Raw genomic sequence first — 54,820 nt, forward strand, 5'->3', positions numbered from 1 at the left:
CCCGTACTCCGCCGCGAGCCTGTCGGCGGTGACACCGCGCGCGCCGCTCCGGCGCAGCGATTCCGTCATGGCGTGCAGCCGCTCCGATCGCCTCATGGGCCCCTCCGATCACGTTGCTCAAATCATGACAGAAATGGTGACATGAGGGTGTCCCCACCCCGGGAGATGATCGATGCATGACATCACACACCGAGACCACCCCGATCATCCTCGTTCCCGGGCACTGGCTCGGCGCCTGGGCCTGGGACGAGGTCGTCGAACACCTCGCCGCCACCGGGTACCGCGCCAGCGCGCTCACGCTCCCTGGCCTCGATCCGGCAGATCAGGATCGCGCCAAGCGCATCCTCACCGACCAGGTTGCGGCGCTCGACACCGCGGTCCGAGCGTGCGGCGCTCCCGTCACCCTTGTCGCGCACAGCGGCGCGAACGGGCCGGTAACGACGCTGCTCGACCGCTCCCCCGAACTCGTGGAGCGGGTGGTCTGGGTCGACAGCGGACCCGCCTCCGACGGGTTGGCCTTCGCGCCGGACTTCCCCGAGGACCTCGCGGGGCTCCCGCTCCCCGACTTCGATGCGCTCGGCGAGCAGGCCAGCCTCGCTGGACTCAGCGAAGCCACGCTCGACAGGTTTCGCGAGCGCGCGGTCGCAGAACCCGCGGGGGTGCTGCGCGAGCCGGTGCGACTCGGCAACGATGCCCGGTACGAGGTGCCGACGACGTTCGTGTGCTGTTCCCTCCCGAGCGCGCAGGTGCGGGAGCTCGCGACCGCGGGCCACCCCATGTTCGCCGAGGTCCCGCGCTTTGCTGACGCCCGCTACGTCGACCTCGCGACCGGGCACTGGCCGATGTGGAGCCGCCCGCGCGAGCTCGCGGAGATCATCGCCGCAAAGGCTGGGGCGCGTCCCGCGAGATGACTTCCGCGAGTTGCGCGGGGTGAGTGAGATGTGGATGGTGTCCCGCATCCGGGATCGTCACCACCTCGGTGGCGGGGCGTTGCGCCAGGATGCCGGCGACGTCTGTGTCGAGCGGATCGCGTGCTCCGACGACGACCCGCAGCGGGCCGTCGTAGTGGAGGAGCGCATCCTGAAGGTCGGCTCGCCACCGGGACGAGGCTGCCTGGTCGAGCTGCGCTGCGACACGCTTCGCACCGCCACGCCTGAGGTCCATCACTGTCGACGCCAGCGAGACCTCTGCGCCAGTCGTGCCCGTCAGCCGTGTCGAGAGGCGTGCGGCACTCACTGTCCGGAGGTATCCCGCCACCATCCACCGGGGCGCCGCACGGAGCGCTGGGCGCGGTTGCAGGAAGAACGGCGAGACGAGCGTCAAAGATGACACGGCCGCAGGGTTCAGCTGGGCCGCGCGAAGGGCTGCGGCTGCACCGATCGAGTGCCCGACGAGATGAACACCTGCGCTCGGCATGACGGCCGGCAGCCACGTGTCCCAGTCGACAGCGCCCCGCCCACCGCTGAGACCGAGGCCAGGCAGGTCAACGACCGTTCCCGACAGACGATCAGCAACACCGGCCCACGTGTCCGCGTTGATGGGCAGGCCTGGGAAGACGAGCAGGCGCGGCTCCTCAGCCCCCAGTGCGAACGTGCGCACGCCGGCAGCGCTCGCAACGCGACGCCCCGTGCCAGCCGCTTCTCCGAACCGGTGAGCCGCAAGATAGTCGGCCCACCGTTCAAGCGACGCGAGGACGTTCGGATGGACGAGTCCGTGCCGCGCCGCAAGGGTCCGCGCCGATCCGGTCGGATACCGATCGGTCGACATGAACGACAGCGTCTCAGGGTCCGCCTTCGTCAGCCACCGCGGCAACCGCCGAATGGCGGACACGGGAAGCCGCAGTCGGGGCACTGCGACCTCGAGGTGGTGGCCGACGTGGGTGAGCAGGTCGCCGAGTGCCGGGGTATCCTCGTCGAGCACCCAGTAGGCCTGCCCAGCCGCGGCAGGGTCCCCAGCTGCCCGCTCCATGAACGCGGCGAGGTAGTCAACGGTAACCACGGGGAGAAACACATCACGACCCCCGGGAAGCGCCGCAATCTCGCCGCGATACAGCTGTCCGATTGTCGACGCGAGGCCGATAAGCTGATCCGATTCCCCGGAGACACTGTGCCCGATGACGCTCGACGGATTCAGCACCGTCCAGGGAATTCCCCGCTCGGTGGCGAGCGCCTGGAACACAGCGTCCGACTCCATCTTCGATCCCTCGTACGCGCCGGCCTCGACATACACCTTCGACCGATGGCGGTCACTCCAGGGTACGGATGCCGGATCCTGCCCTCCGACCCGGTACCCGGAGACGTGCAGCACCCGCTGGAGACGCGGCAGCTTGGCCGCGCACTCAAGGATTCGCTCGACGATCCCGACGTTCGCCTCGCGTGCCTCTTCAATGCTCATGCCGAAGCGATAGAGCCCCGCGCAGTTATGAATCTCGGTAATCGAACCGAACTGGCTGAGGCCGCCGGCGAACATCTCCGGCGCGGCGAAGTCGACGAGGGCAGTGCGAAGCTCACCGCGGGCTTCCCGTTCCCGCACCCAACGCTCGAGTGTGGATCCCGATTCCGCGGTTCGGACGGCAGCAACAACGCTCACCCCTGCACGCACGAGCTGGAGCACGAGGTGCTTCCCGACGAGGCCCGACGCCCCAAACACCAGCGCATGCCGAGACGTCGGCTCCGCACCGCTCACGCTCCGGCCACCTGACCGGTGCGCATCGCGATCATGTCGGCGAGGAGATCAGCGGTCGACTCAAGCGGCTGCGTCGTGCGCATGGCCCGGGACAGCACGACTGCCCCCTCTACTGCAGCAACGATTGCGGTTGCGAGCGACAGTGCGTCCGCGGCGCTCAGCCCCTCGGACTGCAACAGCCCCGCCGTCGGCTCGATCCAGGAGCTGAAAGCGCGCTCGCACGTCGCGCGAAGTCGATCGCTCTCGGCGCCCATCTCGAGCGTCACAACGGAGACTGGGCACCCCAGTCGGTAGTCGCTCTCGCTCACGATTGTGGCGACCGCGGCAATGACCGCCCGGACCGAGCCGGCGACGCTCCCCTCGGACTGTGCTGCCTCGCGCAGCAGCTCCTCAAACTGCGCCTGAGCGAGCTCGACGGCGGCGGCACCGAGGCCCTCCTTGCCGTCCGGGAAGTGAAAGTACATCGAGCCCTTCGGTGCCCCAGCATGCTCCGTGACAGCCGCAAGCCCGGTGCCGCTGTAGCCGTTGAGCTGGATGAGTTCAAGCATTGAATGGACGAGACGGGCTCGCGTTCGCTCCCCTTTGGAGAGCCCGTCCGCCGAGGAGGAAGCCGCCGCAACTAAGGCCCGGGCCACGCTGGAATCTGATTCAGTGGGTTGCATGATTCCATAATAGACCAGTCTATATATTTTCTTCACATACGTGTGCGCCAGGCCCGACCCGGACGAGCGACACGGCGGCGCTTTGCGGGCCCCGCGTCAGGGCCCGAAGACCAACCGGGTCACGAGTTCGTGCCGGTCGCGTGACTCGTCGCCCAGGGATGCGAGGAAGCCGGCGAGGCTCTCGGCAACGACCGTCGACTCCTCGAACTCCGGCTCCTCGCCGTACACAACGGCGCCGTCAGCGCGCACAGCCAAGTAGGCGTAGTGGCCGCGAACGCAGAGCAGGATCGGCACGTGCGCGCTCCAGAACTCCCGAACACGAGCGGCCTCGCGTTCAGTCGCCGCCACCTCAAGGCTAAGCGTTTCGAACGCGTTCCACGCGAAGGCGTCATCCGTTTGGCCACCGTAGTCAGCTAGGCTCAAGAACCACACCGCGTCGTCCGGAGCCGACAGCGAGGCGAAGGCCGAAACCCAGTCCACGAGACCGTCCGGCGCGCCAGCGAGCGGCCGGGGTATGGCCTCATCGCGCGGTCGGTGGGCGGGGGCGCTCACCCACCCCGATCCCGCCAGGTGAGCTATGGCCTCTGCTGCGGCATTCATCGTTCGAACAGTGTAAGGCACTCGCGACGCGTACCTACCGCTTACGTTGGCACCGCGGGCAGTAGTGGCTCGACCGCCCACCAAACGGGACGCGCTTGATCGCGGTGCCGCAGCGCGGGCATGCCTCTCCCCCCGCGCCCGTAGGCGTTCAGCGAGTGCGCGAAGTGCCCCCGCTGTCCTCGTGTGAGACATTCAAGTTGGATAGGGGCCATCGCATACCCGTCCAAGATCACTAACAAGTTGGCGTGTGGATGTCGTTGGCAACCCACACTCAGACCAGCGATGCCCGTCGCAACGCATCGCATCGCATGCGAGCACCGATCGGGTCCGCCACGGTATCGCTGATACGACCCAAGTACTTCAAGTCGTTTTGCAAGCTGCCTGTGGGCCTCGGATGGCTGGTCTTTCGCCGCCTGCTCCCGACAAGCCGATCCGCAACCAGCAAAGCGCCGAGCGCCTGAGACTGCACTGCCCCAACGTTGCCAGCTACTGGGCATGAAGTGCGCGTGTAATCGCTTCCTCGATCTTGTCCGCCCTCAAGACGGTAGACCCTTGCCCATTCGCGTAGTGGTGCATTCGAATGACGCGCTGGTGCGCTCCATCCCCAAGAACCAGATCGACGGCATCCGCGATGCGACGGTCGCGGCTCCTATGCGCCCCCGTCAACCAGTCGTGCGCCGCCTTCCCCATCCCGACGAGAACTGGTGGTTGGCCCCCTGTTCCAGCAAGACAAAGGCGTAGCTCCTCTTTCAATATCTCCGCACACCGAGCGACATGATCAACACCCACCTCCATGTCACTCTTGATCTTCGATTCGAGGTCCTGGGCATTCGGCGTCGCAACCAGCTTGAATACGTCGGTCATGTAAAACGCTGGAATCGGCGTACTGAATCGCCGGAGACTTTCCGCAAAAGACTTTGACAGGGTCGTATCCGGCCCGTGATTGTGAAAATTCGCCCAATCGGGAATCGTGGACGGGATATCAGTGCCACCCATGTTTATGCCGAAAAACACCACCCCAGTCGAGAACGGTTCCAGCGCGGTGAAGTCGGCTTCGTTGTCTGCAGTAATCGGTGCGAGTTCCTGCGTGGTTACCCCCCATCGGGACCACGACGCTATTTGCCCCATTCGCCACAAATTGGCATATTCCGGGTGCGTCAACGACAGATCACGTAGCCCTTGATAGATGGAAAACGGGATGCTCAGGGTGGGCATAGTAGCGAACCTTTCGTCTGCTGGAATGCTAAGGCGGATCTGATTTACCAGTCTCATGACAATTGGTCTGCGTGCGCAAGTGGGGTTTGATGCTCGTGTGGGTCGTCTCCCGGAGAAGGCTTGCTGACCTGAGCCGAGACCGGCCTGCTACAGGGCCACTGGGTCATCTGTTCGTATAGGGATCGGCTGCCCAGACGAGACGGATAAATCCGCGTCCTCGGGAGTAGTTCCAATCACCGTGCGGAGAAGGCGGGCATTGATCTCGTTGGGGTCCTCCAAAGCCTTGGAGCGGCAGTTCGCATTCCTTCTGCGTCGAACCGTTCTCGGCGCGAGGTCACAGATCACCAGGCGTAGGACATCGGAGCGACACCCGGGCCGGGCCAGATCTTGTCCAGCTCCGCCAGCGTTTCGGCGTCGAGCTCGATGCTCAGCGCGTCGACAGCAATTTCAAGCTGTTGTGTTGTCCGGGAGCCTGCGATGACCGTTGAGACAATCGGCTGGTGCAGCAGCCATGCCTGAGCGACTTCGGCCGAACTGTGCCCCAGCTTCGCGCACAGCGCTTCATATTCGGTCAACTGGTCGGACAGTGCCGCGTAGGCTTCGCTCTGCAGCGCACGGCGCTCGGTCTTCTCGCCCTCCCGGGGGCGCCCGGCCAGGACGCCCATCGCCAGCGGACTCCAGGGGATCAGCCCGATCCCGAAGTGCCCAAGCGCCGGGATAAGCTCCTGCTCAACCGCGCGATTGATGAGGTTGTAGCGACTCTGTTCGGACACGAGTCCGAGAATGCTGCGGTGATGAGCCGTCAGCTGGGCAGTGGCGACGTCCCAGCCTGCGAAGTTCGAGGAACCGACGTAAGTGATCTTGCCTTCGGCGACGAGCTGGTCCATAGCCTGCCAGATCTCCTCGAACGGTGTCGCACGGTCAACGTGGTGCATCTGGTAGAGGTCGATGTGGTCGGTCTGCAGCCGTCGCAGGCTGGCCTCGCAGGCGCGCTTGAGATGGTACGCCGAGAGCCGTCGGTCGTTTGGCCCGAGACCCATCGGCTGATAGGCCTTGGTCGCGAGCACGATATCGTCCCGATGGCCGGACTTCTTCAGCCAGCTTCCGACGATCTCCTCGGAGGTGCCGTAGCCCTGGGCCATGTCGGGCCTCTGAGGGCCTCCGTAAACGTCGGCGGTGTCGAAGAAGTTCACGCCGAGCTCGATCGCCCGATCCATGATCTCGAATGCCTCGGGCTCATCTGTGGCATCGCCGAAGTTCATGCAGCCCAGCCCGATCGCGCTGACGAGAAGCCCTGATCGGCCGAGGTGCCTGTATTGCATAGTGTTCTCGGTCATGCGTTCCACGGTATGGAGTCGAACGAAGCCGAGGGAGACTCTCTCGGTACCCCCACCGAGCGGAACTCCCCAGGCTCTGCCGAACATGATTGCCTAGATTTCCAAGTCCACTGCACCACAGGGAGCGCGCTATGAATACGAGACCCAGCATCGCCGCCCTGTCAACAGCCGCCGCGATGTCTGCCGCATTCGCCTCATGCGGCGCTCAGGGCCCCGAGACGAGGCCAACCACATCTTCTGAACGATCCGAGCCGTCAGAGTCTACGCCGGAATGGAAAAGATCAACTATCCGCCACGGAGGTTCGGCGCCACGGGCAACGCGGGGATGGCACCTGAGGTCGGCGATCTATTCTCCTGCGTACCGTGGAGCAACTTGGGCTTCTTCTACGAGACCGGATTGCTCGGCCAGTCCCGAGATCTCATCCGGCTGGGAACGACCGATGACCTCGAGGCAGTCATGGAGCTCGAGGGGACGGCAGTGACGATCGATATCGCGGAGTGGGCGGGCGAAACGGCGGCGCTCGCTACCTCTTTTTATCGGTAAGGGGAACGTCTGCGGCCCGTGTGGGCGCTGCGTACTCGCTGGCAGCCCAGGAGGCGAGCAGATGCAGTTTCTCCGCCGACTCCGATCCTGGTTCCGCGGCATAGATCGTGATCGACAGCCCCGGCTCGGATTCCATCTCCATGCCCTCGTAAGCGAGCGTCATCTCGCCGACCACCGCATGGTGGAAGGTCTTGAACCCCGTGCCGTGATGGCGGACGTTGTGCGCGCCCCAGCGAGCGCGGAAGTCGGTGCTGCGGGTGGAGAGCTCGCCGATGAGATCGTGCAGCTCCTTGTTGTGCGGGTCGCGACCGGCCTCAGTGCGCAGGATCGCGACCGTCACATCGGCGAACACCTCCCAGTCAGGGTAGAAGTCGTGGGCTCGCTCGTCGAGGAACGTGAAGCGGGCGATGTTCGGCGGCTGCCCCTGGATCCGGCCAGGCATATCGAAGACTTCCTTGTAGAACGCACGCGCCAAGGTATTGGTCGCGAGGATGTCCATCCGTCCGTTGCGCACGAACGCCGGCCCGCCCGTCACCGCGTCCAGCATCCACTGCAGGCTAGTATGCGGCTGCCAGCTCTTGGGATTCCTGCGCCGCGGCGGACGCGCCACAGGGCTCGCGGCGTGGGCGAGATCGAATAGGTGGGCGCGCTCGGCGTCGTCGAGGCGAAGCCCCTTGGAGATCGCGTCGAGGATCTCGGGGGACGCTCCGCTGATCGAGCCTCGTTCGAGCTTGGTGTAGTACTCGACGCTCACCCCGGCGAGGGTCGCGACCTCAGTGCGTCGCAGGCCTTCGACGCGGCGGTTGGTGCCGGCGGGCAGCCCCACCTCGTCCGGGGTCACCCGAGCTCGGCGAGAAGTCAGGAACTCGCGTACCTCTGCTCGATTGTCCATGCTTCAACGATACGTGGGACCGCCGAGCCAAAGGAGTCTCTGGCAGTACCCCTTTTCAGCGAGCCTCCCACTAGCACTCGAATACCCAGAACATGGATATACCTGGCGCTGTCACGCGTTGCCCGGCACCCGAGAACCATGGGATCACGGAATCCCCGAAAGAAGGAGAACCCTGCCTTGCGCGGAGTCATCATGCATTCCCCCGGAGACGTCCGCATCGAAGAGCGCCCTGATCCGACCATCGAGCAGCCCACCGATGCAGTCATTCGCGTCACCGCATCCTGCATCTGCGGCTCGGACCTGTGGCCGTATCGCGGCGCAGAATCCGTTGAGGATGCACCCATGGGCCACGAATACGTCGGTGTTGTCGAACAGATCGGCAGCGCCGTCAAGGAGATCCAGGTCGGCGACTACGTCGTCGGTTCCTTCGTCGCTTCCGACAACACCTGCGAGATCTGCCTGGCGGGCTTCCAGTCACGGTGCATCCATCAGGTAATGATCGGAGCCATCGGTACCCAGGCTGAGAAGGCCCGCATCCCCTTGGCCGACGGCACTCTGGTGAAGGTCCCCGGCGAGCCCACCGAGGCGCAGGCCAAAAGCCTGCTGGCGGCATCTGACGTCCTCGGAACCGGCTGGTTCGCCGCCGTAGCCGCAGAGACGGGCCCGGGCAAGACCGTCGCTGTCGTGGGAGACGGAGCAGTCGGGCTCCTGGGCATCCTCGCCGCCAAGCGTCTCGGCGCGGAACGCATCATCGCTTTCTCCCGCCATGCCGACCGCCAGGCCCTGGCAAAGCAGTTCGGAGCGACCGACATTGTCGAAGAACGCGGCGAGGCAGGGAACGCGAAGATCAAGGAGCTCACCGGCGGGTACGGCGCTCACTCGACCATCGAAGCGGTCGGCACCCAGGAGTCCATGCTCCAGGCCATCGGGTCCACCCGCCCCGGTGGGCACGTCGGCTATGTGGGCGTGTCCCACGGCGTCGAACTCGACGGTCTCGACCTGTTCTTCGCCACCGTCAACCTGCTCGGCGGACCCGCCCCCGTGCGCCGATTCCTGCCGGAGCTCATCGACCTGATCATGACTGACCAGATCGACCCGGGCATCGTCTTCGACCTGAGCCTGCCGCTCGATCAAGCTGCGGAGGGCTACAGGGCGATGGACGAGCGCCGTGCCACCAAGGTGCTGCTCACCCCCTGAACCTCGCCGCCCGAGCGCCCCGTGGAGCACAATCCACGGGGCGCTCATCCATGACCACGAACGAAAGCCCACCATGCCCCCTCTAGACACCGCCCGCAAGGCGGGCCCTGTCCTCGCGACGCTCCTCCTACTGCTGACCGTCTTCGGTCCCATCTCGATGGATCTCTACCTGCCCGTCTTGCCAGCCCTGACCACGGAGCTCAGTGCGAGCACCTCGGCGGCGCAGTTCACCCTCACCGCCTGCCTGATCGGCCTGGCCCTCGGCCAGATGATCGCCGGTCCGCTCTCGGACCGGTTCGGTCGCAAGAGCCCCCTCATTGTCGGCCTGGTCGCCTACATTGCGGCCTCGGTGCTGTGCGCGGTGAGCCCGTCGATTGAGACGCTGGTCTCCGCCCGCCTCGTCCAGGGCCTCGCGGGTGCGGTCGGCATCGTCATCTCGCAGGCAGCAGGGCGCGACGTCTACTCGGGCAGCGCGCTGATCCGCTTCTATGGCAAAGTCACCGTACTCGGCGGCCTCGCAGCGATTATCGGTCCCTTCCTCGGCGGGCAGCTCGCCCGGTTCACTGACTGGCGCGGCATCTTCCTGTTCCTCGCGTTGTTGGGTGCCCTCATTATGGCCGCTACTCTCGCGATCTACCGGGAGACTCTCCCGAAGAACAAGCGCACCACAGGTGGCATGGCCCAGTCGACACGCGACTTCCGCACCCTATTCTCCGACAGGCTGTTCGCCGGTGCAGTCCTGATCTGCGGCCTCACCCACGCTGCATTGTTCGCCTATCTCTCGGGCGCAACCTACATCCTCCAGGACGGATACGGTCTCACTCCGCAGGGCTACGCGATGGCCTTTGGCGCGAACTCCGCCGGCTACATGGTCTTCGGCTGGCTCGGCGGCCGCCTTGCTGACCGGTGGTCCGAGCGCGGAGCTCTCGGGCTAGGTGTCCTCGTCACGGGCGTCGGATCGCTCGGTCTGCTGTACACCGGCATGGCGGACGCGCCATTGCCGATCGTGCTGGTTTCCCTGTTCGTCCTTGCTTCCGGCGTCGCCCTCGCCGCGCCGCCTTCGGCCTCATTGGCGTTGACAGACTACCCGGAGCTTGCTGGCACCGCTTCCTCCGTTCTGGGCTGCGCCCGTTTCGGGCTCGGGGGCATTGCCGCGCCCCTGGTCGGGCTCGGCGGCGCGACTGCAGTCCTGCCCCTAGGCATCGTGTCGGTCTCTTGCGTCGCTCTCTCGTTCCTCGCGTTCGTCCTCTTCGTCGGTCGGAATCGGGCACCAGAAAATCTGTCGCAGCGCGAAGGGGGAACGCAGAGCGAACCTCAGTGCGCAGGCTCCGCCAAGTGAACAGCAGCGCTGAAGGGCCGACCACCAAGGTGAGGAATGCCAGCGGCAAGTGCACTGCCGGTCGAGCGCGATCAACGCGAAGAGGTCTCACGCAGTACATCTGCTGCTTCACGGATTCAGCTCCTACGGCCCATCCGTCAGCTGCAGCTTGCTCGCTCCACGCCGCACTCCGGAACGTTCAGTTGGCCGGCCTCGTCGAAGGCGGCGTCGATCTAACAGCCCGACTGGCCGTCGTCGAAGCTTTCGTCGGCCATGCCCACCACCGGCACGAAATCAATGGCATGAGACGAAGCAAACGCCTCACTTCCGTGGCTCGTCATACGATTCGCAGGTCTGTTCTGCACGAGCCATTCACCCGCGAATGGAAAAGAACGAGTGATCGGTTTCGACACACAGCCTCCTCGACGCGTGTATCTAATACACCGACGCTGCTACCGCTTACGTTGGCACCGCGGACAGTAGTGGCTCGACCGCCCACCAAACGGGACGCGCTTGATCGCGGTGCCGCAGCGCGGGCACGCTTCTCCCCCGCGACCGTACGCGTTCAGGGAGTGTGCGAAATACCCGGCCTGCCCGTTCACGTTGACGTACTGTTCGTCGAAGCTCGTGCCGCCCTCTAAGAGGGCCTGGTCGAAGACCTCGCGGAGGTGGTGCAGCAGCGCGACGGCGCCGCGCTGGGAGACGGCAGACCCCGGGGTGTCGGGGTGCACGCGGGCACGCCAGAGGGTCTCGTCGGCGTAGATGTTGCCGACGCCGCTGACGATGCGCTGATCGAGCAGCAGCTTCTTCGCACCGACGCTGCGCGAGCGGATCGCGGCGACGAAGCCGGCGTCGTCGAAGTGCGGGTCGAGCGGGTCGCGGGCGATGTGGGCGGCCTGCGCCGGAATCGACCCGACCGGCGACGTCGGGGTGAGCGAGTCGAGCGCGAGCGACCCGAAGAGCCGCTGGTCGGAAAAGTCGAGCCGCAGCTCGCCGTGGTCGGGGTGCTCGATCCAGGTCCGGATCCGCACGTGCCGGTCATCGACCGCGTCGGTGGCTCGCAGCAGCATCTGGCCGCTCATGCCCAGGTGCGCGAGCAGCGCCGTGTCGGGGCCGGCGAGCCCGCCCGTGTCGACTGCGAGCGGGATCCATAGGAACTTGCCGCGCCGCAGCGGCGCGGTGAGGGTGCGGCCGGTGAGGCGGCGCTCGAAGTCGGCCGCCCGGCCGCGCCCAGTCTCCTCCGAGAGGGTGCTGCCGTGCCCGCCGAGGCCCGGTTCCTCGCCGAGGGGCGTGTGCCGCTTGAGCGCGCGCGGGTCCATCACCTCGACGGCGAGCACGCGTGCGCCGGTGACGGCGGGCGCGAGCCCGGCGCGCACGACCTCTACCTCGGGAAGCTCCGGCATCGACTAGCGTCCGGCGGCCTGCGCGCCGGCCTTGCTCGCGTGGCGGGGCTTGCGCTTCGCGCGGGCGGCGCGGAGTTGGGCCGCGGCGTCGCGAGCCGCGGCGAGCTCGGCGACCTTCTTGCTCGTGCCCTCACCCCGGCCGACGACGTCCCCGAGCCGAACGGTCGAGCTGAACACGCGCGCGTGATCCGGACCGGTGCCCTCGGTGTCGTACGCGGGGCTCGGGAGCCCGCGCACGGCGGCCTCCTTTTGCAGGGTCGTCTTCGGATCGAGTACCTCGGAGAACCTGTCGGGATCGTCGAGCAGCGGCTCGACGAGCTGCAGTACGAAGCGCGCCGCGGTGTCGGGATCGGTCGAGAGGAAGACCGCGCCGATCACCGCTTCGACGGTGTCGGCGAGGATCGAATCCTTGTCGCGGCCGCCGGTCTGCTCTTCGCCCTTGCCGAGCCGCAGCTCGGCGCCAAGGTTGAGCCCCCTGGCGATCTCCGCGAGCGCGAGCGTTGAAACGAGTGCGGCGCGCCGCTTCGCGAGCTCCCCCTCGGTGAGGTCGGGGTGCTCGCGGTAGAGCTTCACCGTGACCGCCTGGCCGAGAATGGAGTCGCCGAGAAACTCGAGCCGCTCGTTGTGCGGGGCCGCCCCGTGCTCGTACGCCCACGAGCGGTGGGTCAGCGCGAGCTCGAGCAGCTCCGGCTCAACCGCAACGTCGAACGCGTGAAGAAAGCCGCCTGGCACTCCCTGAGGGGTGCCCGACGGCTCTCCGTGTTCGTGTCGCGGGAGTGAGTGATCATTCCCCGTCACGGGTAAGTCTTACGCGTCAGCTACGCGACGACCCTTGTACTCGAGGAACAGAGCGTTGCCCTGCGAGTCCTCGACCACGCGGGCGCGGTGCGGGAGGCTGTACACGGTCTTGCCGTTCTCGACAGTCTTGACGAGTGCGGGTACCGAAGCCTTCCACGCCGAACGGCGGTGACGGGTGTTCGAACGCGACATCTTGCGCTTGGGAACAGCCATGATGCTCTCTTTCCTAGTTACTCTCAGATTCGGGCACACCCGAACCTAATGATTCTACAGCCTTGAAGTCAGCCAGTGCCGCCCAACGCGGATCAATATCCACATTAGTCGCCATCGCAGCCTCGGCATCGCGCAACTCGCCGGACTCGGGATCGAGTCCCGGGCAGTCCGGGCGACACACAGGCTGGAACGGCAGTGCAAGCACTACCGCGTCTCGGAGCGGGGGTTCAAGATCCACGTGATCACCGTGAACCCCATACTCGTCGGCCTCCGTAGGAGTATACGCGAAAAGTTCCTGAAATTCGACTTCGAACGGCGCGGTGAAGTCGCGCAGGCACCGTCCGCACTCCGCGTGCATGGTCGAACGCGCCGTCGCCGACACCAGGATCCCCTCGTGCACGGACTCGAGGCGCACGTCGAGCGAGAGCTTCTCGCCCTCGGGGATTGCCGCAAGGGCCTCTCCGAATCGGTCGGGCACGACGATCTCGAGCTCGCGCTCGCGCATCTCCCCCGGGCGGTTGATGATGTCGCGGACGCTCTCTTCGTACAGCCGCGCCATTATGCGGGCCTCGTCGTGGCGAGGAAGCGGGCCACCGCGGCCGGAACGTACGGGCTCACGTCGCCGCCGAGGGAGGAGACCTGGCGCACGAGCGTGCTCGAGACGTGCGCGTGCGACGGCTCCGGCAGCATAAAGACTGTCTCGACGCCCGCAAGGCTCCGGTTCATGAGCACCATCGGCGTTTCGTACGCGACGTCGAGCTGCGATCGGATGCCCTTCACGAGCACCGACGCGCCAACCTCGGTGCAGTAGTCGACGAGCAGCCCGACCGACCACGATGCAACGATGACGTTGTCGGGGGTCTCGGGATCCTCGTCAAGCGACTGCTGGATCAGCGACATCCGCTCGGAGATCGGCAGCATCGCCGACTTTCCTGGATTGTGGACAACAAGTACGTGGACCTCGTCGAAAACGGCCGCCGCGCGCCGAATCACGTCGAGGTGCCCGAGGGTGATCGGATCGAACGACCCGGGAACCACTGCGATTTTGCTCATGCCTCTACAGTACGCGGTCGAGCCGCAAGATGCCCTAAAGTCCGTGCTGCTTCGCAAAGATTACGGCGTGAACCCGGTCTCGAAGCTGCAGTTTCGACAGCACGCGCCCAACGTGTGTCTTCACTGTGGATTCGGAGAGGAACAGCTCTGCGCCGATCTCCGAGTTGTTCTTGCCGTCGGAGATGAGTTTGAGCACGTCGAGCTCACGCTCAGTCAGCTCGCCGAGCTCGGCCGCGACGGGCCCGCCAGCCGCGGGCGCCGGCGCGGCGAAGAGCGCCGCGGGGGCGGCAGCACCCGTATCGCGCATCCGCTCGATCATGCGGGCCGTCACCGCAGGAGCCATCGCCGCGTCGCCGCTCGCGACGCGGCGGATCGCATCGACGAGCTCCGTCGGTCGCGCGTCTTTCAGCAGGAATCCGCTCGCGCCGGCCTGGATCGCGCCGATGGCGTACTCGTCGAGGTCGAACGTCGTGAGGACGAGCACGCGAGTCGCCGGGAACTCGGCGACGATGCGCTTCGTCGCGTCGATGCCGTTCATGCCTGGCATCCGGACGTCCATGAGCACGACATCGCAGCCGCTCCCCTCGCCCGACAGCCGTGCGAGCTCAGCGAGCGCCTCGCCGCCGTCGCCTGCCTCCGCGACGACCCCCATATCCGACTCCGAGAGCAGCACGAGCCGAAACCCCGTGCGGATCAGCTCCTGGTCGTCGACCAACATGATCCTGATCTGATGCGGATCGCTCACGATCATCCCTTCTCACTCTGGTTCGTCCCCGCACCCGCGGGGAAGAACGCTCGCAACTGCCAGCCGGCGCCGTCTGGCACCGGTCCCGAACTGATGGTTCCGCCGAATACGCGCACGCGCTCCGCGAGCCCCGCGAGGCCGCGGCCGGAGCCAAGGCCCGTTGTCGGCCCAACGGTGTTCGCCGGTCTCCCGTGGTCGCGCACGACGACCTCGATGCCGTTCGGCGCGCCGCGCAGCATCACGTTCGCCTTGGCCCCGACGCCCGCGTAACGGAGCACGTTCGTCAGGCCCTCCTGCACGATCCTGAATATCGCGAGGCCCTGGAGCCTGTCGTGCAGGGTGGTGAGGTTCGCGTCGAGCGTGACCACCAGGCCGGCGTCCTCGAAGCCGCGCACTAGCCCGGGAATGTCCTCCAGGCTGGGCTGCGGGGCCATGTCGGCCGCCTCGCTCATCTGCAGCGCGCCGAGCAGGCGTCGCATCTCGGTCAGGGCCGTCCGCCCGGTCTCGGCGCTCCGCTGCATCGCGTTCGCCGCCTCGCTCGGCGCCTGCTCCACCGCCCGCGCCGCGCCCTCGGACAGGGCGATCATGACCGACACTGAGTGCGCGACGATGTCGTGGATCTCGCGCGCGATCCGGGAGCGCTCCTCGGCGACGGCGAGCTGCGCGAGTTGGTCGCGCTCACGGGCGAGCTGGTGCGCGCGGTCGATGATGGCCTGGAGGTAGCGCCGCCGATTGCCGAGGTTGATACCGATGAGCAGCACGGCGAGCGACCAGATCGCATCGAGCACGATCGTGCCGATGAGGCCCCGGCCCTGCGGGTTTTCGCCGAAGATCGTCGTGATTGTCGGGATCGACGCGCCGAGGATGCTGCCGCCGACCGCGATCGCATAGGCGATCCAGCCGGTGCGCACATCGCGGTATACCGGGACCGCGTATAGCAGGAACCAGCTCGCGACCGCGTTCGCGATGATGAGCGGTCCGCCGTCACCGAACAGCGCGACCGTGACGATGATGAGGCCGAGCAGCGGCGCTCGGCGGCGGAGGATCAGCGCGACCGTCCCGGCGGCGAGCCGCAGCGACACGACGAGCGTGTACGCGGCCGTGGCCACCACGTTCGCGCCCGACTGGTCGTAGAACACCGAGAAGATGTCGAGCAGCGCCAGCGGGATCGCGCCGATGAGATAGCAGACCAGGATCCCCATGTCGATCGCGCGCGGGTGCGCGGCGACCCACCGCCGGATCGCGCCAGGCGGGTTCGGCAGGAACGCGTCGGAGTCGCGGCTCGCGGCCTCACTCATCGGCGTCTCCCCCATCACACTCTTACCCTACTGGCGCGACCGGTGAACTCCCGGCGTCGTGGCCGCGAGACTACTTCGCGTCGCGCGACTTCAGCACCACGAGCCCGAGCGCAGTCGGCACGGCCGCCCACAGCGCGATCGCGAGCATCGCCACCCAGTACGTCGGGTCGGACCCGGTAGCGACGTCTCCCATGCTGAGCGTGCTGCCAAGCGACATCGGCAGGTACTGGCTGACTGTCGGTACCCAGTCCCAGCCCGTCATCGACAGGAACTGGAAGCCGATCGGCAGGACAAAGATCAGGCCCGCGACGAGCGAGATGCCGCCAGCGGTCGAGCGCAGCACCGCGGCGAAGCCGAATCCGAGGAGGGCGACGCAGGCGAGGTATACGACGGCGCCCAGCGCGCCGGTTAGCACGGGGCCGGAGAAGATCTGCGCGGCGGCGGCCGGGAGGAACGCGACGCCGATCGCGAGCCCGACGGCCACGAGCACGAGGGCGGTGGCGGCCGCGATCGCGACGAGTACGAGCGCCTTGCCGTAGTACATCGGGGTGCGGCGCGGCACGGCGGCGAGGCTCGACAGGATCATGCCGCTCGAGTACTCGCTCGAGATCACGAAGACGCCGAGCACGCCGAAGATGAGCGCCAGGAACGGCGAAGCGAAGGTCGAGACCGTCAGCAGGTAGCTCTGCAGGCCTTCGTCCGGGAGCGTGGCGACGTCGAGGCCGTCATAGCTGAAGGAGCTCTTCATCGCCCACGCGCTGAGCAGGCTGAGCCCGGCGCTTGCGAGCAGCGTGATGAGGAGCGTGGTTCGAATCGAGCGGAGCGAGCTCAGCTTGATCCGCTCGGATTTCAGGACACCGCCGAAGCTGAGCTTGGGCGCGCTGCCGGTGCCGGCGAACGTCTGCCGGGCGGCTGGTGGAGTGTACGTGGGGGAAGTCATGAGTGGGTCCAGTTCGTCGAAAAGTCGGTGGGGTCGCGTTCCGGGCTCAGCCGGCAGCGTACTCGAGTTCGTCGCGAGTGAGCTGGAGGTACGCATCTTCGAGGCTGCCGGTGACCGGCGTGAGCTCGTGCAGCACGATGCTGTTCGACGCGGCGATCTGGCCGATCTCGGCCGCCGTGAGGCCCGCCGCGGAGAACCCCTCGCCGTCGCCGCGATCCAGCGGCTGCAGGTCGATGTCAGTACGGCCCGTCATCACGAGCGAGGCGAGCTCAGCCGCCTGCGGGCTGCGAACCGTCACGCGCGCGGTGCCGTTACCGACGAAGTCGGAGATCGGCGCGTCGGCGACGACGCGGCCGCGACCGAGCACGATCACGTGGTCGGCAGTCTGCGCCATCTCGCTCATGAGGTGGCTCGACAGCAGCACCGTGCGGCCCTCGCTCGCGAGGTGACGCAGCAGGTTTCGCACCCACAGCACGCCGTCAGGATCGAGGCCGTTCACCGGCTCGTCGAGAATGAGCACTTTCGGGTCGCCGAGCAGCGCAGCCGCGATCCCGAGCCGCTGCCCCATTCCGAGCGAGAACCCACCAACGCGCTTGTTCGCGACGGACTCGAGCCCAGTGAGCTCGATGACCTCGTTGACGCGCTTGTCGGAGATGCTGTGCGTCGCAGCGAGCGCGCGCAGGTGGCTCCGCGCGCTGCGGCCCGGGTGCACGCCCTTCGCGTCGAGCAGTACGCCGATCTCGGCGAGCGGCGCGCGCAGCTCCGAGTAGCGTTCGCCGTTCACGGTGACGGTGCCGGCGCTTGGCTTGTCGAGGCCGACCATGAGCCGCATGCTCGTCGACTTTCCGGCACCGTTCGGCCCCAGGAAGCCTGTCACCTGGCCAGGCTTGATCGTGAAGCTGACGTTGTCGACAGCTTTCTTCGCACCGTAGTGCTTGGTGAGCCCGCGAGCCTCGATCATGATGTCTCCTATTCGAGAGAGGTTGAGCGTATGGCTTCAGCCTAGGAAAGGAGTGGCTCGGGCGTATCCCACTTGAGTATCGGGGCCGTAGTACCCAGGTACCGTTTGCGTAGGCGCCAGAACTACTCAGGAGTGGCCTCCGGCGGCGTGCGGAACCCGCCGCTACGACTTCGCGAGGTTTTCGAGGTGTTCCTCTTCGCGGGCAATCATCGCCGCAAGACCGGGATGCGTGAGCAGCTCAGGGTCAACGTCAAGCAGCGCCCCGGCGAGCTCGCGCGCGTGCGCGATGAGTTCGCCGTCGTGCGTCACCCGGAGCAGCTTCAGCGTCGACTTCCCGCCCGACTGCGCAGTGCCGAGGATGTCGCCCTCCCGGCGCAGCTCAAGGTCGACCTCAGCGAGCGCGAAGCCGTCGCTCGTCGCCGCGACCGCCTCGATGCGCTCGCGCGCCGTCGTGCCCTGCTCGGCGACGCTCATGAGGAGGCAGAGCCCCGGATGTGCGCCACGGCCGACCCGACCGCGCAGCTGGTGCAACTGGGAGACGCCGAACCTGTCGGCGTCCCGCACGATCATGATCGAGGCGTTGGGCACGTTGACGCCGACCTCGATCACTGTCGTCGCGACGAGCACGTCGATCGCGCCGGCCGCGAACTCGCTCATCACGCGATCCTTCTCAGGCCCGGGCATGTCGCCGGACAACGCCTCAACCCTGAGACCGCTGAAGCGCTCCATCGCCTGGATCTCCGCGACAGAGTCCGTCACGTTCGCGAGCGGCCGCTTCGGCGGCTCGGCGCCCGGCCCCGAGGCGCCGTCGCCCACGGACGCGCTCTCGGGCTCCCCGGCGAACTCGCCCTCCTCAAGATTCGGGGTCTTGCCGCCCGAGATCGCCGGGCAGACGACATACACCTGTCTGCCAGCCTGAATGTCTTCGGCGGCGCGCTCCCAGACCCTGGCGGCCCGCCGCGGCATCTCGAGTTCGGGGACGACGAAGGTCTCGATCCCTTGCCTGCCGGGCGGCAGCTGCCTGATCGTGAGGGTCTCGAGGTCACCGAACGCGGTCAGCGCGACGGTGCGCGGGATCGGTGTCGCCGTCATCGCGAGCACGTGCGGCTGGGCGCCCTTCTGCCGGAGTGCCTCGCGCTGCTCCACGCCAAACCGGTGCTGCTCATCGATGACCGTGAGCCCGAGGTCGTAGAACGTCACGCCCTCGCTCATGAGCGCGTGCGTGCCGACGGCGACGAGCGCAGTGCCGGAGGCGAGCGAGAGCAGCGCGCGGCGCCGCTCGGCTGTCGGCATCCGCCCCGTGATGAGCACGGGATTCAGCGCGGCGGCTAGGTCGGGGCCCAGCGCTTCAACGACCGACCGGAAGTGTTGCGCGGCGAGCACCTCGGTCGGCGCGAGCAGCGCGCTCTGCCCGCCGGATTCGGCGACCTGCAGCATCGCGCGCAGCGCCACGAGCGTCTTACCGGAACCCACCTCACCCTGCAGCAGCCGGTGCATCGGATGCGCGAGTGCGAGCTCGTCGGAGATGACCGCACCGACCGCACGCTGGTCGTCGGTGAGTTCGAACGGGAGCGCCGCGTCGAACCTGTCGAGCAGCGCGCCAGGCGGCCGCGGCGTGCTCGCCTCAGCGGCATGCTGCCGACGGCGGTACAGCAGCGCGAGCTGCAGGTCGAACGCCTCGCGGAACTTCAGGCTGCGCTGCGCGGCGCGCCAGTCGCTATCGTTCCGGGGGCGGTGCGCGGCCTCGAACGCGGCACCGAGCGCGAGCAGCCCCTCGGCGCGGAGCAGCTCGGTCGGCAGCGGGTCGGGCACCTCCGAGAGCGCGTCGAGCACCATCTCGACCGACCTCGCGATCGTCCAGCTCGGCATCTGCGTAGTCGCCGGGTAGATCGGAACGGGCGTCTCAGCCCAGGCCTTCGCGGCGGCTTCCTCGAGTTGCGCGCCGCCGGGCACGTCGGCGTCGGAGTCGAAGAACTCGTAGTCGGGGTGCTGCAGCTGGAAGGCTCCGCGATACTCGGACACCTTGCCAGCGAAGATCCCCTGGCGGCCAGCCCGGAGCTCGTTCGCGCGGAACGGTTGGTTGAAGAACGTGAGCGTGAGCGTGCCCACGCCATCCGTGATCCGGGCCTCGACGATCTGCCCGGGGCGGCGCTGCATCCGCCGCACGCGGACGTCCAGCACCTGCGCGACGACGGTCACCTGCTCGCCCACTGGGAGCCCGACGAGCGGCGTCAGCTCTCCACGCTTCGAGTAGCGCCGCGGCAGGTGCTCGAGCAGATCCTGCGCAGTGCGCATACCAAACGCCTTCTCGAGGGCTTTCGCGCTCTTCCCACCGATGATCCCGCTGAGCGGTGACTCGAGGGTTACGTGCGCCATGAGTTAAGGCTAGCGCGGGGCACCGACATTTGGCCGTGCGCGACGCCGAATTCGCGGCGGGATCCCGATCCGGTTCGGCAGCGGATCTTCGCCCACGAGGTAGTGTGGGAGCGTGACAGATACAGTCGATCGCCGAATTCCCCTGGCAACTGTGCCCAATCTGCGGACACTCGGCGGGCTGCCCGTTGCGGGCGGGTCCGTCGCTGACGGCATGCTCTTTCGGTCAGCGACACTCGGCGCAGTCTCCGAGCACGACGGCGCTGCGCTCGTGGATCTCGGCATCCGCCGCGTGGTCGACTTCCGCACCGCTGGCGAACGGCGAAGCGCACCGGATCGACTCCCAGCGGGGGTCACCGGCGTGGACCTCGACGTGCTCGGCGACCACGCACGCGACCTGTCGGCAAGCCTCGCGCACCTGGGCATGCCCGGCGCGGAGGGCCGCGACATCACCGAGGAGCAGCTCGTCGCGATTCGCCAGCAGATGACCGAACTGCTCGGCGACGGGCGCGGCGTACAGATCCTGCAGGACTCAAACCGACTCATCGTTTCAAGCGACTCGGCGATCGCCGCGTTCCGGGGATTCTACGAGGGACTCACCGCGCCAGACGGCTACGACCCCACACTGTTCCACTGCACCACGGGCAAGGACCGCACCGGATGGGCAGCGGCATCATTCCTGCTTCTCGTTGGCGCCGACGAGGAGACTGTCATGGCCGACTATTTGCAGACGAACGTCGACATTCTCCCGATGATCGAACCGATGCTTGAGCGCGCCGAGCGAAACGGCGTCGACTCCTCCCTCATCAGGCCGGTGCTCACCGTGCACGAGAGCATGCTGCAGGCGGCCCTCGACGAGATGCGTGAGCGCTTCGGCTCCATCGAGGGGTATTTCACCACCGGCCTGGGCTTGAGCGACGCGCAGCTCGCGCGGCTCCACGACCGCTTCGTGACGACGGGCTGAGCCGTGACACGCATCATCGCGGGCCGGGCGGGCTCGCTGCGCTTGGAGGTGCCGAAAGCTGGCACGCGCCCAACGAGCGACCGAGTTCGCGAGGCGATCTTCTCCGCCCTCGAATCCTGGGGCGTTGTCGACGGCGCACGGGTGCTGGATCTCTACGCAGGCTCGGGCGCGCTCGGGCTCGAGGCAGCCAGCCGGGGCGCGGCGTCGGTCACGCTCGTCGAGAAGCACCCACAGGCCGCGCAGGTCGCGAGCCGCAACGCGAAGACCGTGCTGCAGGCGTGGCGTGGCGGCGCGGCTGGCGGAGCTGGCGCGACCGGCGCGACCAGTGCGACCGGCGCGTCCGGCGCGCCCACCATCGAAGTCGAGCGCCAGGCGGTGCAGACGTTCCTCGACCGCGAGCTGGCGCGCGGCGCCTCCGAGCGCTGGGACGTCGCACTGATCGACCCGCCCTACGATCTCGACGATGAGTCGCTCACCGCGAACCTCACCGCGCTCGTGCCGCTGCTGGCACCCGAGGCGGTCGTGCTCGTCGAACGGAGCAGCCGTTCCCCCGAGCCGACACTGCCTGCCGGGCTTGAGCCGATCCGCAACCGGGCGTACGGCGAGACCGTGCTCTGGTGGTCCGAACCGGCATAGGCGGCAGGGCCTGCCCCCAGTTCAGCCACCCCTCGGCGTTATCCACTGAGATCGGCAGCATCAATGCCAATTGCGGTGCATCGGGGCATACCTCACGCCGATCCCAGGCGGGAGCGGCGAAACACGAGCGGGGCCCGGGTCAACGACCCGAGCCCCACAGTGTCTCCTGCGTGTTAGCGCGGGATGAGGGTGTACTTCGTCGAGAGGAACTCGTGGATCCCCTCGAAGCCGCCCTCACGGCCGATGCCCGACTGCTTGAGGCCACCGAACGGTGCCGCAGCGTTCGACACGAGGCCGGTGTTCAGGCCCATCATGCCGGTCTCGAGCTTCTCGATCATGCGGTGTCCGCGCGCGACGTTCTCGGTGAAGACGTAGCTCACGAGACCGTACTCGGTGTTGTTCGCGAGCTCGACAGCCTCGTCCTCGGTCGAGAAGCGGATGATGCCGAGGACGGGTCCGAAGATCTCCTCGCGCATGATCGCCGACTGCGGGCTGAGCTTGTCGATGACTGTCGGCTGGAAAAAGTTGCCGGGCCCGTCGATCGCCTCGCCACCGGTGACGATGGTCGCGCCGGTCTCGACGGCGTCCGCGACGAGGCGGGCGGTGTTTGCCACTGCCTTCTCCTCGACGAGCGCGCCAATGTCGTTGCCCTCGTCTGCGCCGCGGCCGATGGTCATCGCTGCGACCTTCTCGCCGACGCGGCGAGCGAACTCGTCCGCGACGGACTCGTGCACGATGATGCGGTTCGCGGCGGTGCACGCCTGGCCGATGTTGCGGAACTTCGCGAGCAGCACGCCCTCAACAGCCTTATCGAGGTCTGCGTCCTCGAAGACGACGAACGGAGCGTTGCCGCCCAGCTCCATCGAGGTGCGGAGCACGTTCTGCGCAGCGGCCTGGAGCAGCGTCACGCCGACCGGCGTCGAGCCGGTGAACGAGAGCTTGCGGAGGCGCGTGTCCGAGAGCAGGGCGCTCGACTGAGCGCTCGACTTCGACGTCTGCACGACGTTCACGACGCCCGCGGGCAGGCCTGCATCCTCGAGCAGCTGCGCGAAGAACATCGTCGTGAGCGGGGTCAGCGCTGCGGGCTTGATGACCACGGTGCAGCCAGCCGCGAGCGCCGGGGCGATCTTGCGGGTTGCCATCGCGAGCGGGAAGTTCCACGGCGTGATGAAGTAGCACGGCCCGACGGGGATGTGCGAGACGACCATGTTGCCGGTGCCCTCGGGGTTCGGGCGGTAGTCGCCGCGCACGCGCACGGCCTCTTCCGAGAACCAGCGGAGGAACTCGCCACCGTAGTTCACCTCGCCGCGAGCCTCGGCGATGGGCTTGCCCATCTCCATCGACATGAGCAGCGCGAACTCTTCCTTGCGCTCCATGAGCAGGTCGAACGCGCGGCGCAGGATGTTCGAGCGCTCGCGCGTCGAGGTCGCTGCCCACTCGTCCTGTACGGCAACTGCCGAGTCGAGTGCGCGCACGGCGTCCTCGACGGTTGCGTCGGCGATCGTCTTGATGACGGCGCCGGTCGCGGGGTCCACGACGTCAAACGTCGCGCCGGAGGTCGAGTCCTCCCACTTTCCGCCGATCGCGAGTCCCGAGGGGACGCGGTCGAGGAGTTCCTGTTCGTTGGGCTTGAGAGCCATAACGGTTTCCTTTCAGCCTAGGGGTGCTGCGAGAGCGTGGGTGCAGCGAGAACTAGTTTGCTGCCAGCGCGTCAGCGACGATCTGGAGGGCCTCACGGAGCAGCTCGTCGGAGATCGAGAGCGGCGGCAGGAAGCGAACCACGTTGCCGTAGGTGCCACACGTCAGGAGGATAACACCCTCGTTTGCGGCGTGCTTTGCGATTGCGCTGGTGAGCGCAGCCGCCGGGTTCTTCGAGCCCGACTCGACGAACTCGACTGCCATCATTGCGCCGCGGCCACGGATGTCGCCGATGCGGTCATCGCTCTTCTGGAGCTCAGCGAAGAAGTCGGCGATGATCGCGCCGATCTCGCCTGCGCGAGCTGCGAGGTTTTCCTTCTCGTAGGTGTCGATCGTTGCGAGCGCCGCGGCGCACGAGATCGGGCTACCGGTGTAGGTGCCGCCGAGGCCGCCAGCGTGAGCCGAATCCATGATCTCGGCGCGGCCGGTGACAGCCGACAGCGGCAGGCCGCCAGCGATGCCCTTGGCGGTGGTGATGAGGTCGGGAACGACGCCCTCGTGGTCGGCAGCGAAGCGGTTGCCGGTACGGGCGAAGCCGGTCTGCACCTCGTCGAGGATGAAGACGACCTTGTTCGCGGTGGCCCAGGCCTGGAGCGCGGGGAGGAAGCCCTCGGCGGGAGCGATGAAGCCGCCCTCGCCCTGGATGGGCTCGATGATCATCGCGGCGAGGTTGTCAGCGCCAACCTGCTTCTCGATCTGGGTGATGGCAACCTGCGCCGCCTCTGCGCCGGTCAGGCCGTCGCGGTAGGGGTAGGAGGTGGGTACGCGGTAGACCTCGGGGGCGAACGGGCCGAAGCCGTCCTTGTATGGCATGTTCTTCGCCGTCATGCCCATGGTGAGGTTGGTGCGGCCGTGGTACGCGTGGTCGAACACGACGACGCCGTTCTTCTTGGTGAAGTGGCGAGCGATCTTGATCGCGTTCTCGACTGCCTCGGCGCCCGAGTTGAAGAGTGCGGAGCGCTTCTCGTGGTCGCCGGGGGTGAGCTCGTTGAGCTTCTCGGCGACGGCGATGTAGCCCTCGTAGGGGGTGACGGTGAAGCAGGTGTGCGTGAACTGCTGGACCTGAGCGGTCACGGCCTCGACCACTGCGGGTGCCGAGTTGCCAACGCCGGTCACGGCGATGCCGGAGCCGAGGTCGATGAGCGAGTTGCCGTCGACGTCAACCATGACGCCGCCGCCTGCTGCGACGATGGAGACGGGGAGCGCGACGCCAACGCCGGCCGCAACGGCCGCGTTCTTGCGCGCGAGGATCTCCTGCGACTTCGGGCCGGGGATGCTGGTGACGAGCTTGCGCTCCTGCGGAAGTGAGGGGCCGCCGGTGAGAGTCATGGATGTCTCCTTACGTTGTGAGGGGTGAGCGCCGCAGCGGATCTCCACCACAGCGCCGGACACCTCCCAGGATAGGGCCGCATGCACCCAGCGGAGGATGCCATAATGGCGATTGATGATGCAATATTTCGCCGAACCGGCAATCCATTCGTGGATCGATCTCGAGACGCTGCTGCGCGACTACGAGCTTGGCCTCGTGGTCGTCGCTGGCGGCGACGACACGACGGGCTCCCGGCCGGTGCAATGGGTCCACTCGACCGATCTCACGGACCCCACGCCCTTCCTCACGCCGCGCACCGTGCTGCTCACGACGGGCGCGCAGTTCAAGGGCACGCTCGGGATCCGCGCCGCCGAAGCGTACGTGTCGCGCCTCGTCGCGGCGGGCACGACCGCGCTCGGCGTCGGAGTCGGGATCCGCTGGGACAGGATCCCGCCGACGCTCGTCGAGGCGTGCGAGCACCTGGGCCTGCCGCTCATCCGCGTCCCATACGACACCCCGTTCATCGCGATCACGCGGGCCGCCGCCCGGCTCATCGACGCCGCGGTGCACGCCCAGAACCTCGACAGGCTCAGCCAGTCGCACGGGCAGGGGTCCAGGTCGTCGAGCCTCGCGCGGTCTGAGGCCGCGCTCGCGACGGCGACCCTTCGGTTGCTCATGGCTGGCCACCGGGGCCTCGCCGATCAGGTCGCGGGGCCGCTGTTTCCGCGGCTCCCCCGCGGCCAGGTCTCGGTCGTCGCGCTTCCCGGCATCCAGCCGGGCCTCGAGCTTGCGGACCTCGGCGACGGCACCGCGGCGGGCGTCGTTGATGGCCGACTGCTCATCGTGTGCGAACCGGCCCAGATACCCGCGGTGAAGCGACTCGCCCGCGGGATCCCGGGCGGGCTTTCGGAGCGCGGCTCGCTCGACGACCTCGTCGAGCTCGTCGCCCAGGCGGACCGGGCGCTCGAGCACGCGCTCGCGCAGGAGCGGTCGGACGAGCCGGGCGCGGCCGCGGGGCGCGGCGGCGCTGAGGGATCAGGATCAGGATCAGGATCAGGATCACAGCCCCGTCCGGGTGCCGGCGGCTCGCCGGGAACGGCGAACCGGATCGTCGAGTATCGCCCCGCCATGCACGCGGGGCTCCTGCAGCTCATCGGCGAGAGCCAGGACGCGCGGCGCCGCGCGTCGGGGTTCCTCTCCCCCGTCCGCTCGCACGATCGCAAGCACGGCGACGAGATCGAGCGGAGCCTCGAGGCGTGGCTCCGCCACAACGGCCAGCTCTCGCCCGCGGCCGAGGAGCTCGCGATCCACAGGCATACGCTGCGGGCCCGGATCCGGACCGCGGCGAGCCTGCTGCAGCGCGACATCGACTCCCCCGACACGCGCTCGGAGCTGTGGACGGCGCTGCGTATCGCTGCGAGCGCTCCTGCCGCTCGGCGGTAGCGGGCTACTCCGCGGTGAAGGTCGCCTCGACCTGGACGCTGACGGAGATCTGACCGACGGTGACCTCCGGTAGCGCCGCGGCGGCGCGCGCGAACCGCGCGTCGCCGAGGGGCGATGGACCGCCGCCGCCCGAGCGGCCGTCGCGAAGCGAGAGCAGCGTGAGCGCGGGCGCGCCGATCGCCGCGGAGAAGTCCTCGGCCGCGGTCCGGGCATCCTGCACGGCAGCGCTTCGCAGGTTGCGGGTCCACTCGTCGCGCAGCGCGGAGCTGAGTTCCCACTGGACGCGAACGTCAGCACCGCTCTCGGTGAGCTGCGCGGCGACCTCGCCAACGCGATCGAGCGCGGTCAAGACGATCTGCACGCTCGCATGCGCCTGATGCTCGACGACAGTGTTGCCGTTCTCGTCTCGCCACGTATTCGAATAGGTCGAGACGGGGTCAGCGACGTACTCGATCGCGGCGCCCTCCGCCACGAGGTCCTTCGCGCGCGCAACGAGTTCCGCGTGCGCGGCGTTCGCGGCCTGGAGCGCGGCCTCACGCGACTCGTCACGACTCGCCACTGAAGCGAACACATCGGCCTGGTCGGCAGGCACGCGCGCCTCGGCGGCACCCATCACGGTAATGTTCGTCATCCGGAGATCCTCCTCAACTGGCGCCCTGGGCGACCGCAGCGTCCGCCAAGCTAACTGCTCAGCGTCGTGAGCTTATTGTATGGATCCCACCCACCCGGAGCATAGGTTTCACCGTTCACGCTCAGCGAACCCAGCGCGGGATCGTCGGTCGAGTTCACGGCCTCGCCAACCACACCGGCCTCGCCAACTACACCGGCCTCGCCAACCTCGCCGATCGGCAGGAATCCGGCGGGAAGCGCGGCGCCAGCGGGGAAGGTTGCGAGCAGGCCGTGATCCTCACCGCCCTCGAGCATCGCCCGCAGCGGCACAACGACGCCCTGCTGCGCTCCGAACCCGGCCTCCAACAGCTCGCCGCTGAGCCGCACCTCGACGCGTGAGGCGCGCGCCAGCCGCGCCGCGTCAAGCGCGAGCCCGTCGGAGACGTCCATCATCGCTGTCGCGCCGGCCGCGCTCGCGGCGCGGCCGCCGGCGATCGGCGACCGCGGCGCGAACTGGGCCGCGAGCTCGGCGCCGTGCGACGACCTCAGCTCCGCGAGCCCGTCTGAGTGCGCGACGCCGGCATCGTCGGCGCTGCGCTCGAACAGGAGCGCGAGCCCCATACCTGCCAGGCCGAGCGTCCCCGAATAGGCGACGACGTCGCCGGGGCGCGCACCCGAGCGCAGCACCGGGGCGCGGCCCTCGAGGTCTCCCAGCGCGGTGACGGCCGCGGTGAGCACCGGCGCCTGCCCGAGATCGCCGCCGACGACGCCGCACCCGGGCGCGAGCTCCGCGCAGGCCGCGCTCAGACCGCGCGAAATCTCCTCGAGCAGCGCGACGGGCGTCGACTTCGGGCACGCGAGCGCCACGGTGAGTGCGGTCGGCGTCGCTCCCATGGCGGCGACGTCCGAGAGGTTCGTCGCGGCGAGCTTCCAGCCGAGATCGAACCCGTCGTGCCAGGCGAGGCGGAAGTCTGGCCCCTCGATCATGGTGTCGGTCGTGACCACGATGTCGCCGGCGCTCGTGAGCACTGCACAGTCGTCGCCCGGGCCGACAGTCGCGGCGGCCGCGGGTGACAGCCGCGCAAGAATTCGGGCGAGCACGCCCGCCTCACCAAGTTCTCCTACTGTCTGCACAGCACCACGCTACCGCGGCGCCGGGCGGCGCGCCCCACTCAGCCCGTTCACCGGCTCCCGGACCGCCCACCGGATAAGGTTGAAGCGTGAAAACTCGGACCGTTCGTACCGCCGCCCTCGTCCTCGCAGCAGGAGCCGTCACGACGATGCTCACAGGCTGCTCTGGCGACGTCCCGATGATCCCCGCCGACGACGCGAACAACCCCGCGTGCGCCGACGTGATCGTGCGGCTCCCCTCGACCGTCGACGGACTCGACCGCCGCTACACGAACGCGCAGTCCACCGGCGCGTGGGGCGATCCCGCAAGCGTGCTGCTCTACTGCGGTATCGAGCCGAGCGGCCCGACGACCGACAGCTGCGTCTCCGTGAACGGCGTGGACTGGATCATCGACGACTCGCGTGCACCGATGTTTCGGTTCGAGGCGTACGGCCGCAGCCCCGGGCTTGAGGTCGTCGTGAACTTCGACGACGACGTCTCGGGAACGAACGTCATCACCGAGCTCAGCGCTTCGGTGAAGAAGCTCCCGCAGGAACGCAAGTGCACGACCATCGCCGACACGATCGACGACTCCCAGTTCGGCGACGCGCCGCAGGCCGACGCGCCGCAGGCCGACGCGCCGGGCGAGGAGCCCGCCGGCGAGTAGCCCCGCGGCACGGCGAGTAGCCCAGCGGCACAGCGAGTAGCCCAGCGGCACGGCGAGGAGCCACGCGGCACGGCGCGGCTACTCCCCGATTCGCGATCTAGTAGGCGGGGAGTTTCTCGAGCGCGAGCTCGATGAGCTCGGTGATCAGCTCCGAGTAGCTCATGCCTGACGCCTCCCAGAGCATCGGGTACATCGACGCGGGGGTGAATCCCGGCAGCGTGTTCAGCTCGTTGAGCACGGGCCCGTCCTCGGTGAGGAAGAAGTCGATCCGTGAGAGCGTGCGCGCCTGCGTGCCCTCGAACGCGCGCACCGCGGCGTCCTGGATCGCCGCGAACTCCGCGTCGGTGACCTTCGCAGGCAGCACGAGCTGCACGCCCGAAGCTCCGAGGTACTTCGCCTCGAAGTCGTAGAAGTCTCGCCCGGTCACGACGATCTCGCCGATCACGCTGCTTGTGCGCGTCGGCTGGCCCTCGCGCCCCTCGAGCACGGCGATCTCGACCTCCCGGCCGGTGATGCCGGACTCGATGAGCACCGTGCGATCCTCAGCGAACGCGACCTCGAGGGCGGCGGGGATCTCGCTCGCCTCGGTGACGCGGCTCACGCCGACGGACGATCCCGCGCGCGCTGGCTTCACGAACAGCGGGTACGTGAGTCCCGCGTCGATCGTGTCGAGAATCGCGGGGTTCCGGTCAAGCTCGCCGCGGGTGACTGTGCGCCACGGCGCGACCGGGATCCCCATGCTCTGCAGCACGACCTTCACGAGGTGCTTGTCCATGCACAGTGACGACCCGAGCACGCCCGAGCCAACGTAGGGCATGTCGATCAGGTCGAGCATGCCCTGGATGGTACCGTCCTCGCCGTAGGGGCCGTGCAGCATCGGCATCACGACGTCGATCGCTCCGAGGGAGCTCAGCGAGCCGTCGCTCGACACGAGGGTGAGCGCGCGGGTGTCCACCGACGCGGGCCAGATGACGCGGGTGCCGTTGTCGCGCACCTCGGGAAGCGCCGGGGCGTCGAGGCGGTAATCGGCGAGATCGCCCTCGTGCATGAGCACCATCGCGCCCCGCTTCGTGATGCCGACGAGGGTCACGTCGAATCGCTCCCTGTCGATGGCGCGGAGGATCCCAGCGGCGGTGACGCAGCTGATCCCGTGCTCGCTCGACCGCCCGCCGAAGACGAGGGCGACGCGATGCTTCGCGCCCGATCCTGACCGGTCGGCCTGCTCGTCGAGCTGCTGGTTGAGATCCTCAGCCTGGACTACGCTCACTGTGTGCGCTCCTTCCGGCGCCCGAACAGGCGCCGCCAACCCGGCTTCGAGTCGCGCTTCAGCACGAGCTCTCGGCGCGGAATTCCGTCTTCGGTTGCGAGATGGGGGCCAAGGTTCTTCGGCTCCATCTCGCCGTCAAGCACCATCGCCACCTGCTGCACGATCGGCATGACGATGCCGCGCGACTTCGCAAGCTCGAGCACGGGCGCGACCGAGGTGATGCCCTCGGCGACCTGCTGCATCTGCTCCCTGGTCTCCTCCTGCGAGTAGCCCTGGCCGATGAGCCGGCCCGCGGTGTTGTTGCGCGAGAGCGGCGACTGGCAGGTCGCGATGAGGTCGCCGAGCCCTGCGAGGCCCGAGAGCGTGATCGGGTCGCCGCCCTGTGCCACGGCGAACTCGGTCATCTCCGCGAGTCCGCGCGTGATGATCGACGCCTTCGTGTTCTCGCCGTAGCCGACGCCGTCGACGATCCCGATCGCGAGCGCGATGAGGTTCTTGAGCACCCCGCCGAGCTCCGTACCGACGACGTCGTGGTTCACGTACGTGCGGAAGTAGGGCGCGGAGCAGGCCTGCGCGACCTCCTGGGCGACGGCGATCGACGCGCACGACGCGACGGCGCCGGTCGGCTGCTCTTTCGCGATCTCGAGCGCGATGTTGGGCCCGGAGACGACGGCGATCCTGTCGGGTTCGAGGTCGAGCGTGTCATGAATGACCTCGCTCATGCGCATCGTCGTCGTGCGCTCGACGCCCTTCACCAGGCTGACAAGCACGCTCGTCGGCTCGAGGTACGGCTCGATGTCGTGCAGGTTCTGGCGCAGCGACTGGCTCGGTACCGCGAGGAACACGAGGCGCGCGCCGCGCAACGCGTCCGCGAGGTTCGCGGTCGCCTTCAGAGTCTTCGGGAGGTTGACCCCCGGCAGGTACTGGCTGTTGCGCTTCGCGACCTGGATCTCGTCGGAGACCTCACTGCGCCTCGCCCAGATCGTCACGTCGGAGCCGGCGTCGCAGAGCACCTTCGCGAACGTCGTGCCCCAGCTTCCTGCTCCGATGACGGCGACCTTCGCGCCGCGCGGTGATCGCGTTGCTGCCGAGTTCAAAAACGCCCCGTCTCGTTCTGCTGATGCTTCGCGGGATCCCAGCGCTCTTCCGGCGCCTTCTCGTCCCGCAGGCCCTCGAGGAGCGCGGTGATCTCGTTCATGAGCTTCTTCGTCGCCTCGTTGATGAGCTTCTGGTCGATGTGCCGGCCCTCGAACTCGCTCATGTCCATCGGCTCGCCGATGGCGACCTCGATGGTCTTCCGCGGGAACGGGCGAATGGACTTGCCGTAGCGCGGCATGAGTTCCTGCGTGCCCCAGTGGGCCGCGGGGATGAGCGGGATACCGCTCTCGAGCGCGAGCCGGACGGCCCCGCTCTTGCCGCGCATCGGCCACAGATCAGGATCGCGGGTGAGCGTCCCCTCGGGGTACACGATCACGCCGCCCTGGTTCTCGATGAGCTTGCTCGCCGAGCTCATCGGGTTGTCGAGTCCCGTCGAACGGGTCGCACCGGCGCGTTCAACGGGGATCTGGCCGCTCTTGCGCATCATCCAGCCGAGCACGGGAACCTTGAACAGGCTCTCCTTGGCCATGAAGTGGGGCACGCGCCCCAGGTGCCAGATCGCCGCGCCCATCGCGATGGGGTCGATCTCACTGAAATGGTTCGGCGCGAGGATGAACGGGCCGGACTTCGGAAGCTTCGACTTCGGCGTAAAGCGGTAGCGAACCATCAGCGACCACACGGGCAGAATGAGCCCCGCGAGCAGCCAAAACATCGAGGGCTTGCGCTTCTCCGCCCCGGGCTGGCTTCGCAGCTTCACCGTTTTCGTCATGGTTCAATTATCCCCGAATCCCGCGCACGCAACTGCATAAGCGCCAGTGCGGCGCGGGACTCACGAATATTCGTGCCCTAGGCCTCGAAGACGAAGTCGGCGCCGAGCAGGCGGAGCTTCTCAATGAAGTTCTCGTACCCGCGCGCGATGATGCCGATGTTCGACACCTTCGACTCGCCCTCCGCGATCATTGCTGCGATGAGGTGGCTAAAGCCGCCACGCAGGTCGGGGACGACGACGTCTGCCGCGGTGAGCGGGGTCGGCCCGGTGATGACCGCGGCCTGCTCGAACTCGCGGCGCTTCACGCGGCGACCGGCCTCGCTCAGGCCGTTCGGGTGCACGACGATGTTCGCGCCCATCGTGTTCAGCGCGTCGGTGAACCCGAAGCGGTTCTCGTAGACGGTCTCGTGGATCGTCGAGGTGCCGTTCGCCTGCGTGAGCGCGACGACGAGGGGCTGCTGCCAGTCGGTCATGAAGCCGGGGTGCACGTCGGTCTCGATCGTGACGGGCTTCAGGTCGCCGCCCGGGTGCCAGAAGCGGATCCCGTCGTCGTGCACGTCGAAGTCGCCGCCGACCTTACGGTACGCGTTCAGGAAGGTCATCATCTCTTCCTGACGCACGCCACCGACGAAGATATCGCCCTTGGTCGCGAGCGCGGCTGCTGCCCAGCTCGCGGCCTCGTTCCGGTCGAAGATCGCCTTGTGGTCGTAGCCGCGGAGCTCGTCGACGCCCTCGATGAGGATCACGCGGTTCGGCTCCATCGAGATGATCGCGCCCATCTTCTGCAGGATGCAGATGAGGTCGATGATCTCCGGCTCGATCGCCGCGTTGCGCAGCTCGGTCTGGCCCTCAGCGAGCACCGCGGTCAGCAGCACCTGCTCGGTCGCGCCGACAGACGGGTAGGGCAGCTCAATGTTCGCACCCTTCAGGCCGTTCGGCGCGGTCAGGCTGATGCCGCTCGGGAGCTTCTCGACGACGGCGCCGAACTCGCGGAGCGCGTCGAGGTGGAAGTCGATCGGGCGGTCGCCGATCCGGCAGCCGCCGAGATCAGGGATGAACGCCTCGCCGAGGCGGTGAAGCAGCGGGCCGCAGAACAGGATCGGAATGCGCGATGACCCCGCGTGTGCGTCGATGTCGGCCTTGTGGGCGACCTCAACGTTCGACGGGTCGAAATGCCACTCGTCGGCGTCCTCGCCCTTGGTGATGAGCACGCCGTGCAGCGCGAGCAGTCCGGCGACGACCCGCACGTCCGAGATGTTCGGAACGTTGCGCAGCACGCTCGGGGTCTTCCCCAGGAGCGTCGCCACCATGGCCTTCGTTGCGAGGTTCTTCGCGCCGCGGACCTCGATGCGGCCCTTCAGCGGAGTACCGCCCTTGATGATGATCTCATCAGAGGTGAGGCCGACCTTCGCGCCCTGGTTTGCGGCGTCGTGCTGGAGGGCCCTGGATGCGGTCTCCTCCTCGTTCGGCTTCGTCAGACCCTCCGGGATCTCCGGTGCGTCCGTCTGCTCTGCGTTGCTCAACGTGGGTGCCTCCTAGGCGTTCGTGGCGGGCAGTGTCGTGGGCATCCAGCCCGGGCGACGCGCCTCAAACTCAGTAATTGCGGACTCGTTGCGTAGTGTCAGGGAGATGTCGTCGAGACCCTCCATGAGCCGCCACCGAGTGTAGTCGTCGATGTCGAATGAGACTGTCAGGTCGCCGGCCGTCACGGTGCGGTCCTCAAGGTTCACCGAGACCTGCGTCGCGGGGTCCGCCTCGACGACGGCCCACAGCCGCTCGACGTCGGCCTCGGCGACCTGGGCTGCGAGGAGCCCCTGTTTGCCCGAGTTCCCGCGGAAGATGTCGGCGAAGCGGGCCGAGATGACGACCTTGAACCCGTAGTCGCGCAGCGCCCAGACGGCGTGCTCGCGGGACGAGCCCGTACCGAAGTCGGGGCCGGCGATCAGGATCTCGGCACCCGCGTACTCGGGCTGGTTCAGCACGAACTCGGAGTCCTGGCGCCAGTGATAGAAGAGCGCGTCGTCAAACCCTGTCTTCGTGACGCGCTTCAAGAAGACCGCGGGGATGATCTGGTCGGTGTCGACGTTCGAGCGGCGCAGCGGGACTGCGGTCGCGTTCAGCGTGGTGAACTTTTCCATGATTACGCCTCCACCTTCTCGTTCGCGCTGGCTTCGGGCGCATCGGCCTGCAGGTCCCACGGGCTCGACAGCGTGCCGCGGATCGCGGTCGCCGCGGCGACGAGCGGCGAGACGAGGTGGGTGCGCCCACCCTTGCCCTGGCGGCCCTCGAAGTTGCGGTTCGAGGTCGACGCACAGCGCTCCCCCGGCTCAAGCTGGTCGGGGTTCATGCCGAGGCACATCGAGCAGCCCGCGAAGCGCCACTCGCCGCCGAACTCCTCGACGATCTTGTCGATTCCTTCGGCTTCGGCCTCGAGGCGAACGCGCGCCGACCCTGGCACGACCATCAGGCGCACGCCGTCGGCCTTCTGCTTGCCCTTGATGATGCTCGCAAACTCGCGGAGGTCGTCGAGGCGGGCGTTCGTGCAGGAACCCATGAAGACCGCGTCGACCTTGATCTCCTTCATCGGAGTTCCGGCTTCGAGGTCCATGTACTCCAGCGCGCGCTCGGCGGCGGCTCGCTCGTTGGCGTCGGCGATCTCGGCGGGGTTCGGTACGGTCTCGCTCAGGTGCACGCCCTGGCCGGGGTTGGTCCCCCAGGTTACGAACGGCTCGAGCGTGCTCGCGTCGATGGTGACCTCGGCGTCGAAGACGGCGCCCTCGTCGGTCGGCAGCGTCTTCCAGTACTCGACCGCTGCATCCCAGTCCGCGCCAGTCGGAGCCGCCTCGCGGCCCTTCACGTACTCGAACGTCTTCTCGTCGGGGGCGATCATGCCGGCGCGCGCGCCGGCCTCGATCGACATATTGCAGATGGTCATTCGCCCGTCCATCGACAGGTTCCGGATCGCCGATCCGCGGTACTCCAGCACGTAGCCCTGGCCGCCGCCGGTGCCGATCTTCGCGATGACCGCGAGGATGATGTCCTTCGCGGTGACGCCGGGGCGCAGTTCGCCTTCGACGTTGATCGCCATGGTCTTGAACGGCTTCAGCGACAGCGTCTGCGTCGCCATGACGTGCTCGACCTCGCTCGTGCCGATACCGAACGCGAGCGCACCGAAGGCGCCGTGCGTCGACGTGTGGCTGTCGCCACACACGACGGTGATGCCGGGCATGGTGAGTCCGAGCTGCGGCCCGACGACGTGGACGATGCCCTGCTCCTTGTCACCGAGCGGGTGCGAGCGCACGCCGAACTCCTCGACGTTCTTGCGGAGCGTGTCGATCTGCACGCGGCTCGTCGGATCCTCGATCTGACGGGTGATGTTCAGCGTCGGGGTGTTGTGATCCTCGGTCGCGATCATCAGGTCGACCCGGCGCAGCGGGCGATCCGCGACGCGCAGGCCGTCAAACGCCTGCGGGCTGGTGACCTCGTGGATGAGGTGCAGGTCGATGTAAATGAGATCGGGATCTCCCGCCTCCCCCTTCACGACAACGTGGTCGTCCCAGAGTTTTTCGGCCAGCGTACGGGGCTTCGAATCAGTCATTGCTTCTCTTCATTCTCTTGCGTTGCAACGCGCAAACAACGGTGGCGCGCGCTAGTGGATCGGCCGTGCAAGAACCCCGCGACGGGCGGCCGTTGGCTAGATCCCGTCGCGGCCACGAAGAAGCAGGTGCCGCTGACGCATGATGAAGAGTCTAACACTCGGCCCATGCAATGAATTCCCGCGGCAGCGTTTCCAGTCCGTGTCGCGCAGCACCCGGGCCTCGGACACCCCGACGCAGCGAGGCCGCCCGGATCTCCTATTGGAGGGTCCGGGCGGCCTCGTGTCACGAATCGTGTGTGGCGCGGGCGTTCCGCCCCTCACGCTGCGCTACTGCGCCGGTTGCGCTGCGCTACTCCGCCAGCTGCGCTACGCTACTCCGCCAGTTGCGCTGCGCTACTGCGCCAGTTGCGCTGCGCTACTCCGCCCTGTGCTGGCTGTCGCCGGTGCCGCTTGCGGTACCGGTACCGGTACCGGTACCGGTGCCGGTGCCGTGCTGACCGTCCTGGTGCGGCTCGGCGGCGCCGAGGTGCAGCGTCTCGCCGGTTGCCTTCGCAACCTGGCGAGCCTTCAGCACGCTCGCAACGGTCGAGATGACCATCGCGGCGAGGATGAACAGGAGCGAGGTGCCGGTGCTGATCTCAGGCACAGGGACGTGGTTGCCGCCATTGATGAACGGCAGCTCGTTCTCGTGCAGCGCGTGCAGGATCAGCTTGACCCCGATGAACGCGAGGATCGCTGCGATGCCGTACTTGAGGTACGGCAGCTTTTCGAGGAGCCCGCCGAGGAGGAAGTACAGCTGGCGCAGACCCATGAGCGCGAACACGTTCGCGGTGAAGACGATGAACGGGCTCTGCGTGATGCCGAAGATCGCGGGGATTGAGTCGAGGGCGAACAGCAGGTCCGTCGCGCCGAGCGAGATGAGGACGAGCAGGAACGGGGTGAACATCCGCTTACCGTCGACGGTGGTGCGGAGCTTGCCGCCGTCGTACTCGTCGCTGAACGGCATGACCTTCTTCACCTGGCGGATCAGCCAGCTGTCGCCCTGGTCCTCGTGCCCGCCGGGCTTGACCTGCTGCCACGCGGTCCAGATGAGCCACGCACCGAAGATGAAGAAGACCGCGATGAAGCGCTCGATGATCGCGGCGCCGACGAGGATGAAGATGCCGCGGAAGATGAGCGCGAGCACAATGCCGATCATGAGGGCGCGCTGCTGGTAGGCGCTCGGGACCTTGAAGGCGCCGAGGATCAGGACGAACACGAACAGGTTGTCGATCGACAGACTGTACTCTGTGAGCCAGCCGGCGACGAACTCCGTCGCGTGCTGCGCGTCGCCGAGGAGGTAGATCGCCCCGGCAAATAGCAGCGCGAGCAGCACGTAGAAGCCGACCCAGAGGCTTGCTTCACGCATCGATGGAACGTGGGGCCGCTTGATGATGAGCAGCAGGTCGACGATCAGGATCACGGTGAGCAACACCATCGATCCAACTTCGAACCAGAGAGGCAGGGCGGTTGTCACGGTAGAGACATTCTCCTTCGGGCTGGCGCAGGGTGCGCGAAACTCCGAAAGTCTCTTCCCAGCGCTGCCCTTGTCGACTGCGCCGCACTCGCACCGGTCGCGCGGTCTTCGCGCGGCGTATTGACGATACGAGCGAGGTGGAATACTCCCCTTCGCAGTGATCAACTATAGCCCGCGACCGCCGTGCCGCGCGCGCCTTTCGCCGTGATCGCGGAAACTTTCTGCTCTCCCCAGACTCACAGACGCGCCCTGGGATAACATATGACTCTATTTTTGCCGCTTCCAGCTTTTCGCTCTGAGCCCAATGGAGAACCACTGTGAACGACCGCTCGATGCCCCCGATCCAGCGCAGTACTGATCGTGGCCCCGGCGCCGCGTCTCGCACGCTTGCAGCGTTCATCTTCGCGAGCCGCTGGCTGCAGGCACCGCTGTACCTCGGACTGATCATCGCTCAGGGTGTCTACGTCGTGCTGTTCTTCGTCGAGCTGTGGCACCTGTTCGAGAACGTCATCATTTCGGGGAAGATCACCGAGACCGACGTGATGCTGTCTGTGCTCGCGCTCATCGACATCGTCATGATTGCGAACCTCCTCATCATGGTCATCATCGGCGGATACGAGACGTTCGTGTCGAAGATTCGCGTGGAGGGCCACCACGACGAGCCTGAGTGGCTCTCGCACGTGAACACGAACCTGCTGAAGGTGAAGCTCGCGGTCTCGATCATTTCGATTTCGTCGATCCACCTCCTCAAGACGTTCATCGAGGTGGGGCGCATGGAAGACGGCCTCGTCATGGGCCCCAACGGCAAGGTGATCTACTCGAACGATGGCGTGTTCTGGGAGGTCATGATCCACCTCGCCTTCATCGTCTCGGCTCTGGCGCTGGCCTGGATCGACAAGATGGCTCAGCACCACCCCGCGGTGCAGCGCGACGAGGTCACCGCCGGTGCGATCGAGGCGCAGCTCTCGGGCGCGGATGCCGCGTCACCGGCAATGTCAACACCCACGACGGCAGCACCTGCAACGGCTGCGCCTGCACCGGCGGCACCTGCGACGGCAACGCCTCTGACCGCGCATGCCGATGGCTTCGTGACCGTGCGCGTCCCTGCCGGCACTGAGCTTCCTGCTGGCGCCGAAATTGTTGACGGCCAGCGTCCCTAAATAGCCGCCCCTCAGTAGCTCAGCGTCTGCCCTGCACGAGGCTTCGGACCGCTAGAACTCGTCGTGGTGCGAAACTGGGGTGCCCTGGGTGGCGGTCGATCCGCTTTCGGCTCGCTTTCCGCGCGCTGTGGGTTCATCGCTCGTTCTGCGGAATCTGACTCTGCTCGGCGGCTTGTCCCGATACTCACGACCCGTTGGGCTCGTCCACTTCACCACGCCACCGGGCTCCTGGGTGACTTCCCAGTCCGTGTGGTGCTTGACGGTGTGATGCCCGCGACACAGGTGGGCCAGGTTTGTTGTTGAGGTGGGCCCTCCGAGCGCCGCGTCTACCGTATGGTCCACGTCGCATCGGATGGCTGGTACGCGGCAGCCTGGGGCGCGGCAGTGCAGATCGCGGGCGATGAGCAAACGAGTCATTTCCGCGGATGGCCTGTACCGATCGACGGCAATCACTCGGCCTGCATCATCAACTGAGACGCGTTCCCACGCCCGCGCTCCCGCGGCGAGACCGGCAGCCGTCGCGGTGTCGATCGGCCCGTATCCGACGAGCTCGGGGACGCCGTGGGCCGGGATGACGACCTGCACGTGGGCGCGCACCTGATCCCACTCGTGTGGATTGTTGCCCCGCTTCGTGCCGGCGTCGGCGCCCGCGCCCGCCTCGGCGCCCGACCCTGAGCCCGCGTCGGCGTCGGCGTCGACGTCGACGTCGACGTCGACGAGGGCAGGGTCGAAGGTGCGCCCGAGCAGCAAGTCACGGAACACGTCAGCTCGAACCTCGTCGCGCGAACGCCGATCGACGTTCGGAGCCTCATGCGCAGGCGCAACCCCACTGGCCGCGACATCCGTCGTCGGAGCCGGCGACTGCTTTCCGAAGGATGGCACCATCGCCCCACCGGATACCGTGATCGTCCGTTTGGCGATCGCGGCGACCCGATCCTTGATTGCGTAGGCGTCCTCAGCGGGCAGATGCGCGATGAGATCGGCCATTCCGTCATCGAGCGCGACGATGCGGATACACCGCCGCTTGAGCGCTGCCTCATGCCGTTCCGCCAACGTTTCCTGGGAGTATGCGGCCGCGATCCTGCGAGCAATAGGCCGCAGCCTGTTCGGTGTCTCCTCACGCGCGAACGTGATCACCTCACGCTCGTAGCATCGTCTGCGTTCTGCTTCGTCAGTGTCCTCGCTCGCCGAGAGCGGCGACCCCTCGTCGATGATCACCCGCAGATGGCCGGACGATATATGCCCCGCATGCAACGCCTCGAGAGAGGTGGCAAAGCACTCCCGCGACAAGTACGCGACCGACAACAGCCGCTCAGCGTTATGCTCGCTATCATTCAGCGCGGTCGCGACCTCGAGCCTGAGAGATCGGTAGGCGAGCTCTCGATCCGCAGATTCTGGCCGCGGTCGACCGCGCCCGAACACACGCTGCAAGGCGCTCGCGAGTGCGGCCAACTGCTCCGCCTCGAGGCGCCGCTTCTTGGTTTCTTGCTTCTCAATCGAGCTAATAGCGTTCTCGATCTCGACCAGCTGAAGTTTGGAAAATCGCCCATTTGATTGCATGTGTCTATTAGTTCATGAACCACCGACATTCACACCCGGGCGCAGGTGGCCTAAAACAAGGATCGCGGGGCACCCGTCAGACAATGTGGCGCTTCTCCCCCGCGCGACCCGATAGTCTGGGTCGGTGCCGTTCACGGCACCTGCGCGAGTGGCGGAATTGGCAGACGCGCTGGATTTAGGTTCCAGTGTCTTCGGACGTGGGGGTTCAAGTCCCCCCTCGCGCACCACACAACTATGCGAGCGCCCCGCGCGGGGCTGCCCACCTTGGCTAGTTTCCGGCAGCGGATTCGCCCACACGACCCCTTGCACCTGTCCCGCGGCCGCGACTGCGAAAACTGGTCCGCGGCCACGCCACCCCTCAGCGACTACAGCTGAAAGTGCTTGATGCCAGCCTCTGTGTAGTACCGAACTGTACCGTTCACGTCGACCACGCCGTACACCTTTTCGCCATTGGACATGTCGTTAATGTCGACGATCGTCCCCCGAGCGCCAGCCACCGCTACGACGTCGTCACCGATCTTGAGCTCCGCTGCTTCGTTCATGCTCCCACGTTACCCGTGGGTGCTGTCAGATACCTACCGTTTTAGGCGAGCGCCTGACCGGACTCAAACCGGCGGCAGATGCGATCTCGCAACGCGCTAGCCCCGCCCGGTGACGACGTCCGCGATCGTAGCAATGGGCGAAGTGGTGCGCCGTCCCCGATCCTCCGCCGCGTCAGCGACCCCATACGCCGCGTACAGCCCCTTAGTGGCGATCCACCGCAGCGGTTCCGGCTCCCACTTACGCACCCGGTGGCCGACCCATGGAAGCTCCGTGAGTTGTGTCTCGTTGCCCAGAATGAGATCCGTCAGGGTCCGTCCGGCGAGGTTCGTCGTGGTGACGCCGGTGCCGACATAGCCACCGGCCCATGCGAGGCCCGTCGCCCGATCCAGACCGACCGTGGCGGCCCAGTCGCGCGGCACCCCGAGCACTCCCGACCACAGGTGTTCAATCTCCGCGCCGGCCGTCGCCGGGAAGAATCTATGCATGATCGCAGCAAGGGTCTTCGCTGTCTCCGCGGGGGTCTCGCCGTCGAGATCCACGCCCGATCCCCACTTGTACGGCACGCCCCGGCCCCCGATCGCGATGCGGTCGTCCGCGGTCCGTTGCGCGTACATGTAGACGTGTGCGAAGTCGCCGAGCACCTCGCCCTGATCCCACCGGAGTTCCTCCCATACCGCGGCGTCGAGCGGTTCGGTCGCGATGAGCGACGAATTCATCGGTAGCCAGAGACGCTTCAGCCCTTTGAGCCCGGCGGTGAACCCCTCGGTCGCGCGCACGACCACATCGGCCGTGACGACCCCGTGCGTCGTCCGTACGCTGCCAGGGGCGATTTCGACCGCGCGGGTGTTCTCGTAGATCTCAACGCCCAACCGCTCGACGGCCTCAGCAAGGCCCTTGACGAGTTTCGCGGGCTGGATCCGCGCCGAGTGGGGATGCCAGACCGCCGCACGCGTGTTCGCGACGTTGATCTTTGCGGTGGCTTCGGCTGCCTCAAGCAATTGCAGGTCCGTCGACCGCCACGTCTGCTCGGATTCCGCAAACGCGCGGATCCTGACCTCCTGGGCCGGCGTGTAGGCGACGTTGAACTCGCCGCCCTTCTGAATGTCGGCGTCGATGCCCTCGGCTGCGGCGACTCGGATCACTTCATCCACCGTCGCATTCATCGCGAGCTGGAAGCGTTCGGCAGCGTCACGCCCATGCGCGGCGACGTACTGCTCACGGCCGCCCGTGATGGCGTTCGTCAGCCAGCCTCCGTTTCGTCCGGAGGCGCCATAGCCCGCATGACGCTGCTCAATAATGACGACCCGCAGCTCGGGACGCTCCCGCTTGAGGTAGTACGCGGTCCACAGCCCGGTGAAGCCCGCACCGACGATCGCAACGTCTGCGGCGAGCGCACCGGGGAGTTCTGGGCGGGCTGCCGGCACCCCCACTTGTTGCCACCAGTGAGATACCTTGCCGTTAATCATTCTGCAGTCCGCTCGATTCGTCCGCGCGCACCCCACTGTGCGCCACGCAACAGCGTAGCCTGGAGGCATGCCTACCCGCTACGAAGCAGCTATCCATCTCGATATTCCGTTGGAGATGGCGAAGCGCCACGGGATCCCCTCACAAATCAGCAAGGTCGACCTCGAAAAGATTGCCGCCGACCCGCCGGCGTGGCTCGTCCAGTCGCGGGCGAACCGCACGGGCAAGAAGCCCGTCTGGCAGGCGCTCACGTGCACCGTCTGCGGGGCCGAGGAGATCGCACGCCCCAAGAAATGGTGGCCCAGCTTCTCGTTCCTCGCCTGCGACCATCACGACGCGAGCGAGCTGCCCAAGCCAGCTGCCGGTGAGGAACGCGCTTTCGTCTACGGCGTCGGCACGAGCTTCTTTGGGGTCGTCGATTCCACGAGCCCCGCAAGCGACAGTTCCCACGCCTAGCCCCCGCTCGGGGGCTCAACTAGGGTGTGGCTATGTATCCAGACAGCATGTTCTTCGCCCGCGCGTTATTCATTCAACTCTTCGTCTGCGCCCTCATCATCGCCGCCCTCTGGGTGATCATCAGAACTGCCGTACTGTCGGCACTCCGCAAGCACGCTGCAGAGCAACGTGCGCTGACGGCATCAGTGCCGGGCACGAAGGTACCTGGCGCCTAAGCGAGCGGCCGGGTTCCTAGGCGCGGGCGCAGCCAAAACCGCATAGCTTTCAGTCAACGGAAGGCGTCCCAGCGGGCTGCGGCGCAGCGGGATTCGGTGCCGCAGCAGGCGTCGGCTCCGCCGCAGGCGTTGGCGCAGCCGCTGCAACGATATAGAACGTCGCAAACGGCCCAAGCACCAAGCTGAGCAGAAACCACGAGAACCTCGATCGGTTCTTCTGCTCTGCAAGGCCCGCGTTCACTAGCGCCAACGAGATCCAGAAGAGCCCTTGCGGCACATACTCATCCATGCAGCCAGACTAATGGCCGCGACGACGGGGATGGACCGGGCCACGCCCCACCCGCTCACCGCTCACAGCAGAGCCGCCCCTGGCAGAATCGCGTGACCGCCGCCGCATGACCCGCGAGGCTTGCGGCATGAGCGAATCATCCAAGCCTCCCCTGTTCACCGACCAATACCGGCGCGAACTCTTCGAGCGTCGCGTGCTCGTGCTCGACGGCGAGCTCGACGACGATAACGGCGTGCTGCTCGCGAGCCAGCTCGTTTCGCTCTCCGCCGCCGATCCCGTCACCGACATCGCGCTGTGGATCCACTCGCCCGGTGGCTCCGTGCCCGCGATGCTGGCGATCCGTGACCTGATCCGGATCATTCCCAACGACGTATCGACGCTCGCGCTCGGGATCGCCTACAGCGCGGGCCAGTTCCTGCTGACCTCCGGGACCCGCGGCAAGCGCATGGCGCTGCCCCATTCCCGCATTCTCATGCACCAGGGATCGGCGGGGATCGGCGGTACGACGATCGACGTCGAACTCCAGGCGGCCCACCTGCGGCACACACGCGACACCGTTCTCGGCCTCACAAGCGCGGACACTGGCCAGCCGCTCGACCGGGTCTTCGAGGACTCCCTTCACGACCACTGGTTCACCGCGACCGAGGGCGTCGAGTACGGGTTCATCGACGGCATCGTCGAGTCGTTCGACGCGATCATGCCGCACACCGCGGCGCAGGCAGGATTCACGACGGGTGCCAGCAGCGCCGCCGACGCAAATCCGCACAGGAACACAGCCACAGACACAGCCACAACCACAGCCACCGACCAGACGCAGGGGGACGCACGATGAGCGAGACCTACACGATTCCGAGCGTCGTCTCACAGAGCCCGCGCGGCGATCGCATCATGGACGTCTACTCGCACCTCCTCAGCGAGCGGATCGTATACCTGGGCACGCCCATCGACGCGGGGGTTGCGAACGCGATCATCGCGCAGTTGCTGTATCTCGACGCGACGGGCGCCGACTCAGACATCAACGTGTACATCAACTGCGCTGGCGGCGACCCGAGCGCGATGCTCGCGATCTATGACACCATGCGTTACGTCAAGGCAAGCATCGCGACGACGTGCGTGGGTCAGGCCGTTGGCGTGGGCGCGGTGCTCCTTGCCGCAGGGGCTGCGGGAAAGCGCATGGCGCTGCCGCACACCCGCGTGATTCTCCACCAGCCCAGCAACGAGGGCAGGCGCGGCACGATCCCCGACCTCATCCTGCAGGCGGACGAGGCCGTGCGGCTCCGCACCGACCTGGAATCTGTGCTCGCGGTGCACACCGGGCAGCCTGTCGAGAAGCTGCGGCGGGACACCGATCACGACCGCGTCTTCACCGCCTCCGAAGCGCTTAACTACGGCCTCATCGATCACGTCATCGTCGAGAAGTAGCGGGGCGCGGACCCCGGCCAGGCTAGGCGGCGAGCGCGAGCGCCGCTCCGGGGCCGGCACCCGCGGCGGAGGGAGCGTCCGGGGCCGCCAAGCGCAGCACGGAAACAGCGGCGAGCGGATTACGCGCGGCGGGAACCGCGGTCAACGATCCGGATCGGAGTTCGCCAGCCCGCAGCTCGTCCGCGACGGCGAGCGTGAGGTCGAGCAGCGTGACGTTGAGCGCGCCGGCGACGGCAGCGATCATCTCACTCGAGGGATCCTTGCTCCCGCGTTCCATCTCGGAAAGGTATTGGGGCGACACTCCAGCGCGCCGCGCGGTCTCCCCGAGGGTCTCGCCGCGGCGGTGGCGAATCTTGCGCAGCTCGGCCCCGAGCATGTGACGCCACAGCGGCAGCGGCTGAGCAGCCGGTCGATGCCCGGCGACGGTCGTGGGGGCGCTCTCGGTCATACCCGATCGTAAACACGAGCCCCGCTCGGCTCGAAGCTTCTCCGCTCAGAGCAGAATTCCTGCGGCTCGCGGATCGGCACGCGGATCGGCACGCCGGTCTCCCGGCGGCACCCAGCCCACTCCGGGCGCCACGGGCGCGTGTCGCTGACGATACCGCCGCGACTCGTCTCCTGGCAGACTGAGCGCATGACACGCACGTTCACCGTCACGACCCGAGCCCGGGTGCCGCTCGAGGAGCTCTTCGACGCGTCCCTCAGTGTCGACGCCCATGTCGCCTCGATGTCCGCGAGCGGTGAGCGTGCGGTTGCGGGCGTCACGTCGGGCATCATGCGCCTCGGCGACAGCGTCACCTGGCGGGGACGCCACTTCGGGGTGTGGTTCACGATGACCTCGAAGATCACGGAACTTGAACGCCCGAACGTCTTCGTTGACGAGCAGCAGCGCGGCCCGTTTCGGCGGTTCCGCCACGAGCACCGATTCGAGCACGAGGACGGCGTCACCGTGATGCGCGACATCATCACCGTCGCCTCCCCCGTGTTCGGGCAGCTCGCCGAGCGCCTCGTGCTCGTGCCGTATCTGCGCACACTCATTCGCGAACGCGGCGAGCATCTCGTTCGAAGCCTCGGAGGTTAGCGCCCCGCTCACCCGCCTCACACGTGCGCCCCGAGCGAACAGGTCACGATTTTTTGGACACATGTCTAAAATATCGCCTAGACTCAAATCGTGCCCCATCCGACGCCCCCGCCTACTCCGCCCCGAGACACTGATGCGGCCACGCCCGGATCCCCGATCCTCCGTGCACCCGACCCGCGCACAGCGCGCACCCGGGCCGCAATTGTCACCGGGTACAGCAAGCTCCTCCGCGAGGGCAACTGCGACGCGAGCGTGCGTGAGGTCGTCGCCGAGGCTGGCATCAGCCGCGCGTCCTTCTACACCCACTTCAGCTCGGTCGATGAGGTCGCGCTGATCCTGATCAGGGACATGTTTGTCGGCCTCGCCGATACTCACCTCGCCGAGCACATCAGGCTCGGCGGACGCACGAACGAGTCAGTCCGTGGCGGCCAAGAGCGCCTCGCGGACGCGTTCTGGCAGCACCGCGACACCCTGCGTCCGCTCATGGAGGGCGGCCAGGCCTCCGCTGCGTACATCGAGATCGTCCGAGCGTTCTCCGCGACCATCGAGCAGCTCCTCGGACACGAGCCCGAACGAATGCCAGCAGGGATCGACCCATACGTCGCGTCTGTCGCGATCGCGAACACGCTCGTCGGCCTCCTGACCGCATGGGTGACGGGCTCGATCGAGACGGACCGCGACACGATCGTGACCCACCTCATTGCGATGCTCCCCGCGTGGGTGTCGCAGCCAGACTCCCCCGCTCCTCATCCACGAGGCGGGGAGAACTGACGTGCGCAAACCCGCGCACGCCGCACTACTAGGAAAGGTGTGACCATGAAGGCTTCGGTAACCACCGGCGTCGGCAACGGTTTCAAGACTGCGGACATTGAACTGGCTGAGCCCATCGGCCGCGAGGTACTTGTTGAGGTCAAGGCCTCGGGCCTGTGCGCGTCGGACGTGCACATCGAGCAGGGCGCGTCGCCAAGCGCAGTGTTCCCCGCGGTGCTCGGGCACGAAATCTCGGGCGTCGTCTCGGCGGTCGGGCCCGGCGTCACGACCATCGCTGTCGGTGACCACGTCGTCGCGAGCCTCATCCAGTTCTGTGGCGCGTGCGTCGATTGCCTGTCTGGGCGCACCTATGCATGCACGCATCCAGAGGCAACAATGCGCAGCGCGGACGAGCCCGCCCGCATGACGACCGAAGCGGGCGAGCCGCTCATGCAACTGCTCGGCATCGGTGGCTTCACCGAGCGTACGCTGATTCACGAGAACCAGCTCGCCGTGGTGAACAAGGAGATCCCGTTCCCACAAGCCGCAGTCCTTGGCTGCGCGGTCTCGACCGGCGCCGGCGCAGCAATCAACACCGCCGGCGTAAAGGTCGGCGACTCTGTCGCAGTCATCGGCACCGGCGGCGTGGGACTGAATGCGATCTCCGGCGCGCTCCTCGCTGGCGCGACGACGATCATCGCGATCGACATCAGCGACGAGAAGCTCGCCGTCGCGAAGCGCTTCGGAGCAACGCACGTCATCAACTCGTCGCAGGTCGACCCCGTTGCCGAGGTCGTACGCATCACGCAGGGCGGCGTCGACCACTCGTTCGAGATCATCGGACTCCCGGCGACGCAGAAGCAGGCGGTCGACATGCGCGGCGTGCTCGGCACCGCGTACTTCATTGGCATTGCCCGCCACGGCACCTCGCTCGAGCTCACGACGGACGCGACGTCGCTCAGCGGCCAGGCCGGCGTTCGCACGGTGAAGATGGGCTCGACGAACCTCAAGCGCGACATTCCAATGTACGCCGACATGTACGTGCAGGGCCGCCTGAACCTCGACGATCTCATCTCGCAGGAGATCTCGATCGATCAGGTCGAAGAGGGCTACGAGGCGCTCAAGCGCGGCGAGGTCATACGCAGCGTCATCACGTCGTTCTAATCCGGACGCATAGACCGCCCGGACGGCGCGAGGGCCAATCTCCCCCGCGCGCCGTCCGGGCTCCGCCCCGTCGCGCAACCGTCACCCAGCGACACCAGGGCGACCCGTCGCGACAACGCGCCCCTCGCACCGCTACTGTATGAGGCATGGCGCACGCAGATCACACGTTCGAGCACGGCGGCTACACGATGAAGTTCTCGAGCTACCCGGGCCCCACTTCCCGCACGTTCGTGCTCATTCACGGCATCGGCATGGGCCGCATCGTGTTCGACGAGGTCGCGGAGGTACTCACGGCGCAGGGCGGCGTGCTCGTGCCGGACCTGCCCGGCTTCGGCGATTCCCCCGAGCCCGGGACCAAGGCCACGATCCAGGACAACGCCGAGCTCATCGAGCGCTTCATCGCGAGCCAGGCGACCGGCGATGTCACGCTCGTCGGCCACTCCATGGGCACCCAGATCGTGGCCGAGATCGCGCGGCAGTTTCCCGACAGCATCGACACGCTCGTACTCATCGCCCCAACGATCAACAGGCACGAGCGCAGCGCCACCAAGCAGGCCGCACGCATGGTCCAGGATCTCTACGGCGAGTCTCCCAAGGTACTCGTCGAGGGCGTCGTCGAGTACGCGAAGACCAGCCCGCTGTGGTTCGCAAACAAGTTGCGCCTCATGCTCGACCACCGCATCGAGGACGTCTGCCCGCACATCGCCACGCCCACGCTCGTCATGCGAGGCGAAACCGATCACGTGTGCCCGCGCGACTGGGTGCAGGAAGTCGCGGCCGCGCTCCCCGATGCAGAGTACGAGGAGATTCCGGATCGCGGACATGAGGCCGTCATCAAGAGCCCGGAACCGGTGGCATCCATGATTCTCGAGTTTGTTGCTCGTCGCGCGCACCGCCGCCAGCAAACTAGTTAACCGCCTAATAGTATGGTCCTTAATGAACTCTCTTCTGGACCACAAGCACACCCTGCTCCTCGAGCACGCTGGACTCAGCGACGCACGCGGCAGCAGCGCCGACGGCAACATCGCAGGCGGCAACAACGCCGAGCTCGTCATGGCGCTGCTGCACACCGCATCGCGCATCGACAGGGCCTGCGCGGCGCAGCTCGCCGCGTTCGAGCTCACCGAGGGGCGCCTCAGCGTCCTACTCGTCACCGCACGCCACCCGGGGGCGACCCCAGCGTTCATCGCCGACTCCCTCGGGGTCACGCGGGCGGCCGTCACGAGCCTCCTCGACGGCCTCGAGCGGCAGGCATACATTATGCGGCGCAGCAGTGCGAGCGACCGCCGATCCTCATCGATCGAACTCACCCAATCAGGATCCGCGGCCCTCGAGCGCATCGCCCCGCTCTACGGCGACTGGCTCACCGCACTCTCGCGCGGCATCGCCCCGACGGACGCCCGGGCGACGCTCGCCGCGCTCGACGCGCTCCACCGAAACCTCGACGCACTCGACGCCGAGGGTGCTCGGTGACGCGCGGAGGCGCCCCGCGCGGGGCGACAAGGATGGCCGACGTCACCGCCGAGCATCTCGCGGCGCTCAACGCGGGAGCGGCCGAGGCACGCACGCTCACCGAGGCGCTCGCGATCGATCACGCAGCGCTGCTCGCCGCTACGCTGCCCGACGCAGACCCGGCGCTGCGGTCGGCAGTGGCGGACGCGCAGCCGCTCGGGATCCTCAAGCGCATGGCGGCGATCGGCGCCGCCCTCGAGACACACCTCACTGCGCGCGAGCTTGCGGCGCTGAGCGAACACCGCTCGGACACCGTGCGCGGCTGGTGGTGCTTTGCCATCGCCGCGCGTCGCGACACATCCCACGCGGAGCTTGTCGCCGCGGCGCTCCCCCGCGTCGACGATGCCCTGTTCACTGTGCGCGAGTGGGTCTGGATGGCGCTCCGCCCCCGACTCGTCGAAGACCTCGGCGGCGCGATCGAGCTGCTCACCCCGCTGACGGTGGACGCGCGGCCGAACGTCAGGCGATTCGCGAGCGAGGCGCTCAGGCCCCGCGGCGTGTGGGCGACGCACATCGCACTCCTCAAACGTCACCCGGAGCTCGGGGAGCCGCTACTCGAGCCGCTCCGAGCGGATCCCGAGCCATACGTCCAGGACTCCGTCGCGAACTGGATCAACGACGCCTCGAAGACGGCGCCGGACTGGGCCCGAAGCCTGTGCGGCAGGTGGCTCGCAGAGAGCGATGTCCCTGAGACCAGGCGCATCGTCTCACGCGCCCTCCGGACCGTGGGTGCGTCAGGCACACACGCAGACGCGAAGCCGTAGCTACGGGGTAGGCTTGAATCACCCGAGCGCGAATTGGAGGTGCGACACATGCTGCTTTCTCTGTGGATGATGACGCAGTTCGCGCTCCTCACAGCTGTCGTCGCGTTCGGCGCAGCCGGGCCGCAGTCGCCCGTGCAGGTCGCGCTTGTCGGCGCCGCCGGCCTCCTCGCACTCGCGCCGATCATGACAGTGTTCCTGCGTGCGCGCCGGCCGGCGGTTGTGGTTCCCTCCCTGGCCCCGGCGCCGCGTTCTCGGGCGGCCTCGTTCCGCACGTTCCGCGTCGCGGCAGACCCGGGAACCCCGGGCTCGGCGCTGGCACGCGCCCCGTCGCACGTCGTCCACTCTTCGGACGAACGTCGCACTCGCACCACCCGCACTGCCTGACAGGTGCGGGCCAAGCGCCACACGCGCGGCACGTTCGTCTCGAAGGGTCTCCCGACCCCGTACGACGACTTGAAACGAGCCACCCATGACGACCCCGCACACGCGACCCCGAACGCTGGCGGCACCACTGCTGCCCGCCACGACCGTTGCCCCCGACGCGAAGCACCGCCTCGCGGGCGCCGCTAGCTTCCACGCAGGAGGCGCGCGATGAACATCTACGAGTTTCTGCCCATCAAACTGCTCATCCGCGGCGCCTACTGGCTCGTCACCACGCTGAGCGACCTCATCGAACCACTCGCTGGTGCACAGAGCGCCGCGATCGCGATCATCCTGCTCACCCTCGCGGTGCGGCTCGTGCTTATCCCCGTCGGCCGGTCGCAGGTGAAGGCGACCGTCGCCCGCCAGCGGATCGCGCCAAAGCTCGCCGAGTTGCAGCGCAAGTACAAGAACCCGGAGGTGCTCCAGCGGAAGACCATGGAGCTCTACGCGAGCGAGAAGGCGTCGCCCTTCGCGGGGTGCCTGCCCGTGCTCGCGCAGACCCCGGTGCTTATGGCCGTCTACGGGCTGTTCATCCTGCCCGAGATCGACGGCCACCCGAACGAGCTGCTCACGAAGACGTTCCTTGGCATCCCGCTCGACGCGGGGTTGGCCGCGCGGGTGGGGACCGGAACCGTGACCCTCACGCACGTCATCGTCGGCCTAGCGATTATCGTGCTCATCGGGGCGGTGACGCAGACCTCCCGGAAGCTCCTCACACCGCCGGCCCCCGAGCCTGCGGCCAAGCCCGCCAATCTCCCCGTGGGCATGCCGGACCTGAGCGGCATGACGAAGATGATGAGCTTCGTGCCGTTCATCACCGTCGTAATCGCGGCGATCGTGCCGCTCGCTGCCGCCCTGTACCTCGCGACGACAACGACGTGGACGCTGTTCGAACGGCTCATCCTCGGGAAGATCTATGGCACCCTCCCGAGCGCACAGCGCAGGGCCGCGGAGGGTGGCAAGACGGCCTGACGGCGGTCTCGGGCCAAGGGCCCCAGGCCCCCAGGACCCCAGGACCCCAGGACCCCCGGACCCCGGACCCGAGCCACCTCACCCACCCCAAGCCGCCCAGCCACCCGGCCACCCAGCCACACCAGCCATCCAGCCATCTCAGTTGGCACTTGTTGTCGCCATACGTGCGCGCAGACGACAACAAGTGCCAACTCCCCGGGGTCGGCGGGCGGGCCGGACCGCCGACAGGCCCGGGTGGGCCGGGTGAACCGGGCGGACCAGGCGGGGCCGGCCGGTGGGGCGGGCCGGTGGGCAGGACCGGAGGGAAGGACCGGAGGGCACGACCGCAAGGCAGGGCAGTCCGGACCGGCCCGGACCGGCCCAACCCGTCCCCCGCGGGACTACAGCGCCGTCGTCGGCACCCGCGCCTCGCGGCCCCAGGCTGCGCGCGTCGGCCGGAGGTTCGGCACCCCCAGCCCGGCCGGCGCTGCGCCGTGCACCGCTCGGAACGCCCGCGAGAACGCGGGCAGGTGCGCGTACCCGAGCCCGCGGGAGATCTCTGAGGGGGTGTCCCCGTCCCCGAGCTGGTTGCGCGCCCGCGTCATGCGCAGCAGCCGCAGCCACGCGGCGAACTGCACGCCGGTCCGCCGCTGCACGGTGCCGCCAAGCGCGCGCTCGTCGACGCCGAGGCGCGCGGCGGCATCCGCCATACGCAGGTACGGCTCGCGCGCGTAGAGGTTCGCGACGCGGCCCAGCAGCAGGTCATCGTCCGTGATCGGCGAGCGGTCCGAGCCCGCGAGCGCGGCAGCGAATCCGCGATCAGGATCGACCTCAACGACGCCCACGTTCGTGTAACTCGCCAGCACGGACTCCACCAGCCCGGCGGTCCAGAGCCCGCCGACCGCCGCGGGCCGGAGGGGCGCCCCCACTGGCCCTGTGCGAGCCGAGCGGAACCCGAGCGGCACGAGCAGCGAACCGCGCGGAATGCTGAACTCGTTCGGTGTTCCCGCCGGAATGACGACGGCGTCGCCCTCCGCGAGCGCGATGCGCCGACTGCCGACGACGAGATCGGCACCACCAAGGGCGGCCCACACAGCGACATGCGCGCCGTTCACCCGGGTCCACGTCCGGCGGTCTGCCGCGTCGATCCCCGCCCCACTCCCGATCTCCGCGCGCGTCACCTGCATGCTCGCCGAGGCGGCGCGGATCCGCCACTGCCCTGGGGAGAGCCCGGTCGCCTCAGCGAATGCTCGGCTGAACGCGGGCACCCCGCTGTAGCCAACGTTGTGTGCGACCCATTCGATATCGCGATCGTCGGCGAGCAGCCGCGCGGCCGTGCGCACCCGCTGGCGCCGCACCCATGCCGCGACGGTCCATCCCGTCTCCGCGAGAAACCGCCGCTGGACGGTGCGCACACTCCACCCGGGGACGGTCCGGGCAACGGCCTCTGCCAGACGGGTTCCCGGCTGCTCAGCGAGGAGCACGGCGAGGCGTCCCAGCTCTGCGGAGGCGGGCGCGGGCGGCGGCGCGAGCGGCTCGGGGCCGCCGCCCGAAAGTTCGAGCCTGGCCGGACCGGTCGCGCCGTCGAGATGCCCCAGCACGTCGGCGAAGGCGTGCAGCAGGTTGGAGTGTGACGCCTCGGGCACGTGGAGGCGCGTCGCGACGGTCCTCCCGCCGCCCGCCACCGGTATCGGCAGCACGATCGCGCCGCGGGCCGGTCTGACTGAGACGAGATCGCCGGCGGGCACCCACACGCCGTCCTGCGCGTTCAGGCGCAGCAGTTCGCCGCCGACGCGCACCTCGGCTGAGCCGCGCAGCACGGCATAGAGCATCGGCTCCGAGAGCCGCACGGGCGGCAGCTGAACGGCTGGTAACACGGTGTCATTTCCAATCAACAGATGAAAGTAAGGCTTGGCTAACTTTGAGGATAGCGCGCACCGCTGTGCCGCCACACAACACCAGGAACACTCGGAGGTTTCCCGCATGGCACGACGCCTGCCCACCCTCGCTGCCCTCACCGCAGCCGCCCTGCTGCTCGCCGGCTGCAGCCCAGCCGCCTCAGACTCGACCGCTTCGGACGCCGCGGCCGCTGAGACCGGCGGCGCGTGGCCCCGCACGATCGAGCACGCCGCCGGCAGCACGACGATCGACGAGCAGCCGCTCCGCATCGTATCGGTCGCGCCGTCGATCACCGGCGGCCTGCTCTCACTCGACGCGCCGATCGTGGCGACCGGAGCCGCTCCCGTCAGCCCGCTTTCCGACGAGAATGGCTTCTTCACCCAGTGGGCCGACGTCGCTATCGACCGCGGCGTTGAGGTCGCGTACAAGGATCTCGAGCTCGATATCGACGCCGTCGATCAGTTTGAGCCCGACCTCATCATCGGTTCGGCGAACGGCGGCGACAGCACCGCCGACGCGTACGATCAGCTGTCAGAGATCGCCCCCACGGTACTCCTCGACTACGGCGACGCCACCTGGCAGGAGCTCACCGAGCAGATCGCCGAGATCACGGGGCTCGAATCGAAGGCCGCCGAGGTGCTCGCGGACTATGACGAGTGGGTCGCGGGCCAGGCGAAGCAGATCACGCTCCCCCCGCAGCCGACGACCGCGCTCGTCTACATGGGCCCCGAGGGATCGTGGCCATTCGACCCGGCGAGCCCGCAGGCGATGCTGCTCAGCTCCCTTGGGTTTGACTACCAGCCGCCGCGCGAAGAGTTCCTCACCGAGGGCCAGGGTGGCCGCGTCGGGATCCTCACCAGCGAGAACGCCCCCGATGGCCTCGCCGACGCCGAGACAATCATGATCGTCGCGATGCTCGGCGGCGACCCCGTCGCCGAGTTTGCGAAGGATCCGCTGCTGAAGAACCTTCCCGCGCTCACGAGCGACAACGTGTACTCAATGGGCGCACAGTCGTTCCGCCTCGACTACTACAGCGCGAAGCTGACCGTCGAGCTTCTCGTCGACACGTTCTCGGCCTAGCGCGTGCCAGCTACACTGTCCGAACGGAGCGCCGTGGGGTCCCCACGGCGCTCCGCGGCGAGCCGCACCGCGATCCTGCTGGCGGCGAGCGCGACCCTGCTCGCGGTGACGGCCGTTGTGGGCATTGGCCTCGGCTCGAACCCGATTCCGCCGGCCCGGGTGATCGATGCGCTCGTCGCGTATGATCCCGCGAACAACGATCACCTCGTGGTCGTGCTGTCGCGGTTACCGCGGATCGCGCTCGGGGTAATCGTCGGCGCGGCGCTCGGGCTCGCAGGTACGCTCATGCAGTCCGTCACACGCAACCCGCTCGCCGACCCTGGCATCCTCGGGGTGAACGCCGGGGCCTCGTTCGCTGTCGTTCTCGCGATCGCGTTTCTCGGGATCACCGACGTGAGCGGGTACATCTGGTTCTCGTTCGCCGGCGCCGCGGGCGCGGCCGCGCTCGTCTATCTGCTCGGCAGCTCCCGCGGCAACGCGGGCACCCCGGTGAGGATCGCCCTCGCGGGCACCGCAGTCAGCATCGTTATCGGCGCCCTCACCCAGATGGTGTTGTTGAGCAACGACGCCGCGTTCAACAGTTTCAGGTTCTGGGCGATCGGCTCGCTGCAGGGCCGAGACTTCGGCGTCTCGGTGACGGTGCTGCCGTTCGTCGCGGCTGGCGTTGCTTTGAGCCTCGCGCTCATCTCGCCGTTGAACGCGCTAACCCTCGGTGACGACGTCGCGACGGCGCTTGGCACGAACGCCCTCGGGGCCCGCATCGGAGCCGCCGTGGCCGTGGTGCTGCTCGCGGGCGCCGCGACCGCCGCCGCAGGGCCGATCGGGTTTATCGGGCTCGGGGCCGCGCACATCGCCCGGTTCTTCACGGGCAACGAGCACCGTCGGCTGCTCCCCGCTGCGATGCTGCTCGGCGCGACCCTGCTCGTCGTCGCCGACACGCTCGGCCGCGTGGTTGTCGCGCCGGCGGAGCTGCAGACCGGCGTCGCGGCGGCATTGTTCGGCGGCCCGCTGTTCGTCGCCCTCGTCCGCTCTCGAAAGGTGGCCGCTCTGTGACCGCAATCTCTGGCCGCATCGTCCGGGTCGGTGAGTTCTCGATCCGGATCCGCCCGCGCCTCGTCACCGTCAGCCTCATCGCGGCGGCGGTGCTCGTTGTCGCGATCATCGCGTC

General features: G+C 67.6%; 60 protein-coding genes, 1 tRNA gene and 1 pseudogene (2 of these 62 running past the window's edge). 26 read left to right on the forward strand and 36 right to left on the reverse strand.

Translation table 11 applies throughout. The features are described 5' to 3' along the window. Positions 1-96 carry the 5' portion of a helix-turn-helix transcriptional regulator gene (locus BJ960_RS09195; protein ID WP_185987070.1) on the reverse strand. The gene continues 600 nt to the left of window position 1, outside the view, so the window shows 96 of its 696 coding nt (coding positions 1-96); it begins with the start codon at positions 94-96; its stop codon lies beyond the left edge, outside the window. A gap of 80 nt (positions 97-176) precedes the next feature. Between BJ960_RS09195 and BJ960_RS09200 the strand changes: the two genes are divergently transcribed. Then, positions 177-911, forward strand: coding sequence for an alpha/beta fold hydrolase (locus BJ960_RS09200; protein ID WP_185987071.1), 735 nt, complete (start codon positions 177-179; stop codon positions 909-911). Here BJ960_RS09200 and BJ960_RS09205 read toward each other — a convergent pair. The 6 genes and pseudogenes from BJ960_RS09205 to BJ960_RS09230 all read right to left on the reverse strand — a co-directional run bounded on the left by BJ960_RS09205 (position 874) and on the right by BJ960_RS09230 (position 6,484). Continuing rightward, on the reverse strand, positions 874-2,685 hold the full coding sequence (locus BJ960_RS09205) for an alpha/beta fold hydrolase (protein ID WP_185987072.1): 1,812 nt from the start codon (positions 2,683-2,685) through the stop codon (positions 874-876). The two genes, BJ960_RS09200 and BJ960_RS09205, sit on opposite strands and share 38 nt — an antisense overlap. Then, a complete protein-coding gene (locus BJ960_RS09210; protein WP_185987073.1) occupies positions 2,682-3,233 on the reverse strand; it encodes a TetR/AcrR family transcriptional regulator in 552 nt (183 codons plus the stop codon). Before BJ960_RS09210 ends, BJ960_RS09205 begins: the two co-directional genes overlap by 4 nt. Positions 3,234-3,443: 210 nt before the next feature. Continuing rightward, a complete protein-coding gene (locus BJ960_RS09215; protein WP_185987074.1) occupies positions 3,444-3,947 on the reverse strand; it encodes a hypothetical protein in 504 nt (167 codons plus the stop codon). Positions 3,948-3,981: 34 nt separating this feature from the next. After that, positions 3,982-4,126, reverse strand: a pseudogene (locus BJ960_RS16730) (zinc finger domain-containing protein); the annotation flags it as partial. A 307-nt stretch (positions 4,127-4,433) separates the two neighbouring features. Beyond that, complete coding sequence (locus BJ960_RS09225; protein WP_185987075.1) at positions 4,434-5,162, reverse strand: hypothetical protein; 729 nt, start codon at positions 5,160-5,162, stop codon at positions 4,434-4,436. A gap of 341 nt (positions 5,163-5,503) precedes the next feature. Then, positions 5,504-6,484 (reverse strand): aldo/keto reductase, encoded by a 981-nt coding sequence (locus BJ960_RS09230; protein ID WP_185988229.1) that lies wholly within the window; start codon positions 6,482-6,484, stop codon positions 5,504-5,506. A 286-nt stretch (positions 6,485-6,770) separates the two neighbouring features. Here BJ960_RS09230 and BJ960_RS09235 point away from each other — a divergent pair, with 286 nt between their 5' ends. Continuing rightward, complete coding sequence (locus BJ960_RS09235) at positions 6,771-7,043, forward strand: cyclophilin-like fold protein (RefSeq protein WP_185987076.1); 273 nt, start codon at positions 6,771-6,773, stop codon at positions 7,041-7,043. Here the strand turns inward: BJ960_RS09235 and BJ960_RS09240 are convergent. Continuing rightward, entirely contained in the window at positions 7,024-7,935 is a 912-nt protein-coding gene (locus tag BJ960_RS09240; protein ID WP_185987077.1) for a helix-turn-helix transcriptional regulator, read from the reverse strand. The genes BJ960_RS09235 and BJ960_RS09240 overlap by 20 nt on opposite strands. Before the next feature lie 177 nt (positions 7,936-8,112). Here BJ960_RS09240 and BJ960_RS09245 point away from each other — a divergent pair, with 177 nt between their 5' ends. Together BJ960_RS09245 and BJ960_RS09250 are read left to right on the forward strand one after the other, a co-directional pair. Further along, positions 8,113-9,132 (forward strand): zinc-dependent alcohol dehydrogenase family protein, encoded by a 1,020-nt coding sequence (locus BJ960_RS09245; protein WP_185987078.1) that lies wholly within the window; start codon positions 8,113-8,115, stop codon positions 9,130-9,132. Positions 9,133-9,205: 73 nt separating this feature from the next. Continuing rightward, positions 9,206-10,471, forward strand: coding sequence for a multidrug effflux MFS transporter (locus BJ960_RS09250; RefSeq protein WP_185987079.1), 1,266 nt, complete (start codon positions 9,206-9,208; stop codon positions 10,469-10,471). Positions 10,472-10,683: 212 nt separating this feature from the next. Here the strand turns inward: BJ960_RS09250 and BJ960_RS09255 are convergent, their stop codons facing one another. From BJ960_RS09255 to BJ960_RS09305, 11 genes are all read right to left on the reverse strand, one after another. Then, complete coding sequence (locus tag BJ960_RS09255) at positions 10,684-10,863, reverse strand: hypothetical protein (protein ID WP_185987080.1); 180 nt, start codon at positions 10,861-10,863, stop codon at positions 10,684-10,686. A 39-nt stretch (positions 10,864-10,902) separates the two neighbouring features. Further along, entirely contained in the window at positions 10,903-11,853 is a 951-nt protein-coding gene (mutM, locus tag BJ960_RS09260) for a bifunctional DNA-formamidopyrimidine glycosylase/DNA-(apurinic or apyrimidinic site) lyase (protein ID WP_185987081.1), read from the reverse strand. Positions 11,854-11,856: 3 nt separating this feature from the next. Then, entirely contained in the window at positions 11,857-12,585 is a 729-nt protein-coding gene (rnc, locus tag BJ960_RS09265; RefSeq protein WP_259125188.1) for a ribonuclease III, read from the reverse strand. A gap of 75 nt (positions 12,586-12,660) precedes the next feature. Next, positions 12,661-12,864: a 50S ribosomal protein L32 gene (gene rpmF, locus BJ960_RS09270; RefSeq protein WP_119283991.1), complete on the reverse strand. Its 204-nt coding sequence runs from the start codon at positions 12,862-12,864 to the stop codon at positions 12,661-12,663. A 13-nt stretch (positions 12,865-12,877) separates the two neighbouring features. Continuing rightward, positions 12,878-13,423 carry a YceD family protein gene (locus tag BJ960_RS09275; RefSeq protein WP_185987083.1) on the reverse strand — a complete coding sequence of 182 codons (546 nt, stop codon included), beginning with the start codon at positions 13,421-13,423 and terminating at the stop codon, positions 12,878-12,880. Next, positions 13,423-13,917 (reverse strand): pantetheine-phosphate adenylyltransferase, encoded by a 495-nt coding sequence (gene coaD, locus BJ960_RS09280; protein WP_121072450.1) that lies wholly within the window; start codon positions 13,915-13,917, stop codon positions 13,423-13,425. Before coaD ends, BJ960_RS09275 begins: the two co-directional genes overlap by 1 nt. A 34-nt stretch (positions 13,918-13,951) precedes the next feature. After that, positions 13,952-14,668: a response regulator gene (locus tag BJ960_RS09285; protein ID WP_185987084.1), complete on the reverse strand. Its 717-nt coding sequence runs from the start codon at positions 14,666-14,668 to the stop codon at positions 13,952-13,954. Then, on the reverse strand, positions 14,665-15,960 hold the full coding sequence (locus tag BJ960_RS09290) for a sensor histidine kinase (protein WP_185987085.1): 1,296 nt from the start codon (positions 15,958-15,960) through the stop codon (positions 14,665-14,667). The genes BJ960_RS09285 and BJ960_RS09290 overlap by 4 nt, the downstream gene beginning before the upstream one ends. Before the next feature lie 70 nt (positions 15,961-16,030). Continuing rightward, positions 16,031-16,900: an ABC transporter permease subunit gene (locus BJ960_RS09295; RefSeq protein WP_185987086.1), complete on the reverse strand. Its 870-nt coding sequence runs from the start codon at positions 16,898-16,900 to the stop codon at positions 16,031-16,033. Between the two features lie 46 nt (positions 16,901-16,946). Beyond that, positions 16,947-17,861 carry an ABC transporter ATP-binding protein gene (locus BJ960_RS09300; protein WP_121072456.1) on the reverse strand — a complete coding sequence of 305 codons (915 nt, stop codon included), beginning with the start codon at positions 17,859-17,861 and terminating at the stop codon, positions 16,947-16,949. A gap of 162 nt (positions 17,862-18,023) precedes the next feature. Beyond that, a complete protein-coding gene (locus tag BJ960_RS09305; RefSeq protein WP_185987087.1) occupies positions 18,024-20,237 on the reverse strand; it encodes an ATP-dependent DNA helicase RecG in 2,214 nt (737 codons plus the stop codon). A gap of 112 nt (positions 20,238-20,349) precedes the next feature. Between BJ960_RS09305 and BJ960_RS09310 the strand changes: the two genes are divergently transcribed. Beyond that, positions 20,350-21,198, forward strand: a complete 849-nt coding sequence (locus tag BJ960_RS09310; protein WP_185987088.1) for a tyrosine-protein phosphatase — start codon at positions 20,350-20,352, stop codon at positions 21,196-21,198. A gap of 3 nt (positions 21,199-21,201) precedes the next feature. Beyond that, on the forward strand, positions 21,202-21,834 hold the full coding sequence (locus tag BJ960_RS09315) for an RsmD family RNA methyltransferase (RefSeq protein WP_185987089.1): 633 nt from the start codon (positions 21,202-21,204) through the stop codon (positions 21,832-21,834). Between the two features lie 173 nt (positions 21,835-22,007). Here the strand turns inward: BJ960_RS09315 and BJ960_RS09320 are convergent, their stop codons facing one another. Next, on the reverse strand, positions 22,008-23,474 hold the full coding sequence (locus tag BJ960_RS09320; protein ID WP_121072465.1) for an NAD-dependent succinate-semialdehyde dehydrogenase: 1,467 nt from the start codon (positions 23,472-23,474) through the stop codon (positions 22,008-22,010). A gap of 52 nt (positions 23,475-23,526) precedes the next feature. Next, positions 23,527-24,861: a 4-aminobutyrate--2-oxoglutarate transaminase gene (gene gabT, locus BJ960_RS09325; RefSeq protein WP_121072467.1), complete on the reverse strand. Its 1,335-nt coding sequence runs from the start codon at positions 24,859-24,861 to the stop codon at positions 23,527-23,529. A gap of 115 nt (positions 24,862-24,976) precedes the next feature. Between gabT and BJ960_RS09330 the strand changes: the two genes are divergently transcribed. Next, positions 24,977-26,284, forward strand: a complete 1,308-nt coding sequence (locus BJ960_RS09330; RefSeq protein ID WP_185987090.1) for a PucR family transcriptional regulator — start codon at positions 24,977-24,979, stop codon at positions 26,282-26,284. 4 nt (positions 26,285-26,288) lie between these two features. On the opposite strand, the gene BJ960_RS09335 is transcribed toward BJ960_RS09330, so the two are convergent. Next, positions 26,289-26,915: an SIMPL domain-containing protein gene (locus BJ960_RS09335; RefSeq protein WP_185987091.1), complete on the reverse strand. Its 627-nt coding sequence runs from the start codon at positions 26,913-26,915 to the stop codon at positions 26,289-26,291. A 50-nt stretch (positions 26,916-26,965) separates the two neighbouring features. Further along, on the reverse strand, positions 26,966-28,027 hold the full coding sequence (gene thiL / locus BJ960_RS09340; RefSeq protein ID WP_307814623.1) for a thiamine-phosphate kinase: 1,062 nt from the start codon (positions 28,025-28,027) through the stop codon (positions 26,966-26,968). Positions 28,028-28,113: 86 nt separating this feature from the next. On the opposite strand from thiL, the gene BJ960_RS09345 reads away from it, so the two are divergent. Next, on the forward strand, positions 28,114-28,671 hold the full coding sequence (locus tag BJ960_RS09345) for a DUF3515 family protein (RefSeq protein ID WP_307814622.1): 558 nt from the start codon (positions 28,114-28,116) through the stop codon (positions 28,669-28,671). 97 nt (positions 28,672-28,768) lie between these two features. Here BJ960_RS09345 and BJ960_RS09350 read toward each other — a convergent pair whose 3' ends face one another. From BJ960_RS09350 to BJ960_RS09380, 7 genes are all read right to left on the reverse strand, one after another. Then, positions 28,769-29,938, reverse strand: a complete 1,170-nt coding sequence (locus tag BJ960_RS09350) for a D-alanine--D-alanine ligase family protein (RefSeq protein ID WP_185987092.1) — start codon at positions 29,936-29,938, stop codon at positions 28,769-28,771. Next, a complete protein-coding gene (locus BJ960_RS09355; RefSeq protein WP_121072477.1) occupies positions 29,935-31,035 on the reverse strand; it encodes an NAD(P)H-dependent glycerol-3-phosphate dehydrogenase in 1,101 nt (366 codons plus the stop codon). The genes BJ960_RS09350 and BJ960_RS09355 overlap by 4 nt, the downstream gene beginning before the upstream one ends. After that, positions 31,032-31,805 (reverse strand): lysophospholipid acyltransferase family protein, encoded by a 774-nt coding sequence (locus tag BJ960_RS09360; protein ID WP_185987093.1) that lies wholly within the window; start codon positions 31,803-31,805, stop codon positions 31,032-31,034. The genes BJ960_RS09355 and BJ960_RS09360 overlap by 4 nt, the downstream gene beginning before the upstream one ends. Before the next feature lie 77 nt (positions 31,806-31,882). Next, positions 31,883-33,190: a UDP-N-acetylglucosamine 1-carboxyvinyltransferase gene (gene murA, locus BJ960_RS09365; protein WP_259125186.1), complete on the reverse strand. Its 1,308-nt coding sequence runs from the start codon at positions 33,188-33,190 to the stop codon at positions 31,883-31,885. A 150-nt stretch (positions 33,191-33,340) separates the two neighbouring features. Beyond that, positions 33,341-33,943, reverse strand: a complete 603-nt coding sequence (gene leuD, locus BJ960_RS09370; RefSeq protein ID WP_185987094.1) for a 3-isopropylmalate dehydratase small subunit — start codon at positions 33,941-33,943, stop codon at positions 33,341-33,343. 2 nt (positions 33,944-33,945) lie between these two features. Next, entirely contained in the window at positions 33,946-35,403 is a 1,458-nt protein-coding gene (leuC, locus tag BJ960_RS09375; protein ID WP_185987095.1) for a 3-isopropylmalate dehydratase large subunit, read from the reverse strand. 415 nt (positions 35,404-35,818) lie between these two features. Then, entirely contained in the window at positions 35,819-36,919 is a 1,101-nt protein-coding gene (locus tag BJ960_RS09380) for a TerC family protein (RefSeq protein WP_185987096.1), read from the reverse strand. A gap of 317 nt (positions 36,920-37,236) precedes the next feature. Between BJ960_RS09380 and BJ960_RS09385 the strand changes: the two genes are divergently transcribed. Beyond that, complete coding sequence (locus tag BJ960_RS09385) at positions 37,237-38,079, forward strand: TIGR00645 family protein (RefSeq protein WP_307814621.1); 843 nt, start codon at positions 37,237-37,239, stop codon at positions 38,077-38,079. Between the two features lie 51 nt (positions 38,080-38,130). Here the strand turns inward: BJ960_RS09385 and BJ960_RS09390 are convergent, their stop codons facing one another. After that, on the reverse strand, positions 38,131-39,639 hold the full coding sequence (locus BJ960_RS09390; protein WP_185987097.1) for an HNH endonuclease signature motif containing protein: 1,509 nt from the start codon (positions 39,637-39,639) through the stop codon (positions 38,131-38,133). A gap of 142 nt (positions 39,640-39,781) precedes the next feature. Between BJ960_RS09390 and BJ960_RS09395 the strand changes: the two genes are divergently transcribed. After that, positions 39,782-39,866: transfer RNA gene (locus BJ960_RS09395), tRNA-Leu, on the forward strand. Positions 39,867-40,004: 138 nt separating this feature from the next. Here the strand turns inward: BJ960_RS09395 and BJ960_RS09400 are convergent. Together BJ960_RS09400 and BJ960_RS09405 are read right to left on the reverse strand one after the other, a co-directional pair. Then, complete coding sequence (locus BJ960_RS09400; RefSeq protein ID WP_183075224.1) at positions 40,005-40,181, reverse strand: hypothetical protein; 177 nt, start codon at positions 40,179-40,181, stop codon at positions 40,005-40,007. 96 nt (positions 40,182-40,277) lie between these two features. Continuing rightward, entirely contained in the window at positions 40,278-41,648 is a 1,371-nt protein-coding gene (locus tag BJ960_RS09405) for an NAD(P)/FAD-dependent oxidoreductase (RefSeq protein WP_185987098.1), read from the reverse strand. Positions 41,649-41,715: 67 nt separating this feature from the next. On the opposite strand from BJ960_RS09405, the gene BJ960_RS09410 reads away from it, so the two are divergent. Together BJ960_RS09410 and BJ960_RS09415 are read left to right on the forward strand one after the other, a co-directional pair. After that, a complete protein-coding gene (locus tag BJ960_RS09410; protein WP_185987099.1) occupies positions 41,716-42,102 on the forward strand; it encodes a hypothetical protein in 387 nt (128 codons plus the stop codon). A 32-nt stretch (positions 42,103-42,134) separates the two neighbouring features. After that, positions 42,135-42,317 (forward strand): hypothetical protein, encoded by a 183-nt coding sequence (locus tag BJ960_RS09415; RefSeq protein WP_185987100.1) that lies wholly within the window; start codon positions 42,135-42,137, stop codon positions 42,315-42,317. A 49-nt stretch (positions 42,318-42,366) separates the two neighbouring features. On the opposite strand, the gene BJ960_RS09420 is transcribed toward BJ960_RS09415, so the two are convergent. Continuing rightward, a complete protein-coding gene (locus BJ960_RS09420) occupies positions 42,367-42,606 on the reverse strand; it encodes a hypothetical protein (protein WP_185988356.1) in 240 nt (79 codons plus the stop codon). A gap of 127 nt (positions 42,607-42,733) precedes the next feature. On the opposite strand from BJ960_RS09420, the gene BJ960_RS09425 reads away from it, so the two are divergent. Together BJ960_RS09425 and BJ960_RS09430 are read left to right on the forward strand one after the other, a co-directional pair. Beyond that, positions 42,734-43,438 carry a ClpP family protease gene (locus BJ960_RS09425; protein WP_185987101.1) on the forward strand — a complete coding sequence of 235 codons (705 nt, stop codon included), beginning with the start codon at positions 42,734-42,736 and terminating at the stop codon, positions 43,436-43,438. Next, positions 43,435-44,028, forward strand: a complete 594-nt coding sequence (locus BJ960_RS09430; RefSeq protein WP_121072495.1) for a ClpP family protease — start codon at positions 43,435-43,437, stop codon at positions 44,026-44,028. The genes BJ960_RS09425 and BJ960_RS09430 overlap by 4 nt, the downstream gene beginning before the upstream one ends. A gap of 22 nt (positions 44,029-44,050) precedes the next feature. On the opposite strand, the gene BJ960_RS09435 is transcribed toward BJ960_RS09430, so the two are convergent. Further along, complete coding sequence (locus BJ960_RS09435) at positions 44,051-44,476, reverse strand: helix-turn-helix domain-containing protein (protein WP_185987102.1); 426 nt, start codon at positions 44,474-44,476, stop codon at positions 44,051-44,053. Between the two features lie 186 nt (positions 44,477-44,662). On the opposite strand from BJ960_RS09435, the gene BJ960_RS09440 reads away from it, so the two are divergent. The 9 genes from BJ960_RS09440 to BJ960_RS09475 all read left to right on the forward strand — a co-directional run bounded on the left by BJ960_RS09440 (position 44,663) and on the right by BJ960_RS09475 (position 50,694). Beyond that, entirely contained in the window at positions 44,663-45,109 is a 447-nt protein-coding gene (locus tag BJ960_RS09440) for an SRPBCC family protein (protein WP_185987103.1), read from the forward strand. A gap of 90 nt (positions 45,110-45,199) precedes the next feature. Beyond that, complete coding sequence (locus BJ960_RS09445; RefSeq protein ID WP_185987104.1) at positions 45,200-45,880, forward strand: TetR/AcrR family transcriptional regulator; 681 nt, start codon at positions 45,200-45,202, stop codon at positions 45,878-45,880. A 45-nt stretch (positions 45,881-45,925) separates the two neighbouring features. Then, complete coding sequence (locus BJ960_RS09450) at positions 45,926-47,023, forward strand: alcohol dehydrogenase catalytic domain-containing protein (RefSeq protein ID WP_185987105.1); 1,098 nt, start codon at positions 45,926-45,928, stop codon at positions 47,021-47,023. 146 nt (positions 47,024-47,169) lie between these two features. Further along, on the forward strand, positions 47,170-47,937 hold the full coding sequence (locus BJ960_RS09455; protein ID WP_185987106.1) for an alpha/beta fold hydrolase: 768 nt from the start codon (positions 47,170-47,172) through the stop codon (positions 47,935-47,937). 22 nt (positions 47,938-47,959) lie between these two features. Next, positions 47,960-48,496 (forward strand): MarR family winged helix-turn-helix transcriptional regulator, encoded by a 537-nt coding sequence (locus tag BJ960_RS09460; protein ID WP_185987107.1) that lies wholly within the window; start codon positions 47,960-47,962, stop codon positions 48,494-48,496. A gap of 32 nt (positions 48,497-48,528) precedes the next feature. After that, positions 48,529-49,299: a DNA alkylation repair protein gene (locus BJ960_RS09465; RefSeq protein ID WP_185987108.1), complete on the forward strand. Its 771-nt coding sequence runs from the start codon at positions 48,529-48,531 to the stop codon at positions 49,297-49,299. A gap of 48 nt (positions 49,300-49,347) precedes the next feature. After that, a complete protein-coding gene (locus BJ960_RS09470) occupies positions 49,348-49,683 on the forward strand; it encodes a hypothetical protein (protein WP_185987109.1) in 336 nt (111 codons plus the stop codon). 85 nt (positions 49,684-49,768) lie between these two features. Further along, a complete protein-coding gene (locus BJ960_RS17010; RefSeq protein ID WP_280530441.1) occupies positions 49,769-49,894 on the forward strand; it encodes a hypothetical protein in 126 nt (41 codons plus the stop codon). Further along, a complete protein-coding gene (locus BJ960_RS09475; protein ID WP_185987110.1) occupies positions 49,891-50,694 on the forward strand; it encodes a YidC/Oxa1 family membrane protein insertase in 804 nt (267 codons plus the stop codon). Before BJ960_RS17010 ends, BJ960_RS09475 begins: the two co-directional genes overlap by 4 nt. A gap of 380 nt (positions 50,695-51,074) precedes the next feature. Here BJ960_RS09475 and BJ960_RS09480 read toward each other — a convergent pair whose 3' ends face one another. Continuing rightward, positions 51,075-52,568: an AraC family transcriptional regulator gene (locus tag BJ960_RS09480; protein ID WP_185987111.1), complete on the reverse strand. Its 1,494-nt coding sequence runs from the start codon at positions 52,566-52,568 to the stop codon at positions 51,075-51,077. A gap of 88 nt (positions 52,569-52,656) precedes the next feature. Between BJ960_RS09480 and fepB the strand changes: the two genes are divergently transcribed. The 3 genes in view from fepB to BJ960_RS09495 are tightly spaced (at most 33 nt apart) and all read left to right on the forward strand, a layout consistent with a single transcriptional unit that may run on beyond the window. Continuing rightward, positions 52,657-53,652, forward strand: coding sequence for a Fe2+-enterobactin ABC transporter substrate-binding protein (gene fepB, locus BJ960_RS09485; protein ID WP_185987112.1), 996 nt, complete (start codon positions 52,657-52,659; stop codon positions 53,650-53,652). 33 nt (positions 53,653-53,685) lie between these two features. Next, a complete protein-coding gene (locus BJ960_RS09490) occupies positions 53,686-54,705 on the forward strand; it encodes a FecCD family ABC transporter permease (RefSeq protein ID WP_307814620.1) in 1,020 nt (339 codons plus the stop codon). After that, on the forward strand, positions 54,702-54,820 hold the start of the coding sequence (locus BJ960_RS09495) for a FecCD family ABC transporter permease (protein WP_307814619.1). The gene runs 910 nt beyond the window's last position; only the first 119 of its 1,029 coding nucleotides appear in the window; it begins with the start codon at positions 54,702-54,704; its stop codon lies beyond the right edge, outside the window. The genes BJ960_RS09490 and BJ960_RS09495 overlap by 4 nt, the downstream gene beginning before the upstream one ends.

This window comes from Leucobacter aridicollis, assembly GCF_013409595.1.
Lineage (GTDB): Bacteria > Actinomycetota > Actinomycetes > Actinomycetales > Microbacteriaceae > Leucobacter > Leucobacter aridicollis.

What these genes read in the sequence shown, in the direction of transcription:
- mutM (WP_185987081.1), bottom strand. Translation starts at nt 11,853, where the DNA reads ATGCCGGAGCTTCCCGAGGTAGAGGTCGTGCGCGCCGGGCTCGCGCCC.
- BJ960_RS09225 (WP_185987075.1), bottom strand. Translation starts at nt 5,162, where the DNA reads ATGCCCACCCTGAGCATCCCGTTTTCCATCTATCAAGGGCTACGTGAT.
- BJ960_RS09390 (WP_185987097.1), bottom strand. Translation starts at nt 39,639, where the DNA reads ATGCAATCAAATGGGCGATTTTCCAAACTTCAGCTGGTCGAGATCGAG.
- BJ960_RS09305 (WP_185987087.1), bottom strand. Translation starts at nt 20,237, where the DNA reads ATGGCGCACGTAACCCTCGAGTCACCGCTCAGCGGGATCATCGGTGGG.
- BJ960_RS09435 (WP_185987102.1), bottom strand. Translation starts at nt 44,476, where the DNA reads ATGACCGAGAGCGCCCCCACGACCGTCGCCGGGCATCGACCGGCTGCT.
- BJ960_RS09465 (WP_185987108.1), top strand. Translation starts at nt 48,529, where the DNA reads ATGGCCGACGTCACCGCCGAGCATCTCGCGGCGCTCAACGCGGGAGCG.
- BJ960_RS09470 (WP_185987109.1), top strand. Translation starts at nt 49,348, where the DNA reads ATGCTGCTTTCTCTGTGGATGATGACGCAGTTCGCGCTCCTCACAGCT.
- gabT (WP_121072467.1), bottom strand. Translation starts at nt 24,861, where the DNA reads ATGACTCTCACCGGCGGCCCCTCACTTCCGCAGGAGCGCAAGCTCGTC.
- BJ960_RS09230 (WP_185988229.1), bottom strand. Translation starts at nt 6,484, where the DNA reads ATGCAATACAGGCACCTCGGCCGATCAGGGCTTCTCGTCAGCGCGATC.
- BJ960_RS09215 (WP_185987074.1), bottom strand. Translation starts at nt 3,947, where the DNA reads ATGAATGCCGCAGCAGAGGCCATAGCTCACCTGGCGGGATCGGGGTGG.
- BJ960_RS09240 (WP_185987077.1), bottom strand. Translation starts at nt 7,935, where the DNA reads ATGGACAATCGAGCAGAGGTACGCGAGTTCCTGACTTCTCGCCGAGCT.
- leuD (WP_185987094.1), bottom strand. Translation starts at nt 33,943, where the DNA reads ATGGAAAAGTTCACCACGCTGAACGCGACCGCAGTCCCGCTGCGCCGC.
- BJ960_RS09360 (WP_185987093.1), bottom strand. Translation starts at nt 31,805, where the DNA reads ATGACGAAAACGGTGAAGCTGCGAAGCCAGCCCGGGGCGGAGAAGCGC.
- BJ960_RS09475 (WP_185987110.1), top strand. Translation starts at nt 49,891, where the DNA reads ATGAACATCTACGAGTTTCTGCCCATCAAACTGCTCATCCGCGGCGCC.
- BJ960_RS09250 (WP_185987079.1), top strand. Translation starts at nt 9,206, where the DNA reads ATGCCCCCTCTAGACACCGCCCGCAAGGCGGGCCCTGTCCTCGCGACG.
- fepB (WP_185987112.1), top strand. Translation starts at nt 52,657, where the DNA reads ATGGCACGACGCCTGCCCACCCTCGCTGCCCTCACCGCAGCCGCCCTG.
- BJ960_RS09420 (WP_185988356.1), bottom strand. Translation starts at nt 42,606, where the DNA reads ATGGATGAGTATGTGCCGCAAGGGCTCTTCTGGATCTCGTTGGCGCTA.
- BJ960_RS09275 (WP_185987083.1), bottom strand. Translation starts at nt 13,423, where the DNA reads ATGGCGCGGCTGTACGAAGAGAGCGTCCGCGACATCATCAACCGCCCG.
- BJ960_RS09335 (WP_185987091.1), bottom strand. Translation starts at nt 26,915, where the DNA reads ATGACGAACATTACCGTGATGGGTGCCGCCGAGGCGCGCGTGCCTGCC.
- BJ960_RS09440 (WP_185987103.1), top strand. Translation starts at nt 44,663, where the DNA reads ATGACACGCACGTTCACCGTCACGACCCGAGCCCGGGTGCCGCTCGAG.
- BJ960_RS09320 (WP_121072465.1), bottom strand. Translation starts at nt 23,474, where the DNA reads ATGGCTCTCAAGCCCAACGAACAGGAACTCCTCGACCGCGTCCCCTCG.
- BJ960_RS09200 (WP_185987071.1), top strand. Translation starts at nt 177, where the DNA reads ATGACATCACACACCGAGACCACCCCGATCATCCTCGTTCCCGGGCAC.
- rpmF (WP_119283991.1), bottom strand. Translation starts at nt 12,864, where the DNA reads ATGGCTGTTCCCAAGCGCAAGATGTCGCGTTCGAACACCCGTCACCGC.
- BJ960_RS09405 (WP_185987098.1), bottom strand. Translation starts at nt 41,648, where the DNA reads ATGATTAACGGCAAGGTATCTCACTGGTGGCAACAAGTGGGGGTGCCG.
- BJ960_RS09295 (WP_185987086.1), bottom strand. Translation starts at nt 16,900, where the DNA reads ATGACTTCCCCCACGTACACTCCACCAGCCGCCCGGCAGACGTTCGCC.
- BJ960_RS09330 (WP_185987090.1), top strand. Translation starts at nt 24,977, where the DNA reads ATGATGCAATATTTCGCCGAACCGGCAATCCATTCGTGGATCGATCTC.
- BJ960_RS09210 (WP_185987073.1), bottom strand. Translation starts at nt 3,233, where the DNA reads ATGCTTGAACTCATCCAGCTCAACGGCTACAGCGGCACCGGGCTTGCG.
- BJ960_RS09235 (WP_185987076.1), top strand. Translation starts at nt 6,771, where the DNA reads ATGGAAAAGATCAACTATCCGCCACGGAGGTTCGGCGCCACGGGCAAC.
- BJ960_RS09450 (WP_185987105.1), top strand. Translation starts at nt 45,926, where the DNA reads ATGAAGGCTTCGGTAACCACCGGCGTCGGCAACGGTTTCAAGACTGCG.
- BJ960_RS09290 (WP_185987085.1), bottom strand. Translation starts at nt 15,960, where the DNA reads ATGAGTGAGGCCGCGAGCCGCGACTCCGACGCGTTCCTGCCGAACCCG.
- BJ960_RS09455 (WP_185987106.1), top strand. Translation starts at nt 47,170, where the DNA reads ATGGCGCACGCAGATCACACGTTCGAGCACGGCGGCTACACGATGAAG.
- BJ960_RS09410 (WP_185987099.1), top strand. Translation starts at nt 41,716, where the DNA reads ATGCCTACCCGCTACGAAGCAGCTATCCATCTCGATATTCCGTTGGAG.
- leuC (WP_185987095.1), bottom strand. Translation starts at nt 35,403, where the DNA reads ATGACTGATTCGAAGCCCCGTACGCTGGCCGAAAAACTCTGGGACGAC.
- BJ960_RS09285 (WP_185987084.1), bottom strand. Translation starts at nt 14,668, where the DNA reads ATGATCGTGAGCGATCCGCATCAGATCAGGATCATGTTGGTCGACGAC.
- coaD (WP_121072450.1), bottom strand. Translation starts at nt 13,917, where the DNA reads ATGAGCAAAATCGCAGTGGTTCCCGGGTCGTTCGATCCGATCACCCTC.
- BJ960_RS09300 (WP_121072456.1), bottom strand. Translation starts at nt 17,861, where the DNA reads ATGATCGAGGCTCGCGGGCTCACCAAGCACTACGGTGCGAAGAAAGCT.
- BJ960_RS09400 (WP_183075224.1), bottom strand. Translation starts at nt 40,181, where the DNA reads ATGAACGAAGCAGCGGAGCTCAAGATCGGTGACGACGTCGTAGCGGTG.
- BJ960_RS09415 (WP_185987100.1), top strand. Translation starts at nt 42,135, where the DNA reads ATGTATCCAGACAGCATGTTCTTCGCCCGCGCGTTATTCATTCAACTC.
- BJ960_RS09430 (WP_121072495.1), top strand. Translation starts at nt 43,435, where the DNA reads ATGAGCGAGACCTACACGATTCCGAGCGTCGTCTCACAGAGCCCGCGC.
- BJ960_RS09425 (WP_185987101.1), top strand. Translation starts at nt 42,734, where the DNA reads ATGAGCGAATCATCCAAGCCTCCCCTGTTCACCGACCAATACCGGCGC.
- BJ960_RS09460 (WP_185987107.1), top strand. Translation starts at nt 47,960, where the DNA reads ATGAACTCTCTTCTGGACCACAAGCACACCCTGCTCCTCGAGCACGCT.
- BJ960_RS17010 (WP_280530441.1), top strand. Translation starts at nt 49,769, where the DNA reads ATGACGACCCCGCACACGCGACCCCGAACGCTGGCGGCACCACTGCTG.